The sequence below is a fragment of the Providencia sp. PROV223 genome (assembly GCF_028479245.1).
Classification (GTDB): domain Bacteria; phylum Pseudomonadota; class Gammaproteobacteria; order Enterobacterales; family Enterobacteriaceae; genus Providencia; species Providencia rettgeri.
The window spans coordinates 1-57,671 of record NZ_JAMPNG010000019.1 but is presented as its reverse complement, the minus strand read 5'-3'; the positions used below and the strand labels follow the sequence as shown (position 1 = coordinate 57,671).

45 protein-coding genes, 3 tRNA genes and 1 riboswitch (1 of these 49 running past the window's edge) are annotated in these 57,671 nt (G+C 40.3%); of the genes, 20 read left to right on the top strand and 28 right to left on the bottom strand.

Going from position 1 to position 57,671, the window contains the following annotated elements; translation table 11 throughout:
- The 5 genes from ispC to rpsB form a co-directional block, all read right to left on the bottom strand.
- Nucleotides 1-891, bottom strand: the 5' portion of a protein-coding gene (gene ispC / locus PR767_RS17730; protein WP_004908768.1) for a 1-deoxy-D-xylulose-5-phosphate reductoisomerase. 303 nt of this gene lie to the left of the window's left edge; only the first 891 of its 1,194 coding nucleotides appear in the window; its start codon is at nt 889-891; its stop codon lies off the left edge, out of view.
- Nucleotides 892-1,038: 147 nt separating this feature from the next.
- Nucleotides 1,039-1,596, bottom strand: a complete 558-nt coding sequence (gene frr, locus PR767_RS17725) for a ribosome recycling factor (protein WP_109911800.1) — start codon at nt 1,594-1,596, stop codon at nt 1,039-1,041.
- Between the two features lie 107 nt (nt 1,597-1,703).
- The gene (pyrH, locus tag PR767_RS17720) at nt 1,704-2,432 is read right to left on the bottom strand and encodes a UMP kinase (RefSeq protein WP_004257499.1); all 729 of its coding nucleotides are present in this window, start codon (nt 2,430-2,432) and stop codon (nt 1,704-1,706) included.
- A gap of 190 nt (nt 2,433-2,622) precedes the next feature.
- On the bottom strand, nt 2,623-3,474 hold the full coding sequence (tsf, locus tag PR767_RS17715) for a translation elongation factor Ts (protein ID WP_004908761.1): 852 nt from the start codon (nt 3,472-3,474) through the stop codon (nt 2,623-2,625).
- 142 nt (nt 3,475-3,616) lie between these two features.
- A complete protein-coding gene (gene rpsB, locus PR767_RS17710; protein ID WP_004908759.1) occupies nt 3,617-4,342 on the bottom strand; it encodes a 30S ribosomal protein S2 in 726 nt (241 codons plus the stop codon).
- 651 nt (nt 4,343-4,993) lie between these two features.
- On the opposite strand from rpsB, the gene map reads away from it, so the two are divergent.
- The 4 genes from map (at nt 4,994) to PR767_RS17690 (ending at nt 10,225) form a co-directional block, all read left to right on the top strand.
- Complete coding sequence (map, locus tag PR767_RS17705; RefSeq protein ID WP_036957992.1) at nt 4,994-5,791, top strand: type I methionyl aminopeptidase; 798 nt, start codon at nt 4,994-4,996, stop codon at nt 5,789-5,791.
- Between the two features lie 108 nt (nt 5,792-5,899).
- The gene (gene glnD, locus PR767_RS17700) at nt 5,900-8,536 is read left to right on the top strand and encodes a bifunctional uridylyltransferase/uridylyl-removing protein GlnD (RefSeq protein ID WP_272520701.1); all 2,637 of its coding nucleotides are present in this window, start codon (nt 5,900-5,902) and stop codon (nt 8,534-8,536) included.
- A 62-nt stretch (nt 8,537-8,598) separates the two neighbouring features.
- Nucleotides 8,599-9,426 (top strand): 2,3,4,5-tetrahydropyridine-2,6-dicarboxylate N-succinyltransferase, encoded by an 828-nt coding sequence (gene dapD, locus PR767_RS17695; protein ID WP_004908750.1) that lies wholly within the window; start codon nt 8,599-8,601, stop codon nt 9,424-9,426.
- Between the two features lie 418 nt (nt 9,427-9,844).
- Nucleotides 9,845-10,225, top strand: a complete 381-nt coding sequence (locus PR767_RS17690; RefSeq protein WP_004908747.1) for a DUF3461 family protein — start codon at nt 9,845-9,847, stop codon at nt 10,223-10,225.
- Between the two features lie 83 nt (nt 10,226-10,308).
- Here PR767_RS17690 and PR767_RS17685 read toward each other — a convergent pair whose 3' ends face one another.
- From PR767_RS17685 to PR767_RS17675, 3 genes are read right to left on the bottom strand one after another with little or no spacing between them, the layout of a single operon-like run.
- Nucleotides 10,309-10,761: a flavodoxin gene (locus PR767_RS17685; protein WP_004908745.1), complete on the bottom strand. Its 453-nt coding sequence runs from the start codon at nt 10,759-10,761 to the stop codon at nt 10,309-10,311.
- A 21-nt stretch (nt 10,762-10,782) separates the two neighbouring features.
- Nucleotides 10,783-11,541: a tRNA pseudouridine(65) synthase TruC gene (gene truC, locus PR767_RS17680; RefSeq protein WP_004908740.1), complete on the bottom strand. Its 759-nt coding sequence runs from the start codon at nt 11,539-11,541 to the stop codon at nt 10,783-10,785.
- Between the two features lie 7 nt (nt 11,542-11,548).
- The gene (locus tag PR767_RS17675; protein WP_004908739.1) at nt 11,549-11,884 is read right to left on the bottom strand and encodes a YqcC family protein; all 336 of its coding nucleotides are present in this window, start codon (nt 11,882-11,884) and stop codon (nt 11,549-11,551) included.
- Between the two features lie 255 nt (nt 11,885-12,139).
- On the opposite strand from PR767_RS17675, the gene PR767_RS17670 reads away from it, so the two are divergent.
- Entirely contained in the window at nt 12,140-13,036 is an 897-nt protein-coding gene (locus PR767_RS17670; protein ID WP_209101907.1) for a DUF535 family protein, read from the top strand.
- A gap of 463 nt (nt 13,037-13,499) precedes the next feature.
- Here PR767_RS17670 and syd read toward each other — a convergent pair whose 3' ends face one another.
- Entirely contained in the window at nt 13,500-14,060 is a 561-nt protein-coding gene (syd, locus tag PR767_RS17665) for a SecY-interacting protein (RefSeq protein ID WP_004908733.1), read from the bottom strand.
- A 146-nt stretch (nt 14,061-14,206) separates the two neighbouring features.
- Here syd and queF point away from each other — a divergent pair, with 146 nt between their 5' ends.
- The 3 genes from queF (at nt 14,207) to xni (ending at nt 17,279) form a co-directional block, all read left to right on the top strand.
- Nucleotides 14,207-15,052, top strand: a complete 846-nt coding sequence (gene queF / locus PR767_RS17660) for an NADPH-dependent 7-cyano-7-deazaguanine reductase QueF (RefSeq protein WP_117162520.1) — start codon at nt 14,207-14,209, stop codon at nt 15,050-15,052.
- Between the two features lie 85 nt (nt 15,053-15,137).
- On the top strand, nt 15,138-16,505 hold the full coding sequence (gene ppnN, locus PR767_RS17655) for a nucleotide 5'-monophosphate nucleosidase PpnN (protein ID WP_123382299.1): 1,368 nt from the start codon (nt 15,138-15,140) through the stop codon (nt 16,503-16,505).
- An 18-nt stretch (nt 16,506-16,523) separates the two neighbouring features.
- Nucleotides 16,524-17,279, top strand: a complete 756-nt coding sequence (gene xni / locus PR767_RS17650; protein WP_109911795.1) for a flap endonuclease Xni — start codon at nt 16,524-16,526, stop codon at nt 17,277-17,279.
- Nucleotides 17,280-17,333: 54 nt separating this feature from the next.
- On the opposite strand, the gene rlmM is transcribed toward xni, so the two are convergent.
- From rlmM to PR767_RS17635, 3 genes are read right to left on the bottom strand one after another with little or no spacing between them, the layout of a single operon-like run.
- Nucleotides 17,334-18,437 carry a 23S rRNA (cytidine(2498)-2'-O)-methyltransferase RlmM gene (rlmM, locus tag PR767_RS17645; RefSeq protein ID WP_272520700.1) on the bottom strand — a complete coding sequence of 368 codons (1,104 nt, stop codon included), beginning with the start codon at nt 18,435-18,437 and terminating at the stop codon, nt 17,334-17,336.
- Nucleotides 18,430-18,825 carry a DUF423 domain-containing protein gene (locus PR767_RS17640; protein ID WP_004908716.1) on the bottom strand — a complete coding sequence of 132 codons (396 nt, stop codon included), beginning with the start codon at nt 18,823-18,825 and terminating at the stop codon, nt 18,430-18,432. Before PR767_RS17640 ends, rlmM begins: the two co-directional genes overlap by 8 nt.
- Before the next feature lie 27 nt (nt 18,826-18,852).
- Entirely contained in the window at nt 18,853-19,794 is a 942-nt protein-coding gene (locus PR767_RS17635; RefSeq protein ID WP_004908711.1) for a transcriptional regulator GcvA, read from the bottom strand.
- Nucleotides 19,795-20,492: 698 nt separating this feature from the next.
- Here PR767_RS17635 and csdA point away from each other — a divergent pair.
- Together csdA and csdE are read left to right on the top strand one after the other, a co-directional pair.
- Entirely contained in the window at nt 20,493-21,698 is a 1,206-nt protein-coding gene (csdA, locus tag PR767_RS17630; RefSeq protein WP_272520699.1) for a cysteine desulfurase CsdA, read from the top strand.
- An 18-nt stretch (nt 21,699-21,716) separates the two neighbouring features.
- A complete protein-coding gene (gene csdE, locus PR767_RS17625) occupies nt 21,717-22,175 on the top strand; it encodes a cysteine desulfurase sulfur acceptor subunit CsdE (RefSeq protein WP_004908705.1) in 459 nt (152 codons plus the stop codon).
- A gap of 41 nt (nt 22,176-22,216) precedes the next feature.
- On the opposite strand, the gene tcdA is transcribed toward csdE, so the two are convergent.
- Nucleotides 22,217-23,032 carry a tRNA cyclic N6-threonylcarbamoyladenosine(37) synthase TcdA gene (gene tcdA / locus PR767_RS17620; protein WP_004908703.1) on the bottom strand — a complete coding sequence of 272 codons (816 nt, stop codon included), beginning with the start codon at nt 23,030-23,032 and terminating at the stop codon, nt 22,217-22,219.
- A 30-nt stretch (nt 23,033-23,062) separates the two neighbouring features.
- Nucleotides 23,063-24,184, bottom strand: coding sequence for a murein transglycosylase A (gene mltA, locus PR767_RS17615; protein ID WP_004908700.1), 1,122 nt, complete (start codon nt 24,182-24,184; stop codon nt 23,063-23,065).
- A 232-nt stretch (nt 24,185-24,416) separates the two neighbouring features.
- Here mltA and PR767_RS17610 point away from each other — a divergent pair.
- From PR767_RS17610 to PR767_RS17600, 3 genes are all read left to right on the top strand, one after another.
- Nucleotides 24,417-24,493: transfer RNA gene (locus PR767_RS17610), tRNA-Met, on the top strand.
- Nucleotides 24,494-24,554: 61 nt separating this feature from the next.
- A tRNA-Met gene (locus PR767_RS17605) sits at nt 24,555-24,631 on the top strand.
- 18 nt (nt 24,632-24,649) lie between these two features.
- Nucleotides 24,650-24,726, top strand: a tRNA-Met gene (locus tag PR767_RS17600).
- A gap of 136 nt (nt 24,727-24,862) precedes the next feature.
- On the opposite strand, the gene amiC is transcribed toward PR767_RS17600, so the two are convergent.
- Complete coding sequence (gene amiC / locus PR767_RS17595; RefSeq protein ID WP_004257585.1) at nt 24,863-26,113, bottom strand: N-acetylmuramoyl-L-alanine amidase AmiC; 1,251 nt, start codon at nt 26,111-26,113, stop codon at nt 24,863-24,865.
- A 362-nt stretch (nt 26,114-26,475) separates the two neighbouring features.
- Here amiC and argA point away from each other — a divergent pair, with 362 nt between their 5' ends.
- Complete coding sequence (argA, locus tag PR767_RS17590; protein WP_117162521.1) at nt 26,476-27,819, top strand: amino-acid N-acetyltransferase; 1,344 nt, start codon at nt 26,476-26,478, stop codon at nt 27,817-27,819.
- 103 nt (nt 27,820-27,922) lie between these two features.
- Here argA and PR767_RS17585 read toward each other — a convergent pair whose 3' ends face one another.
- The 13 genes from PR767_RS17585 to rppH form a co-directional block, all read right to left on the bottom strand.
- Nucleotides 27,923-28,492 carry a hypothetical protein gene (locus PR767_RS17585; protein WP_004908691.1) on the bottom strand — a complete coding sequence of 190 codons (570 nt, stop codon included), beginning with the start codon at nt 28,490-28,492 and terminating at the stop codon, nt 27,923-27,925.
- A 53-nt stretch (nt 28,493-28,545) separates the two neighbouring features.
- Nucleotides 28,546-30,393 carry an exodeoxyribonuclease V subunit alpha gene (gene recD, locus PR767_RS17580; protein WP_117162522.1) on the bottom strand — a complete coding sequence of 616 codons (1,848 nt, stop codon included), beginning with the start codon at nt 30,391-30,393 and terminating at the stop codon, nt 28,546-28,548.
- The gene (gene recB, locus PR767_RS17575; RefSeq protein WP_272520698.1) at nt 30,393-34,001 is read right to left on the bottom strand and encodes an exodeoxyribonuclease V subunit beta; all 3,609 of its coding nucleotides are present in this window, start codon (nt 33,999-34,001) and stop codon (nt 30,393-30,395) included. The genes recD and recB overlap by 1 nt, the downstream gene beginning before the upstream one ends.
- Entirely contained in the window at nt 33,998-36,895 is a 2,898-nt protein-coding gene (ptrA, locus tag PR767_RS17570) for a pitrilysin (protein WP_272520697.1), read from the bottom strand. The genes recB and ptrA overlap by 4 nt, the downstream gene beginning before the upstream one ends.
- Nucleotides 36,896-36,912: 17 nt before the next feature.
- Nucleotides 36,913-40,287, bottom strand: a complete 3,375-nt coding sequence (gene recC / locus PR767_RS17565; protein ID WP_272520696.1) for an exodeoxyribonuclease V subunit gamma — start codon at nt 40,285-40,287, stop codon at nt 36,913-36,915.
- A complete protein-coding gene (locus tag PR767_RS17560) occupies nt 40,265-40,651 on the bottom strand; it encodes a prepilin-type N-terminal cleavage/methylation domain-containing protein (protein WP_004908676.1) in 387 nt (128 codons plus the stop codon). Before PR767_RS17560 ends, recC begins: the two co-directional genes overlap by 23 nt.
- Nucleotides 40,648-41,091: a DUF2509 family protein gene (locus PR767_RS17555; RefSeq protein ID WP_004908674.1), complete on the bottom strand. Its 444-nt coding sequence runs from the start codon at nt 41,089-41,091 to the stop codon at nt 40,648-40,650. The genes PR767_RS17560 and PR767_RS17555 overlap by 4 nt, the downstream gene beginning before the upstream one ends.
- Entirely contained in the window at nt 41,088-41,693 is a 606-nt protein-coding gene (locus tag PR767_RS17550; RefSeq protein WP_272520695.1) for a prepilin peptidase-dependent protein, read from the bottom strand. The genes PR767_RS17555 and PR767_RS17550 overlap by 4 nt, the downstream gene beginning before the upstream one ends.
- Nucleotides 41,687-42,172, bottom strand: a complete 486-nt coding sequence (locus PR767_RS17545; protein WP_004908669.1) for a prepilin-type N-terminal cleavage/methylation domain-containing protein — start codon at nt 42,170-42,172, stop codon at nt 41,687-41,689. Before PR767_RS17545 ends, PR767_RS17550 begins: the two co-directional genes overlap by 7 nt.
- A gap of 317 nt (nt 42,173-42,489) precedes the next feature.
- The gene (locus PR767_RS17540) at nt 42,490-43,341 is read right to left on the bottom strand and encodes a thymidylate synthase (protein WP_272520694.1); all 852 of its coding nucleotides are present in this window, start codon (nt 43,339-43,341) and stop codon (nt 42,490-42,492) included.
- A 119-nt stretch (nt 43,342-43,460) separates the two neighbouring features.
- Entirely contained in the window at nt 43,461-44,357 is an 897-nt protein-coding gene (gene lgt / locus PR767_RS17535; protein ID WP_110731770.1) for a prolipoprotein diacylglyceryl transferase, read from the bottom strand.
- A 163-nt stretch (nt 44,358-44,520) separates the two neighbouring features.
- A complete protein-coding gene (gene ptsP / locus PR767_RS17530; protein WP_272520693.1) occupies nt 44,521-46,767 on the bottom strand; it encodes a phosphoenolpyruvate--protein phosphotransferase in 2,247 nt (748 codons plus the stop codon).
- A 3-nt stretch (nt 46,768-46,770) separates the two neighbouring features.
- Entirely contained in the window at nt 46,771-47,304 is a 534-nt protein-coding gene (rppH, locus tag PR767_RS17525) for an RNA pyrophosphohydrolase (protein WP_004908658.1), read from the bottom strand.
- Between the two features lie 112 nt (nt 47,305-47,416).
- Nucleotides 47,417-47,514, top strand: a riboswitch (TPP riboswitch).
- A gap of 58 nt (nt 47,515-47,572) precedes the next feature.
- On the opposite strand from rppH, the gene thiB reads away from it, so the two are divergent.
- From thiB to rluA, 6 genes are all read left to right on the top strand, one after another.
- A complete protein-coding gene (thiB, locus tag PR767_RS17520) occupies nt 47,573-48,577 on the top strand; it encodes a thiamine ABC transporter substrate binding subunit (RefSeq protein ID WP_272520692.1) in 1,005 nt (334 codons plus the stop codon).
- The gene (gene thiP / locus PR767_RS17515) at nt 48,553-50,157 is read left to right on the top strand and encodes a thiamine/thiamine pyrophosphate ABC transporter permease ThiP (RefSeq protein ID WP_272520691.1); all 1,605 of its coding nucleotides are present in this window, start codon (nt 48,553-48,555) and stop codon (nt 50,155-50,157) included. Before thiB ends, thiP begins: the two co-directional genes overlap by 25 nt.
- Nucleotides 50,150-50,860, top strand: a complete 711-nt coding sequence (gene thiQ, locus PR767_RS17510; RefSeq protein WP_272520690.1) for a thiamine ABC transporter ATP-binding protein ThiQ — start codon at nt 50,150-50,152, stop codon at nt 50,858-50,860. The genes thiP and thiQ overlap by 8 nt, the downstream gene beginning before the upstream one ends.
- Nucleotides 50,861-50,922: 62 nt before the next feature.
- Nucleotides 50,923-53,274, top strand: coding sequence for a DNA polymerase II (locus PR767_RS17505; RefSeq protein WP_272520689.1), 2,352 nt, complete (start codon nt 50,923-50,925; stop codon nt 53,272-53,274).
- 377 nt (nt 53,275-53,651) lie between these two features.
- Nucleotides 53,652-56,558, top strand: a complete 2,907-nt coding sequence (gene rapA / locus PR767_RS17500; RefSeq protein ID WP_110731769.1) for an RNA polymerase-associated protein RapA — start codon at nt 53,652-53,654, stop codon at nt 56,556-56,558.
- Nucleotides 56,559-56,793: 235 nt separating this feature from the next.
- Complete coding sequence (gene rluA, locus PR767_RS17495) at nt 56,794-57,444, top strand: bifunctional tRNA pseudouridine(32) synthase/23S rRNA pseudouridine(746) synthase RluA (RefSeq protein ID WP_004908638.1); 651 nt, start codon at nt 56,794-56,796, stop codon at nt 57,442-57,444.
- Nucleotides 57,445-57,671 lie beyond the last annotated feature (227 nt).

Genomic DNA, 57,671 nt, shown 5'->3' with positions numbered 1-57,671 from the left:
AAGAGGTTTTGCACCAGATATGATACGTTGAGGATAGGCCATGCTATATGAAATCGGAGTGCGCATATCAGGCGTACCCAGTTGTGCTATCACGCTGCCATCTTTATACCGAACCATAGAATGAATAACCGATTGAGGATGGATAATTACTTCCATCTGCTCAGCATTCGCATTAAAAAAGTAGCAAGCCTCAATATATTCTAGACCTTTATTCATCATTGTCGCTGAATCAACTGATATTTTTCGTCCCATTGACCAATTTGGATGGTTACATGCTTCATCAGGTGTCACGTTATCAAAATGCGATAATGGTGTATCCCTAAAAGGCCCGCCAGAACCGGTCAAAACAATACTTGAAATACCCGAGGCTGATAAATCAGCAAAGCCTAAATTGCGTTGAATAATTTCCGGTAAACTTTGGAAAATAGCATTATGCTCGCTATCAATAGGAAATACGGTTGCATTGTGCTTACGAATCTCATTAAAGAATAAACGGCCACTGGTAATTAAAGACTCTTTATTCGCTAATAATATTCTTTTACCTTTACGTATTGCAGCCAAGGTAGGAAGTAAACCGGCAACTCCGGTAATTGCTGACATAACTTGGTCGGCATCATCAAGGCCCGCAAGGTCAATAGCCGCTTGTTTTCCTGACAAAACCTCAGTCTTGCAGTTATTCTCAATCAAAATAGTTTTTAAGGCTTTTGCTGATAATTCATCCGCCATTGAGACATATTTCGGATTAAACTCAAGGCACTGTTTCGCCATTTCAGTGACATTTTTTCCTGCCACTAAAGCAACAATTTGAAATTTTTCGGGATTTTGGCGAACAACAGAAAGTGTATTTGTACCAATTGAGCCTGTAGAACCTAGGATTGTCAGACGTTTCATAGTGATTGAGTACTCTGTATTAATTCAATACTGAGATTATATCAGCTTAGAGGTTAGAAAGGATTTTTTAATAAACTTGAAAAATAATAAAGCCACGCTAACGCACACTTTTACCGTCTGCATTGGTGGCTTTATTATTATGATGGATTAAAATTCCATCAACTCTGCTTCTTTTTGCGCTAATGCTTCATCAACTTTCTTGATGTAGCTATCAGTCAGTTTTTGGATATCATCTTGTGAACGACGTTCGTCATCTTCACTGATTTCTTTATCTTTCAGTAACGCTTTGACTTTGTCGTTAGCGTCACGGCGAACGTTACGAACTGCGATACGACCTTGCTCTGCCTCACCACGGACCACTTTAATTAAGTCTTTACGACGTTCTTCCGTTAATGGAGGAAGTGGAACACGGATAACAGTACCCGCTGATGACGGGTTCAGGCCCAAATCTGATGCCATGATTGCTTTTTCAATCGCTGGTGACATGCTACGGTCAAAAACCGAAATAGCTAATGTCCGTGAATCTTCAACAGTGACGTTAGCTAATTGGCGCAAAGGTGTCGCTGAACCGTAGTACTCAACAGTAATGCCATCTAATAGGCTTGGAGATGCACGGCCTGTGCGAACTTTACTAATTTGGTTTTTGAATGCTTCAAGGCTCTTTTCCATACGGTCTTGAGCATCTTTTTGGATTTCGTTAATCACGTTTTCAACCCTTAAGAACTGGTTATTAAAGGCCGCATGCGACCTCGCTTAAATTGTCTGAATTTATATTAGATAATACATTTAAACTCAGGTCATGTCTCTGAGTATTAATTGTGAGAAATCAGAGTTCCTTCATTTTCGCCCATAACAACGCGTCGTAAAGCGCCCGGTTTATTCATATTGAATACACGAATCGGTAAGTTATGGTCACGTGCTAATGTGAATGCTGCTAAGTCCATCACTTTAAGTTCACGTTCCAACACTTCTTGGTAGCTCAGATTTTCATAAAGAACTGCGTCAGGGTCTTTAGCAGGGTCTGCTGAATAAACACCATCAACTTTTGTTGCTTTTAACACAACATCCGCTTCAATTTCAATACCACGTAGGCACGCAGCGGAGTCTGTTGTAAAGAATGGGTTTCCTGTTCCTGCCGAAAAAATAACAACGCGGCCGTGACGTAACAAGCTAATGGCCTCTGCCCAGCTATAGTTATCACAGACACCGTTAAGTGGGATCGCAGACATCAGTCTTGCATTCACATAGGCGCGATGTAATGCATCACGCATCGCGAGTCCGTTCATCACCGTTGCTAGCATTCCCATGTGGTCTCCGACAACACGGTTCATGCCAGCTTGTGCCAAACCAGCACCACGAAACAGGTTACCACCGCCAATAACCACACCGACCTGTATACCCAGTTCTATGAGTTCTTTAATTTCCTGAGCCATACGATCTAAAACGCTAGCATCGATACCAAAACCTTCTGCGCCTTGTAAGGCTTCGCCACTTAATTTAAGCAGAATACGCTGATAAACGGGTTTTGCATTGGTTGCCATGGTGTTCTGTCCTAACAGATATTTATTGGGGTAACACACGTAGAATCACACGGTTCTACGTACCTAAAATTTTTAATTAATTTAAATATAATTTTTTTATACACACAAATTCTAGCGTATGCCGATGACGCTAACATCCGGGGAATATACGTATATAAAACAGAGCCGCCAATTGGCGGCCCTTAGTTGATTACTTGCTCATTGCAGCAACTTCTGCTGCAAAGTCAGTTTCAACTTTCTCGATACCTTCACCTACTTCGAAACGAAGGAAACCAGAAACAGTAGCACCTTTCTCTTTCAGTAAGTCACCAACAGATTTGCTTGGGTCCATTACGAAAGGCTGGCCAGTCAGAGAGATTTCGCCTGTGAATTTGTTCATGCGACCGATAACCATTTTTTCAGCGATTTCGCGTGGTTTACCAGATTGCATTGCGATGTCTAACTGAATTTGATGCTCGTGAGCAACAACATCAGCAGGAACATCATCTGGAGTTACATATTCAGGTTTGCTTGCAGCGATATGCATAGCGATGTGTTTCAGTAACTCTTCGTCAGCGCCTTCAGCCGCAACTAAAACACCAATACGAGCACCGTGCAGGTAGCTACCTACTTGTGCGCCTTCCAGAATAGCAACGCGACGAATATTGATGTTCTCACCAATTTTCGCAACTAATGTTGTACGAGCTTCTTCGAATTTTGCTTTCAGTGCATCGATGTCAGCATTTTTGTCAGCGACAACAGAAGCTAAAACTTCTTTACCGAATGCTAAGAAACCTGCATCTTTAGCAACGAAGTCAGTTTCACAGTTCAGCTCAACCAGAGCACCTGTTTTACCACCGTTGAAAACTTCCGTAAGGATAACACCTTCAGCTGCAACGCGACCTGCTTTTTTAGCCGCTTTTGCTTGACCTGATTTACGCATGTTATCAATCGCTAATTCGATGTCGCCATTAGCTTCAACAAGTGCTTTTTTACATTCCATCATACCTGCGCCAGTACGTTCGCGCAGTTCTTTTACCAATGCAGCGGTAATTCCAGACATGTGATTTATTCCTCGATATTCCCCGTGGGAGTCTTCCCCACGTGGATAGTTCTGATTCATATATAAAAGGGGCCTAAATCAGGCCCCTTCTAACATATAGCAGTACCTGTATAGCAATACCTAAATAAGGGTTTGAGCCTTATTATTCAGCTTCTACTAAGCTTTCTTCTGCTTGAACAGCCAGATCTTGTGAACGACCTTCACGAACGGTGCTTGCTACAGCGCCCAGATACAGTTTGATTGCACGGATTGCATCATCGTTACCAGGGATAACGAAGTCGATACCGTCTGGATCAGAGTTAGTATCAACGATAGCAAATACTGGGATACCCAGGTTGTTTGCTTCTTTGATAGCAATGTGTTCGTGGTCTGCATCGATAACGAACAGAGCGTCAGGTAAACCGCCCATATCTTTGATACCGCCTAAGCTGTTTTCTAACTTACCAAGTTCACGAGTACGCATCAGCGCTTCTTTCTTAGTCAGTTTGTCAAAAGTACCGTCTTGTGATTGAATTTCTAAATCTTTCAGACGTTTGATTGACTGACGAACGGTTTTCCAGTTAGTCAACATTCCGCCTAACCAACGGTGGTTAACGAAATACTGATCACAGCTGTTAGCAGCTTCTTGAACGGCTTCGCTTGCAGCACGTTTAGTACCGACAAACAGAATTTTGCCTTTACGAGAAGCAATTTTAGTCAACTCAGCCAGAGCTTCGTTGAACATTGGAACAGTTTTTTCCAGGTTGATGATATGAACTTTATTACGCGCACCGAAAATGAAAGGTTTCATTTTTGGGTTCCAGTAACGAGTCTGGTGACCAAAGTGTACGCCTGCTTGTAACATATCGCGCATGGAAACAGTTGCCATTTAATACCTCTGTATTTAAGTAATTGGGGTTATGCCTCCACAAATCCCATGATACCGACTCCAAAGCTGCGTTAAAAAACGCATAAGAGCACCCCGGTGCACGTGTCGATTTGTGTGTGTTATTACACAATTGAGTTTTAAGTTTCGCACATCCAATATTTTATCAGTGGCCTCATCTTGACGCCATAAAATGACATTTCGATGATGGTGATAAGAAATAATATGGATTGCCGGCGCGCTTTATACCATAAAACCAACTTAGAAGCCAACTTTTGTTGTTTTTTTCGCTCACAAAAGTGCCTAAAAGTAGATTTGATTTAAAGCTATTGAGCTGAGCAATATTTAACCATTGCTCAGCTCAATTATAGACACTATTTGGCAAGATAAAAAAGCCTTATTTTTGCAATGCCTTCTAGATGACCTTCATTATTACTTTGCATTTTGTGCTGTTAAAAGCTCAAAATGAACAAGCTCTGCTCCTTTCCTTATCTACTATAAAGTAACTTCGACTTTCGAATCCGTTCGATAGCTAGTTGGCAGAAAATGCGGTGGCTGTTACCATATGTCTCATCGATGTAAAATGGGCTCCCTATTTTTACCCCTCTTTTTTAACATGCCTTTAATCAATGTTGGCATGAATGGACTACACTCATGGCTATTATTATCAAAACTGAAGAAGATATTCAGAAAATGCGCGTTGCTGGCCGCTTAGCCGCAGAAGTATTAGAAATGATTGCTCCGCACGTTGTGCCGGGAGTTAGTACAGGTGAATTAGATCGCCTATGTCATCAACATATTGTTGACGTACAGCAAGCTATCCCTGCGTGCCTGAATTATCACGGTTTTCCTAAATCAGTTTGTATATCCGTCAATGATGTCATCTGCCACGGCATTCCTAGTGATGATAAAATTTTGAAAGATGGCGATATTGTCAATATTGATGTTACCGTCATCAAAGATGGCTTCCATGGCGATACCTCCAAAATGTTTATCGTTGGTAAACCGACGATTCAAGGTGAGCGCCTTTGCCAAGTCACACTAGACAGCTTGTATTTGGCAATTCGTATGGTTAAACCGGGTATTCGCTTACGAACTTTGGGTAAAGCCATTCAAGAATTTGTCGAAAAACAAGATTTCTCTGTTGTGCGTGAATATTGCGGCCACGGCATTGGCCAAGGTTTTCATGAAGAACCACAAGTTCTACACTACGACGCTGACGACAGTGGCGTAGTCCTGCAAAAAGGGATGACTTTTACCATTGAGCCTATGGTCAATACAGGCGATCACCGTATTCGTACCATGAAAGATGGTTGGACAGTAAAAACCAAAGACCGCGGCTGGTCTGCCCAATATGAACATACGTTAGTTGTGACGGATAACGGCTGTGAAATCCTCACACTGCGTAAAGAAGAAGAACCATTTATCTCTGCGGTATTAGTTAACGAATAATCTTCTCTGTAGAGCCTTCCTAACCGAAGGCTCTTCCTCTGTTCATTTTTATCAAAAAACCGTAAGCTGGTAGCTAACCCCTATTGCTATCAATACGGAAAGATAAAGATGATTGTAAATTCAGCTTCCTACCTACCCCCTAATCAATTTAGTACTCATGACCTTGAGCTGAATTCATTAAGGCAACATGTCGATAATTTTGATCAGTGGCTCGAAGAGGCTTTCAACCAAGGTAAAGATGTTGTCGATCTCATTCACTTACGTAGTGACTATCTTGATGCCTTACTAACGCGATTATGGCAATCCTTTCAATTTGATAAGCAACCAGATATGTCACTAATCGCTGTTGGGGGTTATGGACGCCATGAATTGCACCCACTTTCTGACATTGATATTTTAGTGTTAAGCAAAACCCCTCTTCCAGAGCACATTGCTAGCGAAATTGGGCAATTTATTACTCTATTGTGGGATCTACGGTTTGATATCGGCCACAGTGTTCGTTCGCTGGCTGAATGCATTGAAGCCGGAAATGCAGACCTAACCACTGCAACTAATCTCATTGAATCACGGCTAATTTGTGGTGATGTCACCCTGTTTTTACAATTACAAAAAACCATTTTTAGCGATGATTTTTGGCCTTCCGCGGTCTTTTTTGCTGCAAAAATTGAAGAACAACAAGAACGTCATCAACGCTACCATAGCACCAGCTATAATTTAGAACCTGATATTAAAAGTAGCCCAGGGGGATTGCGAGATATCCATACATTACTGTGGGTCGGCAGGCGCCATTTTGGCGCAACCACCGTCGATGAAATGGTGGGCTTTGGCTTTCTCACCGAAGAAGAGCGCCAAGAACTCAAAGAGTGCTTAATGTTTTTATGGAAAATTCGCTTTGCGCTCCATTTAGTGGTGAAACGTCATGATAATCGTCTACTATTTGACCGCCAGTTTAGTGTAGCTCGGTTACTGGGTTATGAGGGCGAAAAAAACCAACCCGTTGAACGAATGATGAAAGATTTCTATCGTGTCACTCGCCGGGTGAGAGAACTCAATCAAATGCTATTACAATTATTTGATGAGGCCATTTTAACGCTTAACCCTAACGAAAAACCGCGCCCTATTGATTCGCTATTCCAATTACGCGGGTCATTGATTGATGTTATTGATGAAGAATTATTTATTAAGCAACCAGCTGCTATTTTAAAAATGTTTTATCAAATGGCTCGCTATCCAAATATTACAGGGATCTATTCCACCACATTACGTCAGCTTCGTTATGCACGCCGTAACCTTTCAGTGCCATTATGCGAAATTCCCGAAGCCCGAAAACTGTTTATCAAAATTCTACGCCACCCCAGAGCAATCAAAGGTGCCTTTGTTCCCATGCACCTTCATAGTGTATTAAGCGCTTACACACCGCTATGGAGCAATATTGTCGGGCAAATGCAATTCGACCTATTCCATGCATATACCGTTGATGAACATACTATTCGTGTGCTGCAAAAAATTGATAGCTTTACCTTAGAAGAAAACCGACGAGATCACCCTCTTTGCGTTAGTGTTTATCCCAAATTATTGCAACCTGAGCTTTTACGATTAGCAGCGATTTTCCACGATATTGCTAAAGGCCGCTCAGGAGATCACTCCGATCTCGGCTCTGAGTTTGTTTATGATTTTGCCTTACTACATGATTTTTCTACCAAAGAAGCTGAATTGGCGTCATGGTTGGTGAAAAATCACTTATTGATGTCAGTAACCGCTCAACGACGCGACATCCAAGATCCTGATGTCATTAAACAATTTGCAGGGGAAGTAAAAACCGTTTCACGGCTTAACTACCTGATGTGTCTAACTGTCGCTGACATTTGTGCGACAAATAGCACGCTGTGGAATAGTTGGAAACAAAGTTTAATTCGTGAACTATTTTTATCAACAGAACACCAGTTAAATCAAGGCATGCAAAGCACCCCTGACTTACGTGAACGCATTCGTCACCATCGTTATCAGGCTTTATCATTACTGCGCCAATCATCCATTGATGAAGAAAAACTACAAGGGTTATGGTCTCGTTGCCATGCAGATTATTTTTTACGTCACACTCCATCCCAATTAGCATGGCATGCTAAGCACCTACTAGCCCATGATTTGAGCCAGCCTTTAGTGTTAATCAGCACGCAACCTAAACATGGCGGAACAGAAATTTTCATTTGGTGCCATGATAAACCCCATTTATTTGCCGCTGTCGCCAGCGAATTAGATCGACGAAATTTAAGCATTCACAGTGCTCAAATTTTTACTAACAAAGACAATATGGCCATGGATACCTTCGTCGTACTTGAGCCTAACGGTAGCCCCCTATCCAAAGACAGATACGATCATATTCGAAAAATGTTGTTATTAGCCGTTCAGCAACCCGAAATTTCACTGCCTAAGCCACGTACTTTACCGTCAAAGTTACGTCACTTTACCGTGCCAACAAAAGTTAATTTTCTACATTCCACTAACGAACGTCGCACTTATATGGAGTTGTTCGCTTTGGACCAACCTGGTTTATTAGCTCGCATCGGTCATATTTTTGCTCAAATGGAAATTTCTCTGTATGGCGCGCGCATCACCACAATTGGCGAAAAAGTGGAAGATTTCTTTGTGTTAGCAGATAAAGATCACAAAGCGTTGACTAAAAATATGCAACAAGAGTTATCAGAAAGGTTGACAGAAACCCTAAAATCGAAGGATAAAATATAGCGTCCATCACATTTTCATGGTGAACGTTCACTTTTATGTCATTCAAGAGGAAAATACAATCAATGCAGCATTTACAAGCGATCATTGAACAAGCGTTCGAAGAGCGAGCCAGTATCACACCAAATACTGTATCAAGTTCGGTAAAACAAGCCGTGCTAGATACCATTGCATTACTCGATAGCGGCAAATTGCGTGTAGCTGAAAAAATTGCCGGTGTTTGGGTTACCCATCAATGGCTGAAAAAAGCGGTTTTGTTATCCTTTCGCATTCAAGATAACCAAGTGATTGACGGTGCAGAAAGCCGTTATTTCGATAAAGTGCCGATGAAATTTGCAGATTATGACCAAGCTCGCTTCGAGAAAGAAGGCTTCCGAGTTGTTCCTCCAGCGGCTGTACGTAAAGGCGCTTATATCGCTAAAAATAGCGTATTAATGCCATCTTATGTCAATATTGGTGCCTACGTTGATGAAGGCACCATGGTGGATACATGGGCAACCGTGGGCTCATGTGCGCAGATTGGTAAAAACGTGCATTTATCTGGTGGCGTGGGTATTGGCGGTGTCTTAGAGCCACTACAAGCCAACCCAACGATTATTGAAGACAACTGCTTTATTGGTGCTCGTTCCGAAGTGGTCGAAGGGGTGATTGTTGAAGAAGGCTCCGTTATTTCAATGGGGGTTTATCTGGGACAAAGCACCAAAATCTATGACCGTGAAACAGGTGAAATTCATTACGGCCGAGTCCCTGCTGGTTCCGTGGTTGTATCGGGAAATTTACCATCAAAAGATGGTCGCTATAGCCTATATTGCGCAGTCATTGTTAAAAAAGTCGATGAGAAAACTCGCGGCAAAGTCGGTATTAATGAATTATTAAGAACGATTGATGAGTAATTAATCACCTAGAATCTCATACCAAATCTGTTACTGGTTTTTATAATAAGTTTTTGTCATGAGCCATTGTAATTAGGTTAAAAATCGAAGCTATCCCGAATCGCATACACTCGTATGCAACTCGGGTGGCCATATCAGCGTTACCTTTTAATATTAGCGCATTAATTGCAAAGAGAAGTTTGTCAATTTCTAGAAATCGCGCATAATATGTCCGTAGCTTTTGCCGTTTACCTCTAATAAAACTGTATTATTTTATTTTTCATTATAATGATGCTGTTTGCGTAATAACATCATTCAATCTATCACCCAGATGGGTAGAATAGATAACTTCTTAACGAGAAATAGACCGATATTGTTACGGCCTGCTCACACTATCACTTTGTTCACCGACTCTGTCTCTACAGTAAAGCGAGCTAACATGTACGATAATTTGAAAAGTTTAGGCATCAGTAACCCTCAAGACATCGACCGCTACACCTTACGCCAAGAAGCGAATAATGACATTTTAAAAATTTATTTTCGCAAAGATAAAGGGGAGTTTTTCGCTAAAAGCGTAAAATTCAAATATCCACGCCAGCGTAAAACCATTGCGGATGGTAATAATAATTTCAAAGAAATTAATGAAATTAACACTAACCTGCGTTATGCCATCGAAGAACTAGACCAAATTTGCCAAACAGATCAAACTGATATTGATTTAAAACACAAAATTCTTGATGATTTACGTCATCTTGAACATGTGGTTTCAAACAAGATCGCGGAAATTGAAGCGGATCTAGAAAAATTGACCCGTAAATAATTTACAGGCGAAACGATTGATTTACTGCGCCGTAGTACTGCCGATATTTATCATTAATACTGGTAATACTACGGCGCAGACATTTAAAGTAACTCAGCCCATGCTTCAACCCAAGGCTTAGCAAACTCCTCGGGAACATCGACTTCAATCGCATCAATAAATAAAATATCACCAATACGGGTTGCTGATTGCTCAGCTAACAACTCATCAAAACGAATACCAGCGCCACAAAAACTTTCATAACTGCTATCGCCTAAAGCAATTAGGCCATAACGCAAATCCGGTTGATAACCGACAACATCTTTGATTTCGCTATATAACGGGGCGATTGTATCAGGCAAATCCCCTTGCCCTGTCGACGAGGTAACAATAAGTGCAATTTCATTGCCTGAATTATAAAGTTGCCAATCATTCAAGGTGGGCTCATCAAAAACAACCACTTCATGCCCTTGCTGCTCTAAAATTTCTTGTGCCGTTTCCGCAACAGCTAAAGAGTTCCCATAGACAGTTCCAACAAAAATGCCTATTTTTGACATAACATTCCCTCTATTTCATAGTTAACTTGATGAGTTAATGACGTTTATCCCTAATTTTGCAACTTTATCTGACCATCCAAATTGCTCAATTAATGACAACCATTGTGTATCCCACGTGGCAACTAACGATATATTTTCTTTTGTTATTGGGTGATTTAAATTTAATAAGCTGGCATGTAACATCAAGCGAGACACTGAAAAATGTGTATTCACCCCTCTATTCTGCCGTAAGTCTCCATGCTTGCTATCACCAATAATAGGGTGACGAAGGTGAGACATATGCCTTCTCAATTGATGTTTACGACCAGTTTCAGGTTTTAACTCAACTAAACTAAATCTTGATGTTTCATATCGCCCAATCGCAATGGCGCACTCAACTGTTGCTATCGGTTTACAGTGGGTAACGCATTCCTGTAGAACAGGTTCACGTGACGCATGTTTATCTGCAATTTTATCTAATTCTTCTAATAGCGGATAATCGATGGTTTGCTCTTCGGTTAAATAACCACGAACAACAGCGTGATACACTTTTTCTAACTGATGGTTTTCAAATTGAGCCGATAACAGCCTTGCAACCTCGCTCGATAATGCAAAAAGTAATATACCTGAGGTAGGCCTATCGAGACGATGAATGGGATAAACATACTGGCCAATTTGGTCACGTAATGTTTGCATCACAAATACGGTTTCTTTACTGTCCAACCAGCTGCGGTGCACTAACATACCCGCAGGCTTATTCACCGCCACCAGATATTCGTCGTGATAAATAATTTCCAACATCAATAAATTACCCGTTGGTCTTCGTTGAGAAAAAACTATCTAATTCACGCAAATAATTAATAATTAGCGTGTATTGTTCTTCTTCATCATGCTTATAAGCTTCTTCAAAATAAGGCGCGACGGCAAAATTAGTTGGCAGTACTGCCCCTTGTTCAATTAACATTTGAAGACGAGGTATTAAAATCCACTGCAGCCACTCTATAGCCTCCATCGTATCAATACAAAAAGGCTCTATGCTGTTAAAAGCTTCAGGTGAAGGTGGCTGTTCATTCCAAAGAGATTTTAATTTCATTTCCTCTTCTAAGTGACGAAGTTTCTCAATAATACGTTGTTCAATATTCATACTTAAACTCATTTAGTGATGGCTGCAGCAAATATACGGTATTTTCTATCATAATTCTGTCGGATACATGGGGTTAAGCCTTAACAAATACAAGTTTATTTAATTTGCATATCGATAATAATTATTATCGTAGCTATTAATCGAACAACTCATTTAATAAGATTCGTTTATATTTTGTTGCAGATAGCACATGTAAGATTAAATGTTTTATCAATTTAGTACTTACAGAATAATTAACAACAAAATGGTTTATCTATGGGACGACTAAAGCAGTGGCGTAAGGAAAATAAAGTCTGGAAAGCTTTAAATTCTAACTATATTGAATTAAAAAGAAAAATACGTATTTCAAAGCTACCTTCGTCACAATATCAGCATTATCAAGTTATGTGCCAAAACTACCGTAGTGCGCAATTTTCTTCAGTTATTGAAAGCGTTCCTCATTTTATCGAACGCCCTATAAATAAGTATCTACATAAAAGCTGGAGCGGAAAGCAAAAGCTATTAACCGCCAGCTACACTCTCAACTTAATTGAAAAGACATTTAAACCTGAAGCTATTGAAGCGATGTTTTCTGCTAAGCGAAAAGGGCTTATCGTGGCAAACATTGAATTAAAATCAGGCGAGTTCGCTCAATTAACTTTGATTTATTCTCAATACCCTCGGGAAGGCGATCTCACTTTACACTTGAAAAATGAAACGGGCGACGATATTTATTTAATGAGCTTTTCCTTTGGCCCTGAAGGTCAACTATACGTATGCTCTTTGCAAGGCCCTTCCACTGAACAAAGTGTCGACCAAGTTAGATTGATTACTAAACAGATGCACGGTATGAGACCAAAAAACTTATTAATGTCAGCCATTTATGCCGTAGCAAGCTTCTTTCAGGTAAAATCAATATTAGGAATTTCAAACCAGTGCCATATTAAGAGCCAACATTTGAAATCAAGCTACGATACGTTTTGGCAAGAATGTAGTGCAACGAAAACACCTGATGGTTGGTTCCAATTACCCACTCAAGAGCCTGTACGAGATATTGAGTCAGTGAAAAGCCAGCGTCGTGCTGAATTTCGCCGCCGGGAAGCACTACGCGATGCCATGACTCAAGAGATTATTACCTCGTTAACCAAGAATTCAATTAGCTTAGAGCATTAATTTTAATAAATTATCTTTAGCACTTTAACACCACTTAGCTACGAGTGATTCATAACTAAAAAAGCCAGTCAACCTAAGCTGACTGGCTCATACTTTAAAATTTACGCATCCTGCAAAATGACTTCCCGTCATTCAACATCCTGTTGATTAAAACAAATTCATAGATTCATCATCTAATCGCGTTCCATCGCCTTGTTTTAAACAATTTTTATACCTCACAAGAAGGTATAAAAAGCTAAACGAGTTTACCCTGTCCAGCGAGATAAGAATGCATTAAATCTATTAATGAAACAACCTAGCAAAATAAACAATAACACAGTAAAACACGCAAAAATCGCATACCAGATAGTAACGCTATGAAATTAAAAGTTAAATAATTATCATTACAATATAAAGATCATTTTTTAAGAAATTACTTAGTTCAATTGTAGGCATTTACTTACACAAACCCACTTAAAAATACTTACCCCTGAGGTTCAACGACAACCCCTAGTTCATCCAGAAAACTTGTTAAATTCGAAGAAAGTACACGCCGGTCCTGACTACCAAATTTTTCTAATATAATTTCCCCCGTGAGATTACACATTGATATCATTTCAATCTCAGACTCTAAAGTCGCAATGAACAGCGTGGGGGATAGTTTTAAACGCTTTTGAGTGACTAAATGACCAATTAAATTCTCTTGCAAACGGATGAAGTCATCTTCATTCCAAACCTGCACTAAACTCAGCGTAATATCACGAAATGTGGCTTTCATATCGCCAGCAAGCTGTGTCGTATAAAAAGTATGGATATCACTTTGTAAATTAATCTCCAATGCTGTCGCGACTTTATCCAAGTTCGCATCCTTTATTGGAAATGCTTGAGGCTCCCAGTAAACCCAATTTTCACCTGTACGGACAATACAGGGAGATGGAATGCCATATAAATCTGTTGAGGCAGGAGGTAACCCCGTTTGTTGATGCCATTGTGAAACATATTTTTGAGTAAAATTATGTAGTGCGGCAGAATGTGATGTATTCATAATTATCTATTTTTTGTAGTCAATTTAAAGAGAAAGGCGTCAATGTTGCCGATAAATGGTATTATGACAGAAGTTCACAGACGAAGAAAATATCCCAATTTTTACCTGTTAGCCTCATTTTTAGTTTATGAAGTATAAGGACTCCTATGTCACACTATCAGAATAATCCCGCACTTAATAATTTAACTCTTGGGAAAAAAACGGCTTATCATGACCAATATGATGCCACATTATTACAAGCTGTCCCTCGTAGCTTAAATCGTGATCCTTTAGCCATTCACGCTAAGTCGCTTCCATTTCACGGTGCTGACATTTGGACAATGTACGAGCTTTCATGGCTAAATCAGCGTGGTGTTCCCCAAGTAGCGATAGGCTCGATTAGTGTTGATGCAAATAGCGAAAATTTAATTGAGTCTAAAAGTTTTAAGCTTTATCTAAACAGTTTTAACCAAACGCGTTTTGAAACTTGGGAAAATGTGCGAAGCGCTTTGCAAAATGATTTAAGCCGCTGTGCTAATGGGCAAGTAAGCGTTACACTCCATAAATTAGAGCACTTTTCTCATCAACCTATCCAGCCATTACTTGGCACATGTATTGATGAGCAAGAAATTAACATTGATAATTATGAGTTTAATCGTGACTATTTGGCGAATTGTACCCAACAACAAGTTGTTGACGAAACGTTAGTGAGCCATTTATTAAAATCAAATTGTTTAATTACCAATCAACCTGACTGGGGCTCTGTGCAGATCCACTATCGTGGACCAAAAATTAATCGCGAAGCCTTATTACGTTACTTGGTCTCATTTCGCCATCATAATGAGTTTCACGAACAATGCGTTGAACGCATTTTCACTGATATTATGCAATTATGTAAACCTGAAAAATTAAGTGTTTACGCACGCTATACTCGCCGTGGAGGGCTTGACATAAACCCATGGCGTAGTAATGAAGAATTTACGCCTGAATTAGGTCGCTTATCACGGCAATAAATATATATGCTTGAAAAGTAAATGTAATTAATACATTTGCAGTACAATTCACATATCAAGAACCCATGGGGTAAAGGAGTACTACTTGATTACTCATATCAGTCCATTAGGATCTATGGATCTACTCTCTCAACTTGAAGTTGATATGCTAAAACGCACGGCCAGTAGCGATTTGTACCAATTATTTAGGAATTGCTCTTTAGCCGTTTTGCATTCAGGCAGCTTAACTGATAGCAGCAAAGAGCTATTAGAAAAAAGTAAAAATTTTGATATCAATGTATTACGTCGTGAACGTGGCGTTAAGCTTGAACTTATCGAGCCCCCAGAAAAAGCCTTTGTTGATGGTAAAATCATCCGCACCTTACAAGCAAACCTGTTTGCCGTCTTACGTGACATTTTATTTGTTCATGCGCAGATTACGCATGCCAAAGAACAATTTAATCTAGACCTCGAAAACGGCACGCATATCACCAATATGATTTTCTCTATATTACGTAATGCTCGCGCACTACATATTGATGAAGACCCAAGTATGATTGTTTGCTGGGGGGGCCACTCAATTAATGAAATTGAATACCAATATGGCCGTAAGGTCGGTAACGAGCTTGGCTTGCGTGAACTCAATATCTGTACTGGTTGTGGCCCGGGAGCGATGGAAGCACCAATGAAAGGTGCCGCTGTTGGCCATGCCCAACAACAATACAAAAATAGCCGTTTTATCGGTTTAACTGAACCTTCAATTATCGCTGCTGAGCCACCAAACCCATTAGTGAACGAGCTCATCATTATGCCTGATATCGAAAAACGTTTAGAGGCATTCGTTCGATTAGGTCATGGGATTATTATCTTCCCTGGTGGTGTTGGTACCGCTGAAGAGTTGCTTTATTTACTTGGTATCTTGATGGACCCAGCCAACAGTGAACAAGTTCTACCATTGATTTTAACGGGTCCAAAAGAAAGTGCAGAATACTTTGAAGTGTTAGACGATTTTATTCGTCACACTTTAGGTGATGAAGCCAGTAAGCATTACCAAATTATTATTGACGATGCACCAGAAGTCGCTCGTGTAATGAAACGTAGCATGCCACAAGTTAAAGAAAATCGCCGTAGCACCGGCGATGCCTATAGCTTTAACTGGTCCATTAAAATTGCTCACGATTTACAGCATCCATTCGAACCAACGCATGAAAATATGGCATCACTGAACCTCCATCCAGGGCAAGCCCCTGAAAAATTGGCTTCAGATTTACGCCGTGCTTTCTCCGGTATTGTGGCTGGTAACGTGAAAGAATTTGGTATGAAAGCCATAGAAAAGCATGGACCATTCAAAATTCACGGCGATAGTGAGCTAATGAAGCGTATGGATGTGCTATTACAAGGCTTCGTTGAGCAACATCGTATGAAATTACCGGGTGGTACGGCATATGAACCTTGCTATGAAATCGTGAAATAAGTAAATGATGGCGTATTTATGATCCACTTATTAATTATTGATGCATTAAACTTAATACGCCGTATCCACGCGGTGCAAGGAAGCCCGTGTGGAGAAACTTGTTTATCTGCAATATCGCAGTTGATAGCCCACACTAATGCCACACACGTTGTTGCGGTGTTCGATGAAGAAGGGCGTCATCAAAGCTGGCGTCATGAAAAACTGCCCGATTACAAAGCAGGTCGGCAACCTATGCCTGAAGATTTGCATACTGAGCTCCCCGTATTAATAGCCTTATTTAAAGAAAAAGGGATTCACTGTTGGCAGTCTGAAGGAGATGAAGCCGATGATTTAGCCGCTACCTTAGCAACACGTATTGCAGGTTCGGGGCACACTGTCACCATCGTATCCACAGATAAAGGTTACTGCCAGCTACTTGCCCCTAACTTAAGAATTCGCGATTATTTTCAAAAGCGCTGGCTTGATATCCCTTTTATTGAAAAGGAATTTGGCGTTTCTCCTGAGCAGCTCCCTGATTATTGGGGACTTGCTGGGATCAGTAGTAGTAAAGTTCCTGGTGTCGCGGGCATTGGCCCCAAAAGTGCGACAATACTCTTGCAGCAATACCACTCAATTGAAAATATATTTGCCAATTTAGATAAAATTGAAGAGAAATGGCAGAAAAAGCTAATCAATCAGCAGGAGATTGCATTGATTTGCCGAGATATTGCGACGTTAAGAACCGATATTGTGCTCCAAGGAAATTTAAATCAGCTGCGTTATACAACCAACTAGTAGAAATAAAAAGGCCACTTCATTAGTGGCCTTTTTATTGACTGAATTTATGAATTAATAATACTCACGTGCCATCGGATTCGCCGACCATATCCTCATCACATGTACAGTCACTTCTTCTCGGTCATGATAAAGCTGCTTCGCTTGAATCAACACATTAACGCCTTGTTCTTTAAGCTGTATTTTCATCTTTTCTAAGATATGTGAGACTTCTTCATAGCGCTTTTTCATCGGCAATTTTAAGTTAAAAATGGCCTCTCGGCACCAACCTTGAGCAAGCCAATCCGTCATTAATGCAGCAACTTTAGCTGGTTTTTCGACCATATCACAGACTAACCAAGTGATGTTATGGGAAGTAGGCTTAAATTTAAAACCATCTTCACGGTGATGCTTAACTTGCCCTGTATCCATAAGGCTTTCCGCCATAGGACCATTATCTACAGCATCGACCATCATACTGCGTTTCACCAATTGATAAGTCCATCCCCCTGGACATGCTCCAAGATCTACAGCTTTCATTCCACTTGCTAGACGCTCCTCCCATTCTTCATAAGGAATAAAGACATGGAAAGCTTCCTCAAGTTTTAAGGTTGAACGGCTCGGGGCATCTGATGGGAATTTTAACCTTGGGATCCCCATATAGAAATTCGAACTATTATTAGTATATGAATACCCGGTATAGCAGCAACCTGGAGCAATAAAGAATACATGAATAACTGGTCGCTTAAAATTTTCAAGTGGTAATAAGATTTTTTCTTTACGTAATGCATTACGCAAAGGTACCGTAAACTTGCGGCAAAACTTTAGCAATTCTTTCGATTCGTTGGTATCAGCAACTTCAACACGGAGATCTCCTGCCCGCACAACTTGCTGACTCAATGCATTTACAATCGGGGTAATACGGTCTTCAGGCGGTAAATCCTTAAGTAAGTCCCCTATTACAATCATTTGACGAGCAAAAATTAATTCTCGAAAAGGTAACGTTCGTGCTAGTGTATCCGCATCTTCTGCTTGGTAGCACTCAAAAATAACATAACCACTATTTTCTTTTACGCGGGCAAAACCATAAATTTCTTTTTGCCCAGCTTTATCTGTAATCTCTGCTGCACATTCTTTTTCAAAGCCTGGACGGCAATATAGTGCAATTTTATTACTCATTGCGTGACGCCGATTTCCTTAGACGCATAGCGCCAATAACCACTAACAGCCAACCAATTAGGAAACATACACCACCTATTGGCGTAAAATAAGAAAAGTATTTTACCTGCAATAGTGCCATACAATAAAGGCTACCGCTAAAAAGAAGTATCCCAACAGAGAAAAACACACCTGACCAGTAGAACCACAGAATAATTTTACGTAATAGAATTGCCCCGAGCACCATCAATGCAACAGTATGCAACATTTGATAACGTAGCCCGATTTCAATCCAGTCCATTTGGTGGACACTCATAATTGACGATAACGCGTGTGAACCAATAGCCCCAAAAGCAACAGTAAAGAAGCCACTAATTCCAGCGAAAATTAACATCAAACGACTATTCACAGTAACACCTTTTATTTAAATACTTGATTACTGAATAAGCGCCACATCTTGGTCACCCGTAATAAAGCCTAATTTCTCTTGTTCACTTGCCGCCTGCCCAAGAATCCATTGGCGAAATGCAGCTATTTTGCCTAAATCAGCCTGATTTTCTTGGCAAACTAAGTAGAATGCATTTTTACTAACTAATACCTCACTAAAGGGACAAACTAAGCGCCCTGCATCAATTTCATTTTTAGCCATCACATTATTCGTTAGTGCAATTCCTTGGCCATGAACCGCGGCTTGAATAACCATAGCGCTATGACTAAAAATAGGACCTTGCTGTACATTAACTACATTTTGTAACTCTAGTTGCTTAACATATGCTTGCCAGTCCCTTCGTGAAGAATCGTGAAGTAACGTATGTTTTGCTAAATCCTCAGGATTTTTTAGTTGGCGATCCCCTGTTAATAAAGATGGTGAACATACTGGCATTAAATATTCAGCATAAAGCCTGTCTGTTCTTAGCCCAGGCCAATTACCTTTACCGTAGAAAATAGCGACATCAACGTCATCTGCCAACTTATCTTCTTCTCTATCTACAGCTTGGATCCGCACATCAATTCCGGGATAGGCTTGATTAAAACCAGAAAGCCTTGGTACCAGCCACTGAATCGCAAAACTTGGGGATAAACTCACCGTTAATGCCCCTTTTGCACTTCTAGCTTGTAATTTACGTGTCGCCTCGTTCAAAGAAGAGAAAATCTCTTTAATATCAAGATAATAGCTTTGACCTTCTTCTGTCAATAGCAATGAACGATTGCGTCGGCGAAACAATTTCAACCCAAGGAAATCCTCCAAACTTTTCATTTGGTGGCTAACGGCCGCTTGAGTTACAAATAATTCTTCTGCTGCCTTAGTAAAACTTAAATGACGAGCTGCAGCATCAAAGACTCTCAGAGCATTTAGGGGCGGTAATCTTTTAGACATAATCACTTCTACTTGGCATCTTGTTATGCATTAGTTTTTTTCATCCGAAGCATTATAATTTGTCCCTTGAGGATACGCTAGTAAATACCTATAGTATGCACACTTCCTAAGCCGGAACGAAAAGTTACAGAGTTTAGTTACTTTGAAACTTTTGGCTTTGTGGTTGTGATGTTGTGTTTGCAAGTTGTCTGGTTGAACCAGACCTTTGTAGCTTTAGCTACTGTTTTTTCACTTCCTGTACATTTACCCTGTCTGTCCATAGTGATTTTATATAGTGCACCGCCAACGCGCGGTGCTTTTTTTTTACTCTTTTTTTAATATTTTAATGGTATTTACTTAAACAATTTAACTTAACAAATACAGATATCTATAGATAATTACTAGTGTACCGAAAAAACTATCAGTAAGATATTTAAGATAAATCTTGAAAATTATTTACTAAGTGCTGAAAAAAATAACTTTATAAGTTAAAGGCATTGTATTGTAATGCAAAACACTGAATCATCTTGAAACCACATAGAGAATAATGCTAACAATTAATACCAAACGTAACAAAATATTTCAATGATTAGATTAAAAAATGATGCGTTTAAATTAATCAGAAATAACCATAAATGTACTAATAAATGTACAATCCATTAATACAGCACTCAGTAATATCAAATCACATTGAAATTTTGACTAAAAAGAAAATACTCATGGATCATTTCAGCGCCGCCATATTTCGTCTCGCTTTTCCAGCGATAGACTCACCAACACTATTTTTTGATAGTGCAGCTACAGCATTAAAGCCCATTGCCATGAACAATGCATCAAATGACTATTATCGCTTGTCAGGCAGTTCGGTATATCGCGGGCAATCACCTGAATCATTAAAATTAACCCGTAACTATGAACTAGGTCGAATTCGTGCGGCGAAATATATTCATGCTTCAAGTGAAAAAAATATTATTTGGACTCGCGGGACAACAGAATCAATTAATTTAATTACACAAGGTTATTTTCGCTCAAGATTACAGCCTAACGATGAAATTATTGTCAGCGAAATAGAACATCATTCAAATTTATTACCTTGGATTATGCTTTCACAGCAAACTGGCGCCAAAATTATAAAATGGCCGGTTGAAAAAAATCTGACGTTGAACCTTGATGTTCTCAAATCTAAATTATCGGAAAAAACGAAAGTCATCGCTATCACACAAATGTCTAATGTAACTGGCTATCAGCCAGATATACAGATGGTGACTCAACTTGCTCACCAAGTAGGGGCGCTAGTCGTTGTTGATGGAGCACAAGGTGTCGTTCATAGCCCTATAAATGTCAGTGAGCTAAATATCGATTTCTATGTATTTTCAGCACATAAGTTATATGGGCCGACTGGGCTTGGGGTTTGCTACGCCAAAACAGAACTTTTAGAGCAAATGACTCCTTGGCATGGTGGAGGAAAAATGTTGACTCACGTCACATTTGATAATTTCACTCTTGCCCCTATTCCCCAACGATTCGAAGCAGGAACACCGAATATTGCAGGGGTAATTGCCTTTTCGGCTACTTTAGAGTGGCTGGAAGAAATAAATTTAACACTAGCAGAAACATATACTTGCTCATTAATCGAATATGCAGCTAAAAAACTGTCGGCGCTACCCGGCTTTATTAGCTATAGTGTACCTCATTCTCCTTTGCTATCATTTAACTTCAAAGATGTTCACCATAGTGATCTGGGAGCCCTCTTGACCGAGCAAAATATTGCATTACGCTATGGTCAACATTGCACCCAACCATTAATGGATGCATTAAATATAAGTGGCTGCTTGCGCATCTCAATGATGCCTTACAATAACCAGCAAGATGTCGATAAATTTATCGATGCAGTTACTGTTTCACTTTCTATACTCAATGAATAAATCAATAAAGGAAGCCTAATGACTTCGACTAACCATGAACTTGCTCCGCACCCATTCGGTACAGAGATTAAAATTCAAGAAATAGTTGAACAGTTTTCCACACATAAAGCATGGGAAGATAAATATCGTTTATTAATTCAATTGGCGAGAAAGTTGCCAGCATTGTCTGATGATGAAAAGCTGCAAACTCAAGAAGTTAAAGGCTGTGAAAACCGTGTTTGGATTGGCGCACTACTGAATGATGATGAAACATTTCATTTTTATGGGGATAGTGAAGGCCGAGTAGTGAAAGGATTATTTGCCATTTTGTTAGCTGCAGTTGAGCAAAAAACAGCGAAAGAGATTATGGAAATTGATTTTAATCACTTACTAACTCAAACCGGCTTACCTGGGCAGCTCAGTGAATCGCGCCAAAATGGTATTCAGTCACTCATTACTGCAATTCAAAATATTGCTAATGAAATGACGCCTGCATAATTCATTGGATGAGGCTATCTATCGCAATAGCCTCATTCACTTTACTGTTTTTCCATTTCCCGTTGTGATTTTGCTATCATCTTTTTAAGTGCATGTGAAACAGCAATAAACCCAAAACTAGCCGTAACCATAGTAACCGCACCAAAGCCTGAAGCGCAGTCCATTCGCTTTGAACCATCCGCAGTGCTTTTTGCCGCACACACAGTACCGTCGCTTTGTGGATAAACAAGCTGTTCGGTAGAAAAAACACAATCAATCCCAAGCTTTCCTTTTCCATTTTTAACGACGTTAAAATCGGATTTTAAGCGTTCTCGCAACTTAGCCGCTAACGGGTCTTGAACTGTTTTAGCCAAGTCCACTACTTGAATTTTTGTTGGGTCGATTTGCCCACCAGCACCGCCTGTGGTGATAACGGGTATTTTAAAGCGCCTACAATACGCTAACAGCGCAGCTTTAGGCCTTACACTATCAATCGCATCAATAACATAATCAAACCCCGCATCAAGGTAATGAGCGACATTATCAACCGTAATAAAATCATCAATAACATTCACTACACATTCGGGGTTAATTTCTAAAATACGATTTTTCATCACATCAACTTTTGGCTGCCCAACGGTCGATTTGATGGCATGTAATTGCCGATTAGTATTAGTCACACAGATATCATCCATATCAATCAATGTGATATGCCCAATACCTGAACGAGCAAGTGCCTCAGCGGCCCACACACCTACCCCACCAATACCAATGACACAAATGTGGGAACGTGCAAAAAGATGAAGAGCATGTTGCCCATATAAACGCCCGATCCCAGCAAAACGCTGCATCCAAGCATCAGAAAGCTTAGCTTGCATAATAACGAACAACCTCAGTTAAACCTGTAACTACAGTGAACCAAATAGCGGCTGGCTTTTTTTCAGCACCCAAACTCGCCCGTAATGGTTATAAAAACCGGCCATTTTTCCAGCTTCATGGCCTATACCGTGGTAAATATCAAAATGATGCCCTTTAATCGCCCCACCGACATCCAAGGCTATCATCATACGCATTTCATACTGCCCCGTAAATTTCCCGTTATTATCTAATACAGGGATTTCTGCGAGCAAGGCTGTACCCGGTGGAATAAGGGTTTTATCTGATGCAACGGATGCTTTAGCGATTAAAGGAACAGCACTTGCCCCTCTAACAGGAACAAATGATTGTGGTTTAAAAAATACAAATGACGGGTTTTCTTCTAAAAGCTGGCGAACTTCTTGCTCGCTATGCTGATTAGTCCAATCATGAATAGCTTGTAATGACATTTGACTCAGAGGAACCTCGCCACGATCCACCAGTACTTTTCCAATACTTTTGTATGCGTGACCATTTTTACCTGCATAACCAAAGAAATTCAGTGGGCTACCATCCCCAAAATCAACATAGCCACTTCCTTGAACTTCCATCATAAAATTTTCAACCGGTGAATTGCTATAAGCTAAAATTAAATTATCACTCAGGGCACCGTTATAAATAGCTGCTCGACTAGGTAAACGAGTTTTTCCTTTTGGTGGCATGCCGTACAACGGATAACGAAACTCCCCTTGAGCCATACGGCGGGCCTCAATCACAGGCGTGTAATACCCTGTGAATTGTACGTTTCCATAATTATCGGCGCCTTCCATTTGGAAAGCGGTTAAATTGAAATTAGCCAATTGAGCCGGATTTCCTCCCGCCATCAACCAATTCTCTATAGCATGGTAGGTGTCGTTATTATTTTTAAACAACCGCGGTGATGCATTTTTAATTTCATTAACCTGTTGATTAAAATCTGGCGCATTTATAGGTCGCCCATTTACATTCACCTGATTTACTTTCTGTAAATCCTGAACTAAGCGACCATCTTTATATTGTTGGCCTTTATCCGTTGGATGGGTTTGGCATCCAGCCAATAAAGAAAGAAATACGCTGGTTACTAACCATTTTTTTACTGTATGTTTATTGACGATTTTTGTTAGCCCTATATTCATGCTCTACCACCCAGATAAATCCAACAATCCAATATGAAGCGCACAATAGCAAACCCAATTAGGGAATGAAACGTGTAAATATATTTAGAGAGGTTATTTTCCTTTCCCTACTCATCAAAGTGTAAAAAACAGCCAGACAGAACATATTTTGTTCTGTAAATGCTAAATTTTGTAAAAAAAACACGAAAAAACTTGCATCAGATCTCATCCCGAGTATAGTGCCCGCATCGGACGCGGGGTGGAGCAGCATGGTAGCTCGTCGGGCTCATAACCCGAAGGTCGTTGGTTCAAATCCAGCCCCCGCAACCAATTATTGATTAAATCAGTAAAGTAACAAAAAATCTGCAGTATAAAGTCGTAAAAATTCAGTCGCGGGATGGAGCAGCTTGGTAGCTCGTCGGGCTCATAACCCGAAGGTCGTTGGTTCAAATCCAGCTCCCGCAACCAATTTTTTACCTCTTCAGTCGCGGGGTGGAGCAGCATGGTAGCTCGTCGGGCTCATAACCCGAAGGTCGTTGGTTCAAATCCAGCCCCCGCAACCAATTCTTTCGAATATCATTTCTGATTCAATTCCTTTTATAACTTCACAATAAGATCTTCTATTTTTAATCATCAATAAAAAAGGCGATTCACACACTCGCTTATCACCTTTCTTTATCTTAATCTGATTTTAATCAATTAGTTGCGAATTGCTAATGCACCGCCATTACGGAAGTAAGCTTTTACTCCTTCAAAAATGGATTCCGCCATTTGCTGTTGGAATTTAGCTGTTTTTAATTTCCGTTCTTCTTCTAAATTACTAATAAAAGCCGTTTCGACTAGAATCGATGGGATCTCTGGTGCTTTCAGTACCGCGAATCCAGCTTGGTCAACTCTATTCTTATGCAATTTATTAACCTTCCCCATCCGCTTTAACACTTCATCACCAAATTTCAAACTGTCATTAATCGTCGCGGTTTGCACGAGATCAAACATCGTATGGTCAAGATACACATCACCGCTTTTACTCACTCCCCCCACTAAGTCCGCTTCGTTTTGTGTTTGTGCAAGGTAGCGAGCCGTGTTACTAGTAGCCCCTTTCGTTGATAGTGCAAAAACAGAAGAACCACGGGCCGAACGATTAGTAAATGCATCTGCATGAATTGAAACGAATAAATCTGCCTGCATTTTACGTGCTTTCGCTACTCGAACTTTTAACGGAATAAAGACATCTTCATTGCGTGTCATATAGGAGCGCATTTTAGGGTCTTTATCTATCAGCGCTTTTAAGCGACGGGCAATCTGTAAAACCACATCTTTTTCACGCGTTTTATATTTACCTATCGCACCAGGGTCTTCGCCACCATGTCCTGGGTCGATCATAATAATAATTGGACGATCCGTTCCCGCCTTTCCAGGTTTCTTCGCTTGAGCAGGCATACTTTCTTCAAGATCACCTTTATTGTAATCCTCAAGCAATGCCAATAGTGGGTCATCATTGGTATCAACACCTTTGCCTGGATAAAAATCCAGAACCAAGCGGTGTTTAAATTCCGCGACAGGTGCCATCGAAAAGAATTGAGGACTGACTTTATTTTTAACCTCAAACACCAAGCGAACCGTTTTTGGATCAAATTGCCCAACTCTAACTAGCTTTAGATAGGGATCACGTGTTTGAATTTGAGTTCCCATATCTTTCAACACATTATTTAACTGCACCCCTTCAAGGTCGACCACAATACGTTCAGGGTTATTAAGCACAAACTGACGGTACTTCAATGGAGTGCTAGATTCCAATGTAACTCGAGTATAGCTCGATGCTGGCCAAATACGCACAGCCACCACACTGCTACTCGCAGAAAAACCGAATGGGCTAATGCTCAGTAACATAACTGCAGCTGCGCCTTGAATAAAACGACGCTTAGATGGGTTGTGATCTTGGTGACTCATCAATAATTCCGAACCTAGAACTGAGAAATAAAGTGATTTTAGGATAATTGCTAATAATTAGACTTGAAACACGCACTCTAACTAATCATTTGCACTCTGTCATTAAGAATATATCAAAGCATCTATAGAGTTACAGTAATGAGTATAACTTAATCATACTAAGAGAAAATATTTGTGAGTGACTTTCTGTGTCAATTTTATGCAATTTAGATTTCGTAGAGTATATCTAGTTAAGTTTAGAGATATGTAAATGTAAAAAATAAAAATGTTACTTTTTTTATCCTATCTTTTACTTGATATTTTCCAACAAAAAGAATAAAAATACATTATTAACGAATAAAAATTCAATTAAGAGGGTTGTTATGAAAGAGCGCAGCACCGAGTTGGTTGATGAATTTCGCCATTCGGTCCCTTATATAAACGCCCACCGCGGCAAAACATTTATTATTATGCTTGGTGGTGAAGCGATTGCGCATGAGAATTTTCCCAGCATTGTCAATGATATAGGGTTATTACATAGTTTAGGCATCCGAATTATTGTCGTTTATGGCGCAAGACCTCAAATCGAAGATATCTTAGCTGAGCATCAATATGAGGCAGTTTATCATAAGCATACTCGCGTAACTGATGCGAATACACTTGAATATGTAAAACAGGCTTCTGGAGCTTTACAATTAGATATTACAGCTCGGTTATCTATGAGCTTAGGAAATACCCCACTTCAAGGGGCGCATATTAATGTGGTTAGTGGCAATTTCGTTATTGCCCAGCCTCTCGGGGTCGATGATGGCATTGATTATTGCCACAGCGGAAGGATCCGTCGTATTAATGAAGAAGCTATTAATAATCAGTTAGATAATGGTTCTATCGTTCTAATTGGGCCGGTTGCTGTCTCAGTCACAGGGGAAAGTTTTAACTTGACCTCTGAAGAAATTGCCACCCAATTGGCAGTTAAAATGAAAGCAGAAAAGCTGATTGGCTTTTGCTCCTCTCAAGGTGTTGCAGATAAAAACGGCAATATTTTATCTGAATTATTTCCGAATGAAGCAGAAAATCGCATTCAAGAGCTGGAATCTGAAGGTGATTTCTATTCAGGAACCGTGCGTTTCCTGCGTGGGGCAGCAAAAGCTTGCCGCCGAGGCGTCCGCCGTAGCCACCTATTGAGCTATCAAGAAAATGGCTCTTTAATTCAAGAATTGTTCTCACGTGATGGTATTGGTACACAAATCGTCATGGAAAGTGCGGAACAAATTCGCCGTGCAAACATTAATGATATTGGTGGAATATTAGAGCTTATTCGCCCATTAGAGCAGCAAGGAATTTTAGTTAGGCGTTCACGTGAACAGCTAGAAATGGAAATTGATAAATTTACCATTATTGAACGTGATAACTTAGTCATCGCTTGTGCAGCGCTTTACCCCTATCCAGAAGAAAAATTAGGTGAAATGGCATGTGTCGCTGTTCATCCCGATTACCGCAGTTCGTCTAGAGGAGAAGAACTTCTGCACCGTATTGCCGTACAGGCGAAACAATTTGGCCTAGATAAACTATTTGTTCTGACAACTCGTAGCATCCATTGGTTTCAAGAGCGTGGTTTTACTCCCGCGGAAATTGAGATGTTACCAATGAAAAAACAGGCTTTATATAACTACCAGCGCCGTTCTAAGATATTGATTTTAGATTTAAAAAGCCAACCGGATAAATAAACATTAGAATCGTCAAATAATGACTGTTTAGTCGCCTGCTTTAACTCCAAACTATACAAGGATGTATAGTTTGGGTTGTGACTTTAAAACCACGGAATAGCCACTAAGCTATCTGAATAACTCTGGCTTTCTCGCACAAAAGAATGGAGTCTATATGTGGCTGTATTGCAGCTTTCATCTCAGCGAAAGAAGTACCATAAAAATAAAATGCGGTTTCTGTCGGGCCATCCCAAACTCCGTGAATACTCCCGATGTCTTCCACTGCTTCATCTAGGATATCGAACACCTCATTGATATCCCCATTTTCATAAACCTCATCTGCGAGCTCTGTCCCGTTGAAATAAATAGCCATACCTTCATCTGAGCCAAAATCAATTCGCACATCTTCGCCATGAATAAATAAACGAGAACCTTTTGGAGCTAACATTGAAGAAAAAAGTTGAATAATTAAACTGATATTTTCGTCACTGGCCTCTTCAAGTGCTATTTCTATATCGCATTCCTGCGCTTCACCATTATCAGCTAATAATGTTCCACCACCTGTGACATGGATATTTTTACCCATGCTTTTCATGACTTCATTAAATGCGTCTTCTAAATCACCACGCCTAATCGGCTCAAGCCTTGCATTTAATGTTACTGTAATTGCCGTCATTGCTTGCTGGTTATCCATCTCATTACCTTTACTTTAGGGTTAAATATTCACGTAACTTACATATAAACTAGTCACATTAATTGGGTCGCTAAACCGCTTCGCCGCTTGGTTGGCGTTTCAACTGCTCGACGTAATACCTTTGGACTGCCATAAAGAGATAGCTCTTTTTTAGCTCGAGTTATCGCCGTATACACTAGCTCACGGGTCATTACGGGAGAATATACATTTGGTAAAACCAATGCGGTATGAGCAAACTCCGAACCTTGTGATTTATGAACTGTCATCGCATAAGCTGTTTCATGTTGTGGGAGTCGGTTAGGTTGCACTCCACGTATAGTCCCATCAGGAAATTGAAAATAGGCTCTAAGTGCATTTTCTTCATCAGGTAAAATGATACCGATATCCCCATTAAAGAGTCCTAAAGGGCTATCATTACGACTAATCATAATTGGCCGGCCTGCATAGTGTTTATTCGATAAATTATATGGGCGGTTTATTATCCCTTGTCTATGAAACAATTTTTCCAATTTATCGTTTAGGCCAATAACGCCAAAAGGTCCTTCTCGCAGAGCCGTTAGTAACCGATATTGGTTAAATTTTTTCAAAACCTGCTCAGGGTCTTCTTTATCTTTTACCGCAAGCAGATATTCCTTATAATTTTCAGCGGCATCTAATAAAATTTTCGCGTAATCATCCGCAGTTTCTTGGATATAACTATGTACATCCGGCCGCTGTTGGTTTAGTAATTGTTGAACTTGAGAAACATTACCTTCGTTTACAGCAAAAGCGAGTTGGCCAATCCCTGAGTCTGCAGAAAAACGGTAGCTTTTACGTAGTAGACATAGGCTATCACGAATAGCAGGGCCGCTTGGTGATGCATAAGATTCGATAGAATGCCCTGTTAGTTCCGAAAGCTGAGACGCTCTTTCTACACTATAACCATTATCAGCAAACTGACAAATATCCCCTAATACTGCCCCTGCCTCGACCGAGGCTAATTGGTCTTTATCACCTAAAAATATTAACTTTGCATTTTCAGGTAATGACTCAAGTAATTTACTCATCATAGGTAAATCTACCATTGAGGCTTCATCAACAATGAGTACATCAAGAGATAAACGATTATCACGGTTATAGCGAAACTGCTGGCTCTCAGGTTGAGCCCCTAATAAACGGTGCAATGTTTTTGCATGATTAGGTAAAACAGCGCGTTCTTCATCAGTTAAAGGAATTTTTTTCATCGCCTCACCGAGGGACTCTGTCAACCTAGCAGCAGCCTTACCTGTTGGAGCGGCCAGCTCAATTCTAATTTTATGGTGATGCCTGGCTTCAAGTTTAATTAATGCCGCAAGGATACGCGCAACTGTTGTCGTTTTTCCTGTCCCCGGCCCCCCTGATATAATTGATACCTTACTGGTTACAGCAACTGCTGCGGCAATTTTTTGCCAATCTATTTCATCAGTAATGGGAAATAGGCTATTCAATACACTCTTAATTTGAGCATTATTTTGTTTGTCTACTGATGTACTAGCGAAAAAGTTTGCGACATACTGCTCATATTGCCACATTCGTTGAAAATATAAGTATCCCCCCGAAAGCACCAAAGGAGAGATTTTGTTTTCTGTTGATAGTGACACTGCATTTGCTTGTTTTAGCGTTTGATAAAGTTCTTGTTCGCTCGGCTCTCCCATTTTTTGCCAAAATTCAGCGGCTAACTCTGGGTGCCTTCCTGCAAATAATTTTTCAGGTATAACATCTGCCAGCGCTAAACAAACATGTCCAGCCATGGTTTCTGCACTAAGAAGTGCGGCAATAGTAAGCACTATAGGGTGCTTATTATCAGAAATACTGTAAGCAAATTGCACATCTAGAGGTGTAAAGATATATTCCTCAATAGCCTGATTAAATAGGGATTTCATTAAGCTGACTCCCCTTGTTGAGCATTTTTAAATATGCTATCTAACGCTTCAATAAAAGCGCCTATTGGGCGACAAAAGAAAATTCCATTACTTGAATTGACATTATCTATTCCTCTTAAAAATAAATAATAAACGCCTCCAAAATGGGCTTCATAGTCATAATTAGGCATTCTTTGCTTTAGGTAACGATGTAACGCCAACGAATATAGTTGATATTGTAAATCATAGCGGTGGTCTATCATCGCTTCAGCCATGGCCTCTTGGGTATAAAAGCTAGCATCCTTCCCTAGATAATTTGACTTATAATCAAGAAGATAAAATTTACCTTTCCAGTAAAAGGTGAGGTCAATAAAGCCCTTTAAAATCCCCTGAACTTTCTCAAAATTGAGCGGGGGGCAACGTTGTGATAATGGGTCATATTGATGCGTTATCTTATCTAAGTGGCTTGCACTCAATATTGACTCAATAGGAAGATAAAACTGCATCTCATCTAATTGGTCTTGAACCTGTAATGCAGACAAACATAGCCCGTCTTCTGATAATGGTGCCTGTACAATTGCGTGTAGCCATTCTTGCAGCATTGATGCCCAATGTAAGTCAAACCCTGAGGATTCAAGTTTCTCAGACAACCACTCTTGAGAAACCGGCTCACTAAAGTCAATTTCCTCCATCAAGCTATGTAAAAATGTTCCCGGAGATGCGCCTTTAGGAAATTGATGAGGGGTTAGAGTAAAAGACTCACCTTCCTGCTGCTCCACATCAATACTGGCCTCAATATCCATATTAGGGGCTAATGAATTCGCAAATTGCAATGCTGAAACTGATTGTTCTGCCTCTGTATGGCTTGAGCCGTAACTTAGCCCCGAATAACTAGTAACACGCCAATGATCATTAAAATGACGAGTCATCGTTCTTGCAGACAAGTTTACGCTGTCATTTTGTTCTAATAATAAACGTTCCGACTTAGGTTGATTAATCACGATAACATCAATAACGTCATTGCTAATCTCAGCCAACATGTCATTTAATAGTAAGCAGTCTCCAGCTTGTCCTTTTTGGATAACATAGCCCAGCGCAGATAAGTGTAAGTCTGTTTCACCACTTTTTTTCCTATTACCTTTAATTAATGGTGCAATACCAACACTACAGTGATAGATGGCTCTTGTAAGTGCCACGTACAATAAACGCAGGTCTTCTGCTAGACGTTCTTCATCAGCTAAAGCGACATTTTCTTCACTATCATTTAAATCTAGACGTACCCCATAATCTGTTCTGTCGTGATACAAGCCTTTAGATTGAGGTAAAAAATTGCTCGCAAAAGGTAACCAAACAATCTTGTATTCAAGGCCTTTAGATTTATGAATGGTACTGATTTGCACCAAGTGTTTATCACTTTCAAGACGCATTTGCTGTACGTCAGATTGATGGTCAGGATGGGCAATTTGTTGTGCTAGCCAACGTGTTAGTGTGTGCTCACCTTCAAGCTGTAATGACATTTCTTGTAATAGCTCACCAATATGCATCACATCCATCAAGCGGCGTTCTCCATCAGTGCCTGATAATAACGTTTCTGCAATCTGCCTCTGCGCCATGACCATTCTAAGCATGGGAAGCACGCCACACTTTTGCCAAACCATGGCATAACGAGCAAATTCATCTACAATTTTTTCCCACGATTTTTCATCATGGTTTAAGTCATCAATTTGTTTAGCGGTTAAACCCAATATCCCTGTCGCCAATGCACTACGCAAAACACGTTCTTTTTCGGGTGTTAAAACTGCCTGTAGCAACCACAGTAAATCTCTCGCTTCTGGTGTTGAAAATACACTTTCCCGATTAGATTGAAATACAGAAGGGATATTTAACCGATTTAAAGCATCACGAATTAATACGGCTTCTCGTCGGCTGCGCACCAACACTGTAATGTCAGAAGCTTCAACAGGTGTATGCGCCCCTTGATTGTCAAAATAGCTACTACCTTGCAACCCGCCTTGTAAGTATTGTGCTATTTGTACCGCACATTGTGAAGCTGTTGCTTGTTCATATTCAGCAACGGAGACACCTTCCGCTTCAAGTTGCCAAAATGTAAGTGATTTGACTTTTTCACCATCATGAATAAGTTTTTTATCACTATTTTGCTTAGCAAAATTAACGGGTTGAAAAGGAATTTGCTCAAAAATAAATGGGGACTGACAACGAGAAAATAGATGATTAATAGCTTCAACCATATTTTGCGATGAACGATAGTTAGTCTCTAATGTATAGTGAGCACTAACTTCATTTTTTGCTTCGATATAGGTGAAAATATCAGCGCCTCGAAAAGCATATATAGCTTGTTTAGGGTCGCCGATAAAAAGTAATGCACTGTCATTAACTTCCCGATAAATGCGTTGAAAAATACGGTATTGCTGTGCATCTGTATCTTGAAACTCATCTATCATTGCAACGGGAAAACGTTGGCTAATAGCTTGAGCTAAAAATTTTCCGCTTTCTTGAGCAAGAGCACTGTCTAAACGGGTCAACAAATCATCAAACCCCATCTCACCTCGGTTATGTTTTTCAAAAGTGATAGCCTCCCTCACCTCTGCAATAGCCAGTGGAATAATCAGATCTTTTAGGGTTAATGATTGAGAAAGTAGCTCATCTATTCTTTGGAAAACAACATGCTCTGGCCCCGAACCACTTTTTGATTTTTTATGTAGTACCGTTTGTGAAAAGCGTTCAAGATCTTTAGGTAGCTGATAATCTTCTGTTTCTTCTTGAGCCCATTCACCGATTTTTATCAACCATGTAGGTAGAAAACGAGTACTATAACTTCGTTTATCAACATCGGAATCAGCGATAAGCTTCTCAAAATCTGCTGAATTTTCTAACCATGCCGCTTTTACAGACTCAATTAACAAGATTAGTCGCTGATGCCGTTCTTCTAGAGATTCAATTTGCTTTGGTTGGTTAATAATTAAAGGAATATCACCTTGTAAGAAAGGTTTAATCTCCGAGAGCAATGCTTCAGGACCACTCCACAGTGACTGAATGACTTTCGTCATGGAGTAATTTAAAGGGTAAAAATGGCGGCGCCAAAAATCTGCACAGGCTTGTTTCTGAATCGGAAATTCATCTTGAATCATGGTCTGTTCAAATAGCACTCCTGACTCAAATGCATTATGAACTAGCATTCTTTGGCAAAAACCATGGATAGTGTATATTGCTGCTTCATCCATTTGCCTTTCCGCAGCCTGCAACCATCGCGCAGCGAATTCTCTTTGAGACTCCCCCGAAAGCTCGGCTAATAATTCAAGATACTCAGGCTGCGACTCGAAACCAACACCATTTCTTAAGCAAGCTAAGCGCATATCATGAATACGTTGACGAATACGCCCACGTAACTCATTCGTTGCAGCTTCTGTAAATGTTACAACTAAGATTTCTTCAACACTTAACGGCCGAGGAAACGCATTAACGCCTCCCAGACCTAATAAAAGCCGCAGATAAAGTATACCAATTGTGTACGTTTTACCCGTTCCTGCTGATGCTTCAATTAACCGCTGTCCACGCAGTGGCAAGGAAAAAACATTCAGTAATTGGGACTCTACCTGCACTTTATTCACTCAGCATCTTCCTTTATTGGTAAAATCTGTTGCAACTGAGAAGCTGTTGGGTAAAGCACCCAATCTTTCAGATGCGCATATCCTACTTTAGTGTCAACTCCTCGGCCTATAACTTGGGAGCTAACGGCTAACCCTTTGTGCTTTATAACTGCATTTTCATAATACTCAATGACTTGTTCTTTCGTTGCACTACCTAAAGTTGCAATAACTTTTTCACGAGTATCAAAACTGAAAATATTTCTAGAAAAATCAGATGAATAACGACCAACTTCCTCATAGAATGTTTGAGGTGGTTGGCTCATTTCCGTGATAATAGATTGTTTATATTGATTAAATTCATCTATCGGTAGTTTTTTCAGTTTCTCTAATGCTTGAAGATAAAATTGTTGGTAACGTGTATTCAAATAACTCGGTGTTTTGGCATTACTTTGAATCAAAAAGCCCATACCCCACTGATCACCCAGCCCAGTTTTAAAAGCAAATACTGCATAACCCAGTTGCTCATTAGTTCTTAGTTGATCATAAAACCAAGGCTGAATCACTTTAGAAAGAATACCTGATAATACTGCACCATCAATGCGGCTATAACCGTCTGGAATAAAGATTTCAGCAAGCGCATTATCTGAGCTATTTCCCTGCTTTTGGAAATCGGCTAGATAATTTTTGTTAATAACGACAATATCACCACGCCACCAATTGGTACCTTCGCTCTTTAATAATTGCTGTGCATCTTTAATAGTTTTAATGCTTTGTGACTCAGTCATATTACCAAAGACCAACGCTTGTAATGCTGCGCTTTTAACTATCATTTCACGGTAGCTAGTGATGTCTTGCAGTGAAATTTTATCTAGCTCCGCTAAACGCTGTTCTTGCTCAAAGTAAGGCACACTATTAATACGTTGAAGCGGTTGCATAGCCAACTCATAAGCTTTCGCATTATTAGCAACTTCAATTTGCTCTTTATACCAAGATTTTGCTTGGGCTAGCTCTTGTTCCGTTGGCTCAAAATTCAGGTATAGCTGAGTCATGGATAAAAAGAGTTCAGGTAAATGTTGGGTGTAACCACTGGCATTTAATTGCAGACCAACTCCTTGAGAAACAGAGACTGACATACCCGCTACCGATGCTTGATATTGCAGCTCATCCATTTTCAATGAAGCGATATATTGTAATAAAGAGCCCGTTACTTGTTCCTTGGCATCTTTATCCCCTTGATTAGAACGTAATGATAAAGTGATACTTGCTTTTGGCTCATCAGCAAAATATTGACTTGGCATATATAACACACGCGTATTGCCATCTTGATAGATGAATTCAGGGTGTTTATAAGCCTTACTAGTTTTAATTAATGATAAATTATCAGCAATATACGGGTTTAAAGCGGGTAATTTAAAATTCATTTTAGATTCTAAACTTGCCCACGATTTAAATTGTTTTGCTGTAATTTTGTTAACTTGATACGGCGCATCAACAAAATACGCCTTTTTGTTATTCGGTTCATTTGGGCTAATAAACCAAATCCTTGCCTCTTGCGCGCTGAGCTCTGATAAACGCTGTTTAATCGCCTCAGGATCATACTTATCAGCAATATAATCTGAATCCAGAACATGATTAACAGGAACATCAATCATTTGGTCTGATAACCATTCAATGTAGTTCATATCCCTAACAATTGAACCATAACGGAATGATAAATTAAGAACTTTTGCTATTTCATCAAAGTAACTTTTATTGATTCCATCGTTCTTAATTAACTCAAGATAAGAAAAAATAGCTGCAATAATTTCGTCCCTTTCTTGTAAGCCTTTATCTGTCAACGTGACATAAATAGAGAAAGAGCCATAGTTTCTATCTAAATTTGGGGATGCAGAAGCGCTTATACCTTCAGCAAGTCCTTGTGATATTAACCAATCAGCTAGTGTCCCTGGACTTCTATTGCCAATTAAGTAACTAATATAGTTATCACTTTTACTGCGAAAATCTGCCATATTATTTTTAATACTAAATTCAATTTGTATGGCTTTTTGCGGTTGAGCCGGCACATAATGGATGATAATACCTTTTTCATTCTCCGTTACTGCGGGGATATTAACAGCAGGAACACTTGCATTAAAATTAGGTATACGCCCAAATGTTTCCTGTGCGATATTCGCTAATGACTCAATAGACTGGTCGCCGTAAAGTACTGCATTCATTAGGTTTGCAGAATAATACTGCTTATAAAAACCCACTAGCTCATCTTGTAGTTTGCTATTAGGTTTATCTTTTAGAGTCTCTAAATTCCCTCCCGAAAAACGCGAATTCGGGTGTAATGGGTTCAATGTTTCAGAACGTACTTGCCATATACGCATCCCATCACGAGAACGTGCCATTGTAAGTTCTGCATTAACTGCATTACGTTCTCTATCTGCATTAATCGGGTCTAAAAGTGGCTCAGCCAATGCATCTGCAAGCCTGTCCGTTGCTTCTTTTAATGCGCCATTTTCAACTTCAAAATAATAAGCAGTGCGGTGAGATGCCGTGCTTGCATTATGGCTACCACCATGTTTTTGTAAAAACTCAGAGAAACTGCTTGGCTCGGGGTACTTTTTAGAACCCATTAAAACCATATGCTCTAAATAATGGGCCAGCCCTAATTGGCTATTTGGGTTTTCAATACTACCAACAGGTATCGATACAGCAGCCAATGATTTTGTCGCTTTGGCATCTGATACTAATAAAACCGTCATATCATTACTGAGTTTGATGGCTTTATATTCCCTAGGGTCACTTTCGCTTTTATTTACTGTTTCAGGCAAAATTTGCCAAAGTGGTTGTGCTGCAATCGCTTGGCCACCGAAAAAAATTACCAGTAATAAAAATAGATGAGCGATATTTTTGGATAAATATTGCATCCTTTGGTGCTCTCCTGTCATTTCAAGTATTTTGTCATCGGTAATAAAAACCGCTGAGTATTTGATAATAAAGTTTTAATCATCACATCATCAATGCTTCTGCAAATTCTTGACACATAATCATCTTCCATCTCGCCTCTTTGTATCTGACTTCCTTGTAAGTTTTGGAGCAAAGCAGATAATGCTTTTTGCTGAGTTTCTTCACTCAAAAAATCGTACTGTTTCGTCTTTTTATCAAAACAAGCCTTAACCCAACTCCAACCACTTTGAGAAAGAAGAATTAACGGAGAATTAAACCCCTCACAGTAGCCTACGACTAAATCTTGTAGATAAACCAATGCATCTTCTTTGTTAATAGCGGAAAACTGCCAAATACTATTATCTCTTCCTAGTGCAAGGCTTTCCCCTTCACCAATTTGTGAGTTAAATAGCAAATGCTCCACCCATAGCTGCACCCCATCATTAGCGGTTAAGTAAGCAGGACGATAGCGTACCATTCCTGTTTCATGAATATTTTTCAGTAACCCTGTGATTTTTATCCCATTTAACTGAAAATCAAACGGATAATCAAATAGCTGCATATCATATTCTTTAACTTTTTCGGCTAATGGCGATATTTCGTTCAACTGCTGTTCCCAAAAAAGTTGACCAAATTGCCTAGCAGGCAGCTGGCCCGATGCTTTTAAAGCAGAATAAAAAGGCTCAATATTCTTATCTTTGACAAGTAAATCTAAAATTTGATCATTAATTTTATATCGTTGTAATCTACCTAAGTTAAATGGCTCTTCTTCTGGTAGTTCAGTTTCTTCAATAGAAAAATGTACTTTCAAACGTTGTTGAAAAAATGCCCTAATCGGGTGACGATAAAAACGTAATAATTGTTCTAAAGAAATTTCCGTAATGGGTTCACGAGTTTCAAGTACTGAACAAAATGGTTCATCAACTTTATTTGTTGTTTTTGCGGCAGGTAACCACTCGCTCGCGAAGCTCTGAAAAGGTGTTTCTGGTAAAAAATTTTCTTTTGCAAATGGGACTCTATTATGTTGAATGACCAGATGCTCGCTTAACCGCTTAGCACTTTCATCAATGGTCAACGTTTCATCGCCAACTAAACAAAAGCTTTGGCATATATAATCAATTAATTCAGTTACTAATACTGATGGATTACAAGGTTGATTATCGCGAATAGAAAGCCCGATATAGCTAACATAAAGTTGTTTAGATGCTGAATTCAATGCTTCTAAAAACAGATATCTATCATCGTCCCTGCGTTTTCGGTCTCCACGCACAGGCTTTTCAGCCATCAAATCAAACCCTAAAGGCGGTATATTCCGAGGGTAAGCACCATCATTCATCCCCAGTAAACACACAACCTTAAATGGCACCGAGCGCATTGGCATCAAAGTACAAAAATTAACGGCTCCAGCCAAGAAACGTTGGCTAATCTTTTCATCATCAAAACGAACTGAAAGTTCATCACGAATTAATCGTAATGGAATTTGCTCTTCATATCCTGAAGTTATCGCGTTATCAATTATTTGATGCCACTGTTCCGTCAATAGTGCGAGAACCAGTTCAGTTTCACCATCAATCATAAAACAGCTATCAAGTAATTGCTGGCAAAGTTCTTTCCATTCTGCAAGTGGACGTTCCTGTGCTAGTACAGCGCGCCACTCTCTTAGTGTATTGATTAATAATGCTAATTTTCCGGCAAGCTGAGCCGCTAAGCCACTACACTCATCGTAAGGTAAAATACCATTCCACGGGCCATTTCTACTGTCCATTGCATAGCCAAGCAACATTCTACTTAAGCCAAATTCCCATGTATTTTGCCCTATCACCGGCAAAGCGAAGGAGCGTACATTATCATCATCAAGCCCCCAGCGAATCCCTGATTCATTAATCCAGCGGCGTAATAAACTTAATTCACTTTCATCAATACCAAAACGTTGAGAAAAAGCAGAAACCTCAAGTAGACTGAGAACTTGCTCCGTTGAAAAGCGGCTCTGAGGTAAATCGAGTAGCATAATAAATGCTTGTAAAATAGGGTGAGCCTGTAGCGCTTTCCTATCGGATATTGAAAAAGGGATATAACGAACTGATGCTGTATTACCAAAAACAGCCTGAATATAGGGAGCATAGCTGTCGATATCGGCAACCATGACTATCACATCACGCGGGGTTAACGATGGGTCTTGCTCAAAGAGAGAAAGTAGATGATCTTGTAATACTTCGACTTCCCGCTGTGCACTATGGCATAAATGGAATGTTATCGAATCATCTAGCTCATTGATTGGCCGCTTACCCACACTCGTTTCATAATTTTCTAATGTTGTTCCTAATTGAGCATGGTTTTCGAGATCTAAAATATCCTGCTGGATATTCTCTAATAAATTGGCTCGTTCAGTATCAACATAAGCTGAAATTTCATTAGCACTATCGATTTGAGAAATAAAGTATAGGTTGTCTCGTCCTAGCCTTCCCCACGATGCAAGCAGTGGATTTACGATATCCTGCTCACCATTTTCATTAAATAAATTAGGAGTATGATCCTCAAGTTTAAAACGAGAAATTTCATGTTTGTCAAGATAATGCCGAAGTTTCCTTTGCTGCAACCTAGCTAAAAATGATGCACTTTGAATGTCTCCCCAATAATAACGACATGGGTTAGTGAACATTAAATGAACATCTGTATGTTCTGCTATTGCATTGATAGCTTGTAAATAAACAGGTGGAAGAGATGAGATACCGCAAATAAAAATACGCTTTGGCAGCATTATTCCTAAATCAGGATTCGATGATAATGTATCAATAAAATGTTGATATAAATTAGCTCTGTGCCAAGGCGGCTGTTTTAATTCATTTGAATAATCAACAAGGCATTGCCACAAACGTTTTTGCCACAATTGATTTTCACTTAGCCCCTCTATTAATTCATTTTTTTGCCATATTTCAACCCATTGTGGGCGATATACCAAATATTGGTCAAATAAATCAGCAATCCTACCTGCAAGTTGATGCAGCTTACGTTTATCGGTATCCTCTTGAAGATAATGCCTTAAAGGTTCAAATTCTTCTTCGTTAATGACGGTTGGCAATATTGTCATTAATTTCCATGTCATTGCTTGTTTGGTATAAGCGCTTTCTTTTGGAATCTTCGGTAAGACCCGCCTAAACATATCCCAAATAAATGTTGCAGGTAAGGGATAATTAATATTTGCAGCGATACCAAACTGCTTAGCAAGTTCGATTTGTAGCCACTGTGACATTCCAGGACTTTGTACTAAAATTATTTCTTGCTCAAAAGGATGAGAAAGTGGTTCATTTTTCATTAAATGAGTCATTAGATCTTTTAATAAATCTAATTGATTAGAATGATACACTTGAAACATGATGCTCTCCTGTTGAGCAATACCAACGACTCAATGAAAATGGCTGTTTTTTTACCGTTAACGATACCATTAACTCAGTACAGTTATCGACCCGTGGTATGCGAACTGTTTGCATTTTCCATTCAGGGTAACGCAAATTTGGCCCTATGGAAGAATTTTTCTCCCCTGATATTGGTTTCCCTGACATTACGCTTTTTTCTAATGTGCTATGCAGCACTCTAATTGCCGAAGAATTCATATACAATTGATTAAAATTCAATATGATATATTGAGAATAGTTTACCAAAGCTACCAGTGAAATAGCAAAAATAACCACGCCAATCATCGCTTCAACTAATGCAAACCCTTGCTGCTTTATTCTCACTCGCAAAACCCTTTTTTAATCACTGGACAATAATCTAACCACCCTTTTTCACGAGGAAAAAACTGTCGTTTATTTACATCCAATACCATCCACCGGTAAACTTTAATTTCATTTTCAGAGCGGTAATGACTTTGTCCCGAAAGTACGAAAGTCGCCCCTTTGTAATGTTTTAAGCAACTTTTCCATTGTTGAGTTTCCTCTTTCTGGCAAACCCAATGCCTTAGTTCTCTATGTTTACTATCCCAATGCAATGTTCCTCCCCATGCAAGGGCTGATTCTGCTTTATTAAAAGCATCGAAATACTTAATTTCATTACGCTGCTCATCTCTAGCTCGTTCTTGGAAGAAATGCACAGATTTAATCAATAATGTGCCTATTGTGATAAAAATAATAACCATCAATAGAGAAACATTTCCCTGTTGTTGCTCTATACGCTTCATAAATTTCTAACCAAGGCCGCTATTCGGTAATTAAATGTTTGATTAGGTAATAACTCTGTTCTAAGGCTAATTTCCATTTCAAGTAATTGCACATTTTCCCGCCAATTAAATACTAATTTTTTAACCTTGATTAGCTTCTCATCAAATAGCGATTGCCAACGTATTCCATTGCAATCCCTGACATTCCTATTGGTTTCTAATTTTTCATTATTTAAGCGATAACCGAAATAATCAGAATCTATCGATTTAGATTTAATATTTTCCCAGTTACCTGATAAATCTTGGTCATAAGCAAAAATAATGCATGAATTGTTCCCTTGGCTTAAAGCCTTAGATGCAATTTTTAAAGGCTCCTTTCCACAATTCAGGCTACTGCAATAACCAATCCTTCTAAAATCTTTTTCCATGTTTATCAATGTTTGTCTTATATCCCTGTCTATTTGATATTGAATGTAAGACCGATAAGTTTGTTTAAATAATGTGGGAATAGCGCTCATCGCTAATACACACACAATGCTACTGATAGCCATTGCCATCAACATTTCAATTAGCGTAAATCCTTGCTGCTTTTTTAATTTATCGTTAGTTAAGAGGGTCAACATTTCGGTACTCCGGCCATTTTTTTATGGCTACAACTTCTTATACGACCTAATGAAGAAATATAAATTGTGATTTGCTCATGTTGATTTTTTAGCTCTATGCTAAAAGCACGAATAGTTCCCTGTTTTCCATAAAGCTGGATTGAAGTACGGCTTGCTTTGCTAAGAGTTATTCCTTGGTGCCTTTCTGCTGTTAGCTTGCCAACTTGCTGCTTGTTATTTGCATCCTTAACAATAAGCTGCCAATCACCTTTCCCAACCTTAACCGATAATATTTGGTACCTATTTAAATAGACCCCTTCTATCATTTGGCTATAAATAAACTCAGATACTTGCCTAGCAGCATCGATTAACCGTTGTCTTTCTACCTGCTGTTGCCATTGATATAAACCGGACAACATAATGAAAGAGCAAATAAATAAAACAATAAGAATTTCAATTAAGGTGAAACCACGCTGTATTGTATTTGAATCAACTCTCATCTTGTTGTGACTCCACTTTTTCATACACAAGCCTGAGATTGCCCAAAAAAAACGGTATAGCGAGTTTTGTGATTACAAACTGCATAACGTTTCGCAAAAAAATAGATAGATTCAGAGCAATACAACTCAATTTGCGAAGAGCCTCGCAAAGAAATAGTTCAGTCAAAATAAATACACGAAAGTAAATGGCTTATGAGCCAAGATAAATTTCGTCAAGGATGATGAGATTGATAAAGGAGGAAAATTAATAAGATATTAAAAAACAATACTAAGATGGTTTTTGATAAAACCATCTTAGTTAAAAATTTATTCACTAATCAAACAGTAAATGGATATTTGATAGCCTCATGGCACTGGTACCCTTCAAGGATAAAATCATCTGAAGTTACCCATGTTTCGAGATCTTCTAATGACTGAATTTTGGGGTTAATAATCAATGACGGAGAAGCAAAAGGCTCACGTTTTAGTTGGACATCACGCATTAAAGGTAATTGGTTTTCATAGATATGTGCATTCACAATTTTATGATAAGCCTTACCTCCTTTATGTCCTGTAATACGAGCCATTAGAGCGAGTAAAACAAAACATTGTACTTGGTTGAAATTTAAACCAAGAGGTACATCACAGCTACGCTGGTAAGATGTTAAATGTAGCGTATCACCTAATAGTGAAAAAGTATGAGTATGCATGCAAGGACGCAAGCAGCCCATTTCAAATTCACCAGGGTTATAGAAAGTGATAATTTCCGCACGGTCATCAATACCATTCTTTAAGTTATTGATGACTTTTTTCAGCTGATCTAAATGTGTTCCATCTGGGCGTTGCCATGAGCGCCCTTGAACACCATATACGCGCCCCATATCGTCTTCACCTTTGCGATGGGGATTATTCAGCCATGCTTGGTTTTCGTTTGCATTTGCATTCCAAGTATTACAACCAATTTCACGAAATTGAGCTGCATTGTCATAGCCACGGAGATAACCGAGAAGTTCAGCTATCGCCGCTTTATAGAAACTTTTACGAGTCGTAATCAAGGGGAATTGATTATTACCAACATCATATTCAAGGTCAGCGTTAATAACGGTTAAACAACGAACACCTGTACGTTTGTTTTCAACCCATTGACCCTCATCAATAATACGCTGGCATAAATCAAGATACGGCTTCATAGTGACTCTCTTTTTCAAAAATAACTTAAGTGGCTAACCTTCGCCTTATTGTATTTCATTGTTTTATTTACAAAATAGTTATACTCAACAGACTAAGTTAGCCCCAATAAATGGACTAATTAACTCTTTTTAGTCTCTTTTAGTGGCTTATGAGCCGGCACATTCTTACCATATTTATAAGCCCAGACAATCATTAGAATGCCAATAATAATCATTGGGATTGATAGAATTTGCCCCATACTAATACCACCAAATAAACCAAGCTGTGCGTCCGGTTGCCTAAAGAATTCAACGATAATCCTAAATGCACCATAACCAATCAAGAATAGCCCAGAAACACTCCCCATAGGGCGGGGCTTACGCACAAATAAGTTCAAGATGAGAAACAGAACAATTCCCTCTAAGAACATTTCATAAAGTTGTGATGGATGTCTTGGTAGCACACCATACTGCTCTAATATGGGTAGTAACGAAGGGTCTTGGGCGGCAAGCTGAATATCTTCACTGCGTGAATGTGGAAATAAAAATGCCCATGGCGTATCAAGTGTAACTCGTCCCCATAGCTCCCCATTAATAAAGTTCCCAATACGCCCCATGCCTAAACCAAATGGAATTAATGGTGCAACAAAGTCAGAAACTTGCAGGAAACGACGGCGAGTACGATGAGCAAACCACATCATGGCACATATCACACCGATTAAGCCCCCATGGAAGGACATACCGCCATCCCAAACCTTAAAGAGGTATAGAGGATCATCAAGAAAAACAGGAAGATTATAGAAGAAAACGTAACCTAGCCGACCACCAACAAATACGCCAACAAAGCCAACATATAACAAGTTTTCGACTTCATTTTTTGTCCAGCCACTATTTGGTTTTGCGGCACGACGCCCTGCAAGCCAAAGGGCAAAAACAAAACCAACAAGGTACATAAAACCATACCAGTGTAACGACACTGGCCCAATCGAAAACATAACAGGATCTATTTCCGGAAATGCTAAGTAGTTGTTACTCATTGTTCCCCACTTTTTAATCATTAAGCCAACTACTCGTCGACTATTACGTATTCAACAGGCTTCAATTTGTGAAGCACCCTGAAGCATACAACAAAAAGTATCATCATTTATACTTGATATTTTTAGGCCTTAACCAAATTAGATGCTTACATCTTGTTGTAAATTAAATTCCACCACGCACAAAACCACCTAAACGGTGCTGTTCCATAAACTCACTGGCTTCTTGCCTAACGCTATCACAAGTTTCTGCAGCCAATAACTTCGGTACTAACTGTGACATCAAAGCAGGGTCAAGCTGGCGGATTAAATATTTCATGCGAGGAACGCAACGCCCACTCATACTTAAAGAGCGATACCCAAGTGCAATTAATACCATTGCGCTAAGTGGTTGACCTGCCATTTCCCCACAAACGCTTACAGGGAGTTCCAGGCGTTGGCACTCTTCACTTACCTTTGCTAAAAAGCGCACAACTGAGGGATGAAGATTATCATATAGCGCTGCTACATGGGTGTTATTACGGTCAACAGCAAGTAAATATTGTGTAAAGTCATTAGTCCCGATAGAGATAAAATCAACACGTTTTTTAATTTCAGGTAGTAAAAACAGTAAAGAAGGAACTTCAAGCATAATACCAATTTGAGGCATCTCAACTGGCATTTTTAATAAAACACTCACTTCTTCTCTTGCTCTTTTAACCAGCAAAATTGCTTCGTCTATCTCATTAACACTTGTCACCATCGGTAATAAAATACGTAAATTACCCGAAAGCGTATTCGCCCGTAACATAGCCCTTAGCTGAATCAAAAAGATCTCGGGCTGGTCCAACATAATACGAATACCACGCCAACCTAAGCTTGGGTTTTCTTCGCTAATTGGCATATAAGGCAGCTGTTTATCTGCCCCTATATCAAGAGTTCTTAGCACAACCAGTTTGGTAGGAAAAAGTTGCAAAACTTCCTTATAGAGCTGTTTCTGCTCATCTTCCGAGGGAAAACCATTGTGCAGCATAAAAGGCAGCTCAGTACGATACAAACCAACACCATCAACCCCAGTGTTAATTTGTTGCTCGTAACGCGGACTTAAACCTGCATTAAGGTAAATGTGAACTTTTTCGCCATCTTTAAGTATTGCATCTTGCTCAAGAGTCCCTTCAGCTAAGCGGCTAATGGCATTTTCTTCTTCAATAATTTGCTGATATTCCTGAACAATTAAATTTTCAGGTTCAATAAAGACCTCACCACGGTACCCATCCAATATTAAATGGCGGTTATGTAATAACGAAGGCTCAATATCAGCCCCCATAATTGCAGGGATCCCCATGGCTCTGATTAAAATCGCAGAATGAGAATGTGTTGCTCCGTCACGCACGACCACACCGGCAAGTTGTTCAATAGGCAACTCAGCCAACACGCTAGCACTTAGCTCATCAGCAACTAAAATAAAGCTTTCTGGCCATTGTTCATTTGCGGTAAGTGAATCATCAAGATGAAACAATAAGCGTTGACCTAATGCTTTTAAGTCTGCCCCTCTTTCCCTTAGATAAAGGTCACGTAGGCGAGAAAACTGCTCCACATAATTTTCAATAACCGTTTTAACCGCCCATTCAGCGGTTGCATTGTCATTAATAGCGGCAAACAGGTGTTTTTTTAGTTGAGGGTCACTAAGTAGATGATTATAGAGATCAAAAATCGCAGCACTTTCTTTTGCTGAGCTAGCCATAAAACGCTTACTAATACGACGACATTCTGCTGTGGCACTTTCAAGAGCGGCGACAAGGCGTTGTTTTTCTTTATCGATATCAATAGCACTCGCTTGGAAAATACTATCTAAAGAAGGTTGGGAGCTATCTTGCCACCCATAAGCCATTGCAATTCCCTGTGATACCGGAATCGCTTTAATTCTATTTTGCCGATATTGCCCAAAAATACCTTTCGCTTGCGCTTGTGACAAAATCACAGCCAGTTGCATTGACAATGTGACCATGAAAGATTCTTCGGTTTCATTAAACAACCGCTTTTCCCGCTGCTGTACCACCAGCACGCCTAATAATTGGCGACGATAGACCACGGGAACACCTAAGAAAGCTCTCAAGCGTTCTTCTTTAAGCTGAGGCAGGAATTTATACTGAGGGTGTTCACGAATATCGGCTAGATTGAGCATCTCAGACTGGCGCCCTACAGCCCCTACGACACCTTCATCAAAACCTAGACGAATAGCAATCCCGCTAGGTTTTTTTAACCCGCGGGTTGCCATTAAGTAATAGCATTGGCGAAGGTGATCGGCTAAATAAATGGAACAAACATCTGTTCTCATTGCTTTGCAAGTCTCATTCACCAACACTTCTAGCGCATCAGTCAAACTTGTCGCCATTGCAACTTTTTCGACAATTTCACGTAAACGCATCAACATAGGCTACTTTGCTCCACGCCTACGGTTATTAAAAGTGGGTCGTTGTGGTAATTTTTGTTCCTGTAAAGGCATTACTACGGGGGCGAATTCTTTCATGACACGCCGATAAACTTCACGTTTAAAAGAAACGACCTGCCTAACAGGATACCAATAACTGACCCATCGCCAGCCATCAAATTCTGGCGATTTACTGCGCTGCACGTTTATATCGGCATCATTACATTGAAGTTGGAGTAAAAACCAACGCTGTTTCTGCCCAATACAAACAGGTTTTGTATCCCAACGCACCAAACGCTTGGGTAATTTGTAACGTAACCAATTACGGGTAGATGCCAATAACCTGACATCTTTACGCTGTAGCCCGACTTCTTCGTATAGCTCACGATACATCGCCTGTTCCGGCGATTCCCCAGGATTGATGCCTCCTTGAGGAAATTGCCATGAGTGCTGACCATAGCGGCGGGCCCATAAAACTTGCCCTTGCCGATTACAAATTACAATTCCTACATTCGGGCGGTAGCCATCATCATCAATCACAGACTACCTCAATAACCAAATTTGAAAGATGCCTAATTGTTTCACACATACCTAAACTGGTAAACCTATATCAATACAGTTTGCAGATATGCCTGAAGCCACTACAATAGTGAACATCTCAACGGGGTGCCGAATTTATTTAGGCTGAGAATTAACCCGTAGAACCTGATCCGGTTAATACCGGCGTAGGGATTTGAGCCACCGCCTGCATATCTGCACCGGTTCCTCCTCAAATCCTGTGTCACTATCTTTTAGCGCAGGAAAAAGCATGTTTAAAAACAAAATTATAGCATCTATTCTTACCTTTAGTGCACTCAGTTTAAGTCAATTGGCATGGGCTGATAAACCAACGCTTACTGTTTATACCTACGATTCCTTTGCAGCAGAATGGGGACCGGGCCCACAAATTAAAAAGAATTTCGAAGCGCAGTGCGATTGTGAATTAAAAATAGTCGCACTGGGGGATGGCGTAGCTCTGCTAAACAGACTCAGAATGGAAGGAAAAAAAAGTAAAGCAGATGTAATTTTAGGATTAGATAATAATTTATTAGATTCTGCTGAAAAAACAGGCCTGTTTGCCCCTGCTGACATTAATACCAGCGCATTAAAACTCCCTATTTCATGGGATAGCTCAACTTTCATTCCTTATGACTATGGTTACTTCGCATTTATATATGACACTAATAAAATTAAACAACCACCAGCCAGCATGGATGCATTATTAAATAGTGAAAATAATTGGAAAATTATTTACCAAGACCCTCGAACCAGTACCCCTGGACTTGGCTTGATGCTGTGGATTGAAAAGCTGTATGGCGACAAATCTGCTGATGCATGGCAAAAAATGGCAGGCAAAACGCTTACCGTAACAAAAGGTTGGAGTGAAGCTTATGGCCTGTTCTTAAAAGGAGAAGGTGATTTTGTACTCAGTTATACCTCGTCGCCGGGCTATCAAATGCTCAATGACCAAAAAGATAACTATGCTGCCACCTTATTTAATGAAGGGCACTATATGCAAGTTGAAGTGGCTGCAAGGTTAAAAAACAGTCCAGAGCCTGAATTGGCAAAACAATTTTTACAGTTTGTCTTAACCCCTGAATTCCAAAATACTTTACCAACAACCAACTGGATGTATCCGGTCATTGATATTCCATTGCCAGAGGTCTATAACCAGTTACCTCTACCTGAAAAAGCCTTACAATTTAGTTCTCAAGAAGTGGCCAAAGAACGCCAAAATTGGACTCGTTTATGGCAAACCGCCGTCAGTCGCTAATTAATTTATCTCTACTACCGGGGGCGTTGGCCTCCGGATTACTGATTACCGTTGCACTCATTAGTTTTGGTGCTCTGTGGTTTTTTGCGCCTGAAATTTCAATGGCTGATATTATCAGCGATAGCTATTTGTGGCATGTGATTGGTTTTACCTTTTGGCAGGCTTTTTTATCCGCTATTTTTTCTGTAGTCCCTGCTATTTTTCTCGCCAGAGCATTGCATCGCCGTCGTTTTTTTGGGCGAACTCTATTTTTACGCTTATGTGCAATGACGTTGGTTCTTCCTGTGTTAGTTGCCGTATTTGGTATTTTATCGGTTTACGGGCAAACGGGTTGGCTGGCTAAACTGTGCCAATTATTGGGGCTTAATTACAGTTTTTCGCCTTATGGCCTAAAGGGGATTTTGCTAGCACATGTCTTCTTTAATATGCCGCTAGCAACGCGTATGCTATTACAATCTTTAGAAAATATCGCTATTGAGCAACGGCAAATTGCAGCACAGCTGAGGTTTAATGAGTGGCAGCAATTTACCATTTTAGAATGGCCTTATTTACGGAGACAAATATTACCCACTGCTGCGTTAATTTTTATGCTGTGCTTTGCCAGCTTTGCGACTGTTCTCGCGTTGGGGGGTGGCCCAGCAGCTACGACCATCGAATTAGCTATTTACCAAGCACTTAATTATGATTTTGATTTAGGGCGAGCCACTATTTTAGCATTAATTCAACTCTTCTTCTGTGTCGGTTTGATGTTTATCTGCCACAGAGTAAATAGTGTATTTTCTGTTGGTTTTAGTCATCAGTCCCAATGGGTTGATCCTGCTGATAACACGTTTCGCCGCATTCGTGATTTTTTGCTCATCGCCGCTGCCATACTATTACTACTCCCCCCGCTGTTCGCGGTTATTTTCGATGGATTAAATGGGCAACTTTGGGCGGTATTGCAGCAACCCGCCTTATGGCAAGCCACGGCAACCTCAGTGTTTATTGCACTGTGTGCTGGTGCTGTCTGTGTAGCACTGACCTTAATGTTATTATGGAGCAGCCGTGAATTGCGCTTACGCCAAGCGGCTCGTTTAGGGCAAGCCATAGAGCTTAGCGGGCTAATTATTTTAGCCATGCCGGGTATCGTCCTCGCGACAGGTTTTTTTATCTTTTTTAATGAAACAATAGGCTTACCTGAATCCCCTTACCCATTAGTTATCATGACTAACGCTTTGTTGGCCATTCCTTATGCGTTAAAAGTATTAGAAAACCCCATGCAAGACAGTGCTGAACGCTATAACCCGTTATGCCAATCACTCGATATTTCGGGTTTTAATCGTTTGCGAATTATTGAACTGAAAGCACTACGCAAACCAATCGCTCAAGCTCTTGCGTTTGCCTGTGTTATCTCAATTGGTGATTTTGGTGTCGTCGCGTTATTTGGCAATGATAACTTCCGCACGCTCCCTTATTATCTTTATCAGCAAATAGGGGCTTACCGATCAAACGATGGCGCTGTGACAGCCATGCTATTGTTATTGCTTTGTTTTTGCTTATTTAGCTTGATTGAACGTATTTCAGGAAAACATCATGATTAAATTGACTCAGCTAGATTACCAATACGACAACCTGACAATGTCGTTTGATTTTTCTGTTCAATCTGGTGAATCTGTTGCTGTTATGGGGCCTAGTGGTGCAGGGAAAAGTACGCTATTAAGTTTGATTAGCGGCTTTCAATTCCCCAATAATGGTACGATTGAGCTTAATGGCGAAGACCATACCTTTAGCCCACCCGCTAAGCGCCCTGTTTCTATGCTATTTCAAGAAAATAATTTATTTTCACACCTGACGATCCGGCAAAATATTGGCCTTGGGTTACAACCCAATTTGCGCCTCAATAAAACGCAAATTCAGCAAGTTGAGCAAATGGCGAGTCGTGTCAGCCTGAGTGAATGTTTAGATAGGTTACCGGCGCAACTGTCGGGAGGACAACGTCAACGTGCGGCATTAGCACGCTGCATGATCCGTAATCAACCGATTTTACTGCTCGATGAACCCTTTTCTGCTCTCGACCCTGCATTACGCCGAGAAATGCTACTATTACTCAAGAAAATTTGTGCGGAGAAATCAATCACACTGTTAATGGTTTCTCATAATGTTGATGATGCCCTACAAATTGCCCCGAGAACACTGGTTATTGCAGAGGGCAAAATTGCTTACGATGGCGATACCCAAAGCCTATTACAAGGGCAAAGTGCAGCATCTGCTTTATTGAGTATTACAGCCGTTTCTAATAATTAGCACTGTATAAATTCACACTATTCGCGTATATTTATCCTAACTATTTTTATGCGAGTAGCCTAATGACCCAACTCATCGCCCCAGCGGAAAGAGGCTTTATTCTTAGCCGGCACTGGAGAGACACCCGTCACGGTGTCGAGGTCTCTTATTGGCTACTCACTGATAACCAACCACAAAAGGTCACTGTTCCATATCAAAAAGCGATTGGTTTTTTAGCTGAATCTCAATTTCCTCGAGTAAAACACCTATTAGATGAACAACCCAATATTACCTATCGGCTTCTTGAATTAATTGATTTTAAACGTGAAAAGGTCTATGCGATTTATTGCCACCAATATCGACAATTACAGAACCTTGAAAAAAACTGCAACGAATTGGGTGTTGAATTATTAGAAACCGATATTCGCCCAAGTGAACGGTATCTAATGGAACGCTTTATCGCGGCCTCTGTCTGGTTTTCTCGAAATCAGCAAGGGGAGTTTCAACTAAAACCTTGCGAAGGCTACCGCCCCTTAGTCAAGGCCGTTTCCCTTGATATCGAAACCAGCCAACATGGTGAACTCTATTCTATAGGGCTGTCTGCCTGTGGTGACAACGTGGTATTTATGTTGGGGCCAGAACAAGGGCCTGCATTGAGCGCTGAACATCGCTTAATCTATGTGAATAGCCGCCCGCAATTACTTCATAAACTCAATGAATGGCTTCACCAATACGACCCTGATGCCATCATTGGTTGGAACCTAATCCAATTCGACCTACAAGTATTACAAAAACATGCAGAGCGTTATGGCATCCCCTTATTGTTTGGCCGGCAAAGCAAAAAGCTGGAATGGCGAGAGCATGGATTTAAACAAGGCGTCTTTTTTGCCGCTGCTGAAGGCCGGTTAATTATTGATGGTATCGATGCATTAAAAGCAGCGACCTGGAGTTTTCCATCATTTAGTTTAGAGTCTGTCGCCCAAGCGCTACTTGGTGAAGGTAAAGCGATTGATACCCCTTATGACCGAATGGATGAGATCAACCGTCGTTTCGCTCACGATAAACCTGCTTTAGCTCACTACAATATTCAGGACTGTATTTTAGTCCATCGAATCTTTGAAAAAACCGATTTAATGGCTTTCTTGCAGGAACGTTCAACGGTAACAGGTCTTGCTGTTGATAAAATGGGGGGCTCTGTAGCTGCATTCTCACACCTTTATATTCCCCGCTTACACCGACTTGGCTTTGTCGCACCCAACCTCACAGAACAAAAAATGCAACTGAACCCCGGGGGCTTTGTCATGGACTCCCAACCCGGGTTATATGACTCCGTATTAGTTTTGGACTACAAAAGCCTATATCCTTCAATTATTAGAACTTTTATCATCGACCCTGCAGGTATGATTGACGGGTTAGCACACCCTAACCTTGCACATTCGGTTCCCGGTTTTCGCCAAGCTTGGTTTTCTCGCACAACCCACTGTTTACCCGATATTGTCAGCCATATCTGGCAAGAGCGGGATAAAGCCAAAAAAGAGCATAATGCGCCACTATCCCAAGCGCTAAAAATTATTATGAACGCATTTGCTGGAGTATTAGGAGCTGAAGGATGTCGTTTTTTTGACCCAAGACTGACCGCATCAATCACCATGCGTGGCCATGAAATTATGCGTACAACCAAACGCTTGATTGAGTCACAGGGTTACCAAGTTATTTATGGAGATACCGACTCCACGTTTGTATGGTTACGTGATGCCCACAATGAAGAACAAGCGCAAAAAATTGGCTTTGCTTTACGTGATTACGTAAATAGTTGGTGGAAAAAACATTTAGCAGAAGAATGGCAATTAGAAGGCGTTTTAGAGCTCGAGTATGAAACCCATTACCGCCGATTTTTGATGCCCACGGTACGTGGTGCCGAAATGGGAAGCAAAAAACGCTATGCGGGGTTGAGTAAAGACACCATGGTATTTAGAGGGCTGGAAACCATTCGTTCAGACTGGACACCATTAGCTCAAATATTCCAAAAAGAGCTCTATACCCGTATTTTTTATCACCAACCTTACCGTGAATATATTCGTGAGTATGTCCAAAATATTCGTTCGGGCCAATATGATGACCGTTTAGTTTATCGTAAGCGTCTGCGCCGAAAATTGACTGATTACCAAAAAAATGTTCCTCCGCATGTTCGAGCCGCTCGTACTGCTGATGACTATAATTTAAAATTACAGCGCCCTTTGCAGTACCAAAATGGCGGTTGGATAAACTATATTATTACTCAGGCGGGGCCTGAACCATTGGAAATCATCACGGCAAAACCGGATTACGAACATTATATATCCAAACAAATCAAACCGATAGCAGATGCTATCTTGCCTTTCTTACAGGATGACTTTGATACCCTGCTAACTGGGCAAATTACCCTTTTGTTTTAAAATTTATTCTACCTTTGATGTTTTTTTAACAGGTGACGATAGCCTTCGGTTGAATTAATATATCGCCCCTTTGGTGTCTCGCACGTCTGGCTACACAAATTATGCGTGATAATCAACAATACTCATTATAATTCAAATAGACTGACTCATTGTCTCGGCCACAAGCCCAGCAAACGCCTTAGTGCTCACTTTGCTGCAATTTGAATGATTAAATGTGTATAATTAATCATCAGGTAACGACTATTTTTAAAATAATTCGAACTCTTCCTTGTGTAACTATTAATGAGTTACACCAACACTGAGCGAAGACACTGATAAAAATTGTCTTAAAAAATCTAAAAAATAAACTCTCAATTTTATGGAATTAAGTTAAATCTATGCCATTTACTCTTGGTCAACGCTGGATCAGCGATACAGAAAGCGAACTTGGATTAGGTGCCGTCGTGGCAATTGATGCCCGTATGGTAACGTTGCTTTTCCCTGCCAGTGGCGAAAACCGCCTATACTCTAGCAGCGATGCCCCTATTACCCGAGTGATGTTTAATGAAGGTGATACCATTACCAGCCACGAAGGCTGGCAACTTCAAGTTGAAAGCATTGAAGAAGATAAAGGATTATTGACTTACATCGGCACACGTTTAGATACGCAAGAAACCGGTGTGAGCCTTAGAGAGGTGTTCCTCGACAGCAAGCTCACATTCAATAAGCCGCAAGATCGTCTATTTGCTGGGCAAATTGACCGTATGGATCGCTTTGCTTTACGCTTTCGTGCGCGCAAATTTCAAAGTGAGCAAGTCAAACACCAAGCGACAGGCCTACGCGGTATTCGTGCAAGCCTGATCCCACACCAATTACATATTGCCAATGAAGTGGGAAAACGCCACCATCCGCGCGTATTACTCGCTGACGAAGTGGGCTTAGGTAAAACCATTGAAGCGGGGATGATTATCCACCAGCAATTAATGGCAGGCCGTGCAGAGCGCGTCTTAGTTATCGTTCCTGATAGCTTACAACACCAATGGCTGGTTGAGATGCTGCGCCGCTTTAATCTGCGTTTTTCTTTGTTTGATGATAGCCGTTACAGTGAAGCACAACATGATAGCGATAACCCATTTGAAACAGAACAACTCGTTCTGTGTTCACTGGATTTTGTCCGCCGTAATAAGCAGCGTTTTGACCAATTAGTTGAAGCGGGCTGGGATATGATGGTTGTCGATGAAGCTCACCACTTACAGTGGAGCGAAACTGCCCCGAGCCGCGAATATCAAGTTATTGAAACATTAGCTGAAAATATTCCGTCTATTTTGCTATTAACGGCAACACCGGAACAGCTAGGCCAAGAAAGTCACTTCGCTCGCCTGCGTTTACTTGACCCTAGCCGCTTCCATGATTACCAGGAGTTTATTGCTGAGCAAGAAAACTACCGCCCTGTTGCTGATGCGGTTTCGCTGTTGCTGTCAGGTGATAAACTAACTAATGACCAGCAAAATTTGCTTAATGAGCTAATCAAAGAACAAGATATCGAACCACTATTAAAGGCTGCAAACCTTGAAAGTGAAGACGGCAATGCCGCACGCCAAGAACTGATCAACATGTTAATGGATCGCCATGGTACCAGCCGACTGTTGTTCAGAAATACCCGTAATGGTGTCAAAGGTTTCCCTCGCCGTGAGTTGCATTCACTAAAAATGCCATTGCCCACCCAATACCAAACTGCAATTAAAGTGGCAGGTATTATGGGCAGTAAAAAAGACGTTGAAACACGTGCAAAAGAAATGCTCTACCCTGAGCAAATTTACCAAGAGTTTGAAGGTGAAAATGCCACTTGGTGGAACTTTGACCCACGTGTTGAATGGTTAATGGGCTTTTTGACCGCAAACCGCCATGAAAAAGTGTTAGTAATCTGCGCGAAAGCCGCAACCGCACTACAATTGGAGCAAGTGTTACGCGAACGCGAAGCGATTCGTGCTGCCGTGTTTCATGAGGGGTTATCACTATTAGAGCGTGACCGAGCAGCTGCCTATTTCGCTTCTCAAGAAGAAGGGGCACAGGTGCTATTGTGTTCTGAAATCGGCTCTGAAGGGCGTAACTTCCAATTTGCTAACCAGTTGGTGATGTTCGATCTGCCGTTTAATCCAGACTTACTTGAGCAGCGCATCGGCCGTTTAGACCGTATTGGCCAAAGCCGTGATATCAGCATTCATGTGCCTTATTTAGAAAATACCGCTCAATCTGTATTGATCCGTTGGTATCACGAAGGCTTAGATGCCTTTGAACATACCTGCCCAACAGGCCGAGCTATCTACGATAAATACTACCAACCATTGCTGCAATTTATGGCTGAACCGACAGTCACTGAAGGTTTTGATGATTTTATTAAAACCTGCCGCGCAGAGCATGACAGCTTAAAATTGCAATTAGAACAAGGCCGTGACCGCTTACTTGAAATGCATTCAAACGGTGGCGAGTCAGGTAATCAGTTAGCTGAAGAAATTAGCGAAGGCGATAACGATACTGAATTGGTTAACTTTGCGCTCAATCTTTTTGATATCGTTGGCATTAATCAAGAAGACAAAAGTGATAACTTAATTATCCTAACGCCATCTGACCATATGTTAGTACCTGATTTCCCAGGACTTCCTCAAGATGGCTGCACCATCACGTTTGATAGAGAGCAAGCGCTTTCCCGTGAAGATACGCAATTTATCAGCTGGGAACACCCTATTATTCGTAATGGTTTAGATTTAGTGTTATCTGGCGATACAGGCAGTTGTGCGGTTTCTTTACTGAAAAACAAAGCGCTGCCTGTTGGCACCTTATTGACTGAACTCATTTACGTTGTGGAAGCTCAAGCGCCTAAGAACCTGCAAATCAGCCGGTTCTTACCAGCAACCCCGGTACGCTTATTAATTGATTTAAAAGGTAATAACTTATCATCTCAAGTTGAGTTTGAAAGTTTTAACCGCCAATTAAATGCCATTAACCGCCATATGGCGAGCAAACTGGTAAATGCAGTACAAAATGAGGTTCATTCGGTATTACGCTTATCTGAGCCGATGATCGAAAAAGAAGCCAAAGCATTGATAGAAAATGCAAAAGAAGCGGCTGATAAAGCGCTGACGTTGGAGCTTTCTCGTTTAGAAGCACTCAAAGCGGTCAACCCAAACATCCGTGATGAAGAGCTTGATATTATTGAAGAAGAGCGCCAGCAACTGATGACCAATATCGACCAAGCCACATGGCGCCTAGATGCCATTCGCTTAGTTGTGGTGACTCATCAGTAAACTATGATAATCAAACCATATTGTTCTATATGGTTTGATAATTAATTTAAAATCTACAACTCGAACTAATTATTTTATTTCGTACTTTTGCGTAATAAAAATAGGGTTACCCTAAGTAATTCGAGTTGTAGGTAGGCAGCAAACGAAGATATCTTGGGGAGCATACATAAGTACGTGACCCGAGTAGCTGAGTGAAGCTAACACCCCTACAACTTGAAGTATGACGGGTAATTGAATGATACCGTACAATCCACCGCTAGAACCTTGGCTCCACATCCTCTATCAAGACGACCATATCATTGTCGTCAACAAGCCAAGCGAACTACTTTCTGTTCCCGGAAAAGCCCCTGAGCACCACGATAGCATTATGAGCCGTATTCAACGTGATTTTCCTGCTGCTGAATCCGTACATCGCTTAGATATGGCAACCAGTGGCGTCATGGTTGTGGCACTGCACAAAAAGGCTGAGCGTGAGCTCAAACGCCAATTTAGGGAGCGTGAGCCCAAAAAATTCTATATTGCTCGTGTCTGGGGACATTTAGAAAAAGAAAAAGGCTTGATTGATTTGCCGCTAATTTGCGATTGGCCAAACCGCCCTAAGCAAAAGGTGTGTTTCGAAACAGGGAAATCGGCACAAACTGAATACCAAGTATTACAATACGAAGAACAAGCGACACGCGTGAAGCTTTCACCTATTACGGGTCGTTCTCACCAACTGAGAGTCCATATGTTAGCTTTAGGCCACCCAATATTAGGCGACCGTTTCTATGCTCACGATGAAGCCAAAGCGCTCGCCCCTCGCTTACAATTACATGCACAGGAATTATACATCACTCATCCTGAATATGGCACACCAATGCATTTTACCTGCCCACCGGATTTTTAACGGTCTCTAATCGATTGATTAGATTTCAATATTACCAGTGCAAAAATTAACTCACTCTGTTTTTGCGCTGATTATTTTCCCGTTTGTTTTTACCCTAAGAACATACATAACTATGTAACTAGGGTGCGCGAGCGCAGCCAACAAAAAACGGAAGCGAAATAATCCATTTTAATTATTCCCCTGATTTCCCCTAAATAGTTCGTGTTGCAGCTAGGCGGCAAGAGAGC

Coding starts and splice junctions, on each gene's coding strand:
- syd (WP_004908733.1), bottom strand. CDS start 14,060: ATGAATACATCACATTCTGCCGCACTACATAATTTTACTCAAAAATAT.
- rpsB (WP_004908759.1), bottom strand. CDS start 4,342: ATGGCAACTGTTTCCATGCGCGATATGTTACAAGCAGGCGTACACTTT.
- mltA (WP_004908700.1), bottom strand. CDS start 24,184: ATGAATATAGGGCTAACAAAAATCGTCAATAAACATACAGTAAAAAAA.
- PR767_RS17685 (WP_004908745.1), bottom strand. CDS start 10,761: ATGTCAAAAATAGGCATTTTTGTTGGAACTGTCTATGGGAACTCTTTA.
- dapD (WP_004908750.1), top strand. CDS start 8,599: ATGCAGCATTTACAAGCGATCATTGAACAAGCGTTCGAAGAGCGAGCC.
- PR767_RS17540 (WP_272520694.1), bottom strand. CDS start 43,341: ATGAAGCCGTATCTTGATTTATGCCAGCGTATTATTGATGAGGGTCAA.
- PR767_RS17555 (WP_004908674.1), bottom strand. CDS start 41,091: ATGAAGCGTATAGAGCAACAACAGGGAAATGTTTCTCTATTGATGGTT.
- lgt (WP_110731770.1), bottom strand. CDS start 44,357: ATGAGTAACAACTACTTAGCATTTCCGGAAATAGATCCTGTTATGTTT.
- amiC (WP_004257585.1), bottom strand. CDS start 26,113: ATGAGTCACCAAGATCACAACCCATCTAAGCGTCGTTTTATTCAAGGC.
- csdE (WP_004908705.1), top strand. CDS start 21,717: ATGACTTCGACTAACCATGAACTTGCTCCGCACCCATTCGGTACAGAG.
- PR767_RS17670 (WP_209101907.1), top strand. CDS start 12,140: ATGGGACGACTAAAGCAGTGGCGTAAGGAAAATAAAGTCTGGAAAGCT.
- PR767_RS17635 (WP_004908711.1), bottom strand. CDS start 19,794: ATGTCTAAAAGATTACCGCCCCTAAATGCTCTGAGAGTCTTTGATGCT.
- PR767_RS17545 (WP_004908669.1), bottom strand. CDS start 42,172: ATGAGAGTTGATTCAAATACAATACAGCGTGGTTTCACCTTAATTGAA.
- PR767_RS17550 (WP_272520695.1), bottom strand. CDS start 41,693: ATGTTGACCCTCTTAACTAACGATAAATTAAAAAAGCAGCAAGGATTT.
- csdA (WP_272520699.1), top strand. CDS start 20,493: ATGGATCATTTCAGCGCCGCCATATTTCGTCTCGCTTTTCCAGCGATA.
- PR767_RS17505 (WP_272520689.1), top strand. CDS start 50,923: ATGACCCAACTCATCGCCCCAGCGGAAAGAGGCTTTATTCTTAGCCGG.
- queF (WP_117162520.1), top strand. CDS start 14,207: ATGTCACACTATCAGAATAATCCCGCACTTAATAATTTAACTCTTGGG.
- tcdA (WP_004908703.1), bottom strand. CDS start 23,032: ATGCAAGCTAAGCTTTCTGATGCTTGGATGCAGCGTTTTGCTGGGATC.
- thiP (WP_272520691.1), top strand. CDS start 48,553: ATGGCAAACCGCCGTCAGTCGCTAATTAATTTATCTCTACTACCGGGG.
- ptrA (WP_272520697.1), bottom strand. CDS start 36,895: ATGCAATATTTATCCAAAAATATCGCTCATCTATTTTTATTACTGGTA.
- thiB (WP_272520692.1), top strand. CDS start 47,573: ATGTTTAAAAACAAAATTATAGCATCTATTCTTACCTTTAGTGCACTC.
- truC (WP_004908740.1), bottom strand. CDS start 11,541: ATGTTGGAAATTATTTATCACGACGAATATCTGGTGGCGGTGAATAAG.
- PR767_RS17675 (WP_004908739.1), bottom strand. CDS start 11,884: ATGAATATTGAACAACGTATTATTGAGAAACTTCGTCACTTAGAAGAG.
- rapA (WP_110731769.1), top strand. CDS start 53,652: ATGCCATTTACTCTTGGTCAACGCTGGATCAGCGATACAGAAAGCGAA.
- argA (WP_117162521.1), top strand. CDS start 26,476: ATGAAAGAGCGCAGCACCGAGTTGGTTGATGAATTTCGCCATTCGGTC.
- PR767_RS17585 (WP_004908691.1), bottom strand. CDS start 28,492: ATGGATAACCAGCAAGCAATGACGGCAATTACAGTAACATTAAATGCA.
- recD (WP_117162522.1), bottom strand. CDS start 30,393: ATGAAATCCCTATTTAATCAGGCTATTGAGGAATATATCTTTACACCT.
- pyrH (WP_004257499.1), bottom strand. CDS start 2,432: ATGGCAACCAATGCAAAACCCGTTTATCAGCGTATTCTGCTTAAATTA.
- recC (WP_272520696.1), bottom strand. CDS start 40,287: ATGTTTCAAGTGTATCATTCTAATCAATTAGATTTATTAAAAGATCTA.
- PR767_RS17690 (WP_004908747.1), top strand. CDS start 9,845: ATGTACGATAATTTGAAAAGTTTAGGCATCAGTAACCCTCAAGACATC.
- glnD (WP_272520701.1), top strand. CDS start 5,900: ATGATTGTAAATTCAGCTTCCTACCTACCCCCTAATCAATTTAGTACT.
- ptsP (WP_272520693.1), bottom strand. CDS start 46,767: ATGTTGATGCGTTTACGTGAAATTGTCGAAAAAGTTGCAATGGCGACA.
- map (WP_036957992.1), top strand. CDS start 4,994: ATGGCTATTATTATCAAAACTGAAGAAGATATTCAGAAAATGCGCGTT.
- xni (WP_109911795.1), top strand. CDS start 16,524: ATGATCCACTTATTAATTATTGATGCATTAAACTTAATACGCCGTATC.
- tsf (WP_004908761.1), bottom strand. CDS start 3,474: ATGTCTGGAATTACCGCTGCATTGGTAAAAGAACTGCGCGAACGTACT.
- thiQ (WP_272520690.1), top strand. CDS start 50,150: ATGATTAAATTGACTCAGCTAGATTACCAATACGACAACCTGACAATG.
- rluA (WP_004908638.1), top strand. CDS start 56,794: ATGATACCGTACAATCCACCGCTAGAACCTTGGCTCCACATCCTCTAT.
- rlmM (WP_272520700.1), bottom strand. CDS start 18,437: ATGAGTAATAAAATTGCACTATATTGCCGTCCAGGCTTTGAAAAAGAA.